The following is a 55,586-nucleotide window of genomic DNA, read 5'->3' on the forward strand; positions in this document are numbered from 1 at the left end:
CGCCCAAACCCGCGAAGGCCACACCGGACTCTCCCCCGTCATCGCCAACCCACCAGCAACCACCTTCAGATAAAGACCACTTTCGCCAAACCCGTCCGAACCGCCAAAGAAAGCCCATGACAACGGAAACCGAAGCAACCCCTGCCGCGTCCCCTACCCAGCCTGCCGCCGTCGTACCCCCTGCTGACGCCAGTCCGCAGCCGGGCCGGCCGCCCGCACCCCAGGCCACCCTGCCGGCGCTGAAATCAGCCGGGCACGTCATCGTCGATTCGTTGGTGGCGCACGGGGTGGACCGCACCTACGTGGTGCCGGGTGAAAGTTTCCTGGACGTGCTGGACGGCCTGCACAGTTCCAGCATCGAAACCATCGTCTGCCGGCACGAGGGCGGCGCCGCCTACATGGCCGAGGCGGACGGAAAGATGAACCAGCGCCCGGGCATCGCCATGGTGACCCGGGGGCCCGGGGCGGCAAACGCGCATGTGGGGCTGCATACCGCCTGGCAGGACTCCACCCCCATGCTGCTGTTCGTGGGCCTGATCCCGTTCGCGCACCGGGACCGGGAGGCATTCCAGGAGTTCGATATCAAGGCCTGGTTCGATACCGGCGCAAAACGCGTTATGGTCCTGGACCACGCGGAGCGGGCGTCGGAGATCGTGGCCGAGGCAATGTTCGCCGCGATGAGCGGACGGCCCGGTCCGGTGGTGGTGGGCCTGCCCGAGGACATCATCCGGCAGCAGATTGACCCGGCGCTGCACCCTGCCATCCCGGTAGCGGCCGGCGGCATGAGCCGCACCGACGCCGCAGCCCTGGAAGCCGCCCTGGCGGCATCCAGCAAGCCGCTCTTCGTCACCGGCGGCAACGACTGGACGCAGGAGGCGGCAGACCAGCTCACCGGCTGGCTGGAACGGCACCACATCCCGGCCGCGGCTGAGTGGCGGACCCAGGGCACCGTGTCCTTCGATTCGCCCTCCTACGTTGGCCCCATCGGCTACGGCCGTCCCCGCCCCACCTACGACCTGCTGGAGGAAACCGACCTCCTGGTGTTTGTGGGAACCGTCCCCGGGGACGTCATCACGGACGGATTCGTCTGCCGGCAGGACTGGACCAAGGAGAACTTCCTGGTGACCATCGACCCCTCCCTCCGCGGCCGGTCCGGGCCGGTGTCCCGGCAGATCCTGGCCAAGCCGGAAGCCTTCGTCCGCGACCTCGCCGGCATCAGCCTGCCGGCCAAGGAGGAGTGGAAGGCCTGGACCGCGAGGATGCGGACCGAGCAGCAACGGTTCGCCGCCCTGCCCCCGGCAGCCCCCGCGCCGGGCCGGGCGCGGATGGACACCCTGATGGCGAACCTGGTGCCCCGGCTTCCGGAGGATGCGATGGTGACCTTCGGCGCGGGCGAGCACACCAACTGGGCCCACCGCTATTTCCCCACCCGCCGCTACGCCTCCATGATCAGCGCCCGCAACGGCTCCATGGGCTACTCGGTCCCCTCGGCCATCGCGGCATCGCTGGCCGAGCCCGGCCGCCGCGTGGTGACCATCGCCGGAGACGGCGAGTTCCTCATGAACGGGCAGGAGCTGGCCACCGCCGCCCAGTACGGGGCCACGCCGCTGGTGGTGGTGATGGACAACCAGGAATACGGAACCATCCGCACCCACCAGGAACGGCACTACCCGGAACGGGTCTCCGGGACCCAGCTGAAGAACCCCGATTTCGGCCTGATGGCCAGGGCCTTCGGCGGGTTCGGCATCACCGTCACCGAGGACAGGGACGTTCCCGCCGCGCTGGACGCCGCCCTTGCCGCCATTGACCGGGACGGCGTCTTCGCGCTGGTCCACCTCGTGGTGGAACAGCGCGTCAAGGCTTACTGAGCCTGCCGCCCACGGGGAGCGGACGACGGCGGGAGGTTCCGCCGTCGTCCGCTCCTTCTGTTGGATGCGTGGCCGCAGTGCGTGGCCAGGAACGCGCGGCCGGGCAGGTGGCTTGCGCACAAGTTTGGTCAATATTGTTGAACAATCTTTGATTCTCGTGCATCCTAAAGAGACCACTTCAACGAGACGAGAATCACTATGGCCTCCATTGACCTCAACAGCGACGTCGGCGAATCCTTCGGGAACTGGACCATGGGCGACGACGCCGCCATCTTCCGCTCCGTCTCCAGCGCGAACATCGCATGCGGCTTCCACGCCGGCGACCCCTCCACGATTGCCCGGACCTGCCGCGACGCCGTCGCCGCCGGCATCAGCATCGGCGCCCACGTGGGATACCGCGACCTCGCGGGCTTCGGCCGCCGCTTCCTGGATTGCTCCCCCACGGAACTCGCTGATGACGTGCTCTACCAGCTGGGAGCTCTGGAAGGCATTTCCCGCGCAGCCGGCGGCCGGATCAGCTACGTAAAACCGCACGGGGCGCTGTACAACACCATCGTGACCCACCAGGTGCAGGCGCAGGCGGTGGTGGATGCGGTCAAGGCCTTCGGCGGGGACCTGCCGATGCTGCTGCTGCCGGGTTCGGTGGCGCTGGCCGCCGCCGAGGCAGCCGGCCTGCGCGGAGTAGCCGAGGCCTTTGCGGACCGCGCCTACAACCCGGACGGAACCCTGGTGTCCCGAGGCGAACCCGGCGCCGTCCTCCATGACGAGGATGCTGTTGCCGCCAACATGGTGCGGCTGGCCACCGAGGGCACCATCGTTGCCAGGGACGGGTCCACCATCAAAACATCCGCCGAAAGCATCTGCCTGCACGGCGACACCGCCGGCGCCGTGTCCATGGCGGCCGCGGTCCGCCGCGAACTCGAGGCCGCCGGCGTGGACATCAGGAGCTTCGTGTGAGTTCCCCGGAGATACGCTGGGCCGGGCCCCGCGCCCTGCTCCTGGAGCTGGACTCCCTTGACGCAGTGCTGTCCCTGCACTCCCGCCTTAGGGACAACCCGGCCGCGGGACAGGTCGATGTGCTCGCAGCCGCCCGGACCGTGCTGGTTGTCTTCGACTCCCGCGCCAGCGCCCGCGCTGCCCGCGGACCCCTCGCACGGCTCGGCAGCATGCCGGCAGGCGCCGCTGCCGTCCGGGACAAGCCGGTGCACATTGAGGTGGTGTACGACGGCGAAGACCTTGCGGAGGTGGGCGAACTCACCGGCATGGGGCCCGAGGGAGTCGTCGCCGCCCACACCGGCCAGCTGTGGACCGCAGCCTTCGGCGGGTTCGCGCCCGGATTCGCCTACCTCGTGGGGGAAACGGACGCCCTGAACGTTCCCCGGCGCGGCACCCCGCGGACCGCCGTACCCGCCGGATCGGTGGCCCTGGCCGGCAACTTCTCGGCCGTGTATCCGCGGCGGTCACCGGGCGGCTGGCAGCTCATCGGGCATACCGCCACGCGCATGTGGGACCTCCAGCGCGAGCAGCCCGCCCTGGTCCGCCCCGGCACCACCGTCCAGTACATCGCGGTGCGCGAGCTCATTCAGCTCAGCCGGACGGAAACGGACCAGGCTGACGGGACCCAGGCTGACGCTGCGGGTACTGAGACACCTGCCGCCGGCCCCGCCCTGGAGGTCCTTTCCCCCGGGCCGCAGGCACTCATCCAAGACCTCGGACGGCCGGGCCTCGGCGACTTGGGAGTCTCCCCGGCCGGCGCTGCAGATACTGCGAGCGCCCGCCAGGCGAACCGGCTGGTGGGAAACCTGCCCACCGATGCCGTCATCGAAAACGTCATGGGCGGCCTTTCCGTGCAGGCTCGGGGCGAGCTGACGGTTGCGCTCAGCGGTGCGGGCACGGCGGCGGACATCCGGAACGAGGGCGGCAGCAGCAGGCCAGCGCCGATGTACTCCCCCTTCCCCCTGCACGACGGCGAGAGCCTCCACCTCGGCGTCCCGGAGGCCGGCCTGCGCACCTACCTCGCCGTCCGCGGCGGGATCGATGTTCCTCCCGTGCTGGGGAGCCGCTCGACGGACCTGATGTCGGGCATCGGCCCGGCCCCGCTGGCCGCCGGAACAGTGCTGCCCATCGGCGCCGTGGACAGCGCCCGGGCAGTGGGCCACGCCGAACCGCCTGCCCTGCCGGAAGACCTCTCACCAGGCGCCGGCGGCAAGCCCGTGGTGCTGCGCATCACCAGCGGCCCCCGCCACGACTGGTTCACGCCCCGCTCCCTTGAGGCCCTGACCGGGCAGGCGTGGACCGTGACCGCCGAATCGAACCGCATCGGCGTCCGGCTCGGCACCGGGCCGTCCACGCCCGGAGCCGACGCCGGCACCGCGCTGGAGCGGGCACGCGAAGGGGAACTCCCCAGCGAAGGCGTGGTGGCCGGCTCGCTGCAGGTCCCGCCGTCGGGCCTTCCCGTCCTGTTCCTGGCCGACCATCCCGTCACCGGAGGCTATCCCGTGATCGGCGCCGTTATTCCCGAAGACCTACCTGCCGCAGCGCAGCTTCCTCCGGGCGCCACCGTGCGTTTCGTGGAGGTTGACCCCGAAACACTGCAGCCCCCGGCCCCTCTTCCGAGCACGCGAAAGAAGCAATGATGAAAAAAGTCCTGATCGCCAACCGCGGTGAAATTGCCGTCCGGATTGCCCGCGCCTGCACCGACGCCGGCCTGGTATCCGTGGCCGTGTACTCGGATCCCGATGCGGACGCGCTGCACGTGCGCCTCAGCGACGAGGCCTACGCGCTGGGCGGCTCAGCCAGCTCCGAAACCTACCTGGACATCCCCAAGCTCCTGGCCGTTGCTGCCCGGTCCGGCGCCGACGCCGTCCACCCCGGATACGGCTTCCTTTCCGAGAACGCCGACTTTGCGCAGGCAGTGCTCGACGCCGGACTCACGTGGGTGGGCCCCTCGCCTGACGCGATCCGCAGCCTGGGCAACAAGGTCACCGCCCGCGACATTGCCGTCCGTGCGGGTGCGCCCCTGGTCCCCGGTTCCGACGGACCGGTAGCTGACGCCGACGCGGTCCGCGCCTTTGCCGCGGAATTCGGGGTCCCCGTGGCCATCAAGGCGGCTTTCGGCGGCGGCGGCCGTGGCCTCAAGATCGCGCACCGGATGGAAGACATCGACGACGCCTTCGACTCCGCGGTCCGTGAGGCAACCGTGGCGTTCGGCCGCGGCGAATGCTTCGTGGAGCGCTTCCTGGACCGGCCGCGGCACGTGGAGGCCCAGGTCCTGGCCGACACCCATGGGAACGTGGTGGTGGTGGGCACGCGGGACTGTTCCCTGCAGCGCCGCAACCAGAAGCTGGTGGAAGAGGCACCGGCTCCGTTCCTGACCGCGGAACAGCGCACCCGGATCCATGAGTCCGCGCGTGCCATCTGCCGGGAGGCCGGCTACACCGGCGCCGGCACGGTGGAATACCTGGTGGCCCCCGACGGCGTGATTTCGTTCCTGGAAGTGAACACCCGCCTGCAGGTGGAGCACCCCGTCACCGAGGTAACGTCCGGGCTGGACCTGGTGCGGGAGCAGTTCCGGATCGCGGACGGGCTTCCCGTGTCCGTCACCGAGGACCCGGCACCCACCGGCCATGCGTTCGAGTTCCGGCTCAATGCCGAGGACGCCGGCCGGGGCTTCCTGCCGGCCCCCGGACCGGTGGATGTGTTCGAGGCGCCCACGGGGGCCGGAATCCGCGTTGATTCCGGCGTCCGGTCCGGCTCCGTCATACCTGCCGAATACGATTCCCTCATGGCCAAGCTGATTGTCCATGGCGAGGACCGCCAGCAAGCCCTGCGCCGCGCCCGTGCCGCCCTGGACGAGCTGCGGATCGAGGGCGTCCCCACCGTCCTTCCGTTCCACCGCGCCGTGGTGCGGGATCCCGACTTCACCGCACCGGACCGGCTGGGCGTGTTCACCACCTGGATTGAAACGGAGTTCGCCGGCCGCCTGGCCGCTTCCCTGCAGACCGGCGCCCAGGGTCCCCTGGCCCGGCGCGAAACCCTGACTGTCGAAATCGACGGAAAGGCTGTCCAGCTCGGTCTGCCCGCCAAGGTCTTCCACGCCCTGCTCCATGGCGGAGGGTCCGCCGTCGAATCTTCCACGGGCACAGACAGCGCCGACGCTGACGGCGAGGTCACCGCCCCCATGGGCGGGAACCTGGTCAAGTGGGTGGCCGGTGACGGGGCCGGAGTCGGCGCCGGCGAGCCCGTTGCCGTCCTGGAGGCCATGAAGATGGAAACCGTGGTGGTGGCCTCCGCCGCCGGAACCTTCCGGCGCGGCGGCCAGGAACCGGGCGCCGCCGTGGCCCGCGGCGAGGTGCTGGGTACTGTCAGCTAGCATCGTTAGTCGAACGGGAATGGGGGAAACCAATGAACACTCCGGCAGACGGTACAGCGGAACACGCACACACCACGGCCTGGATCGCGTCGGTGCTGCGCACCCGCATTGCCGCGGGTGAACTCACGCCGGGGTCCAAGCTGTCCGAGGAGCCGCTGTGCGCAGCACTGGGCGTTTCACGCAACACCCTGCGCCAGGCGTTCACCACGCTCGTGAGCGAATCCATTGTGACGCGCATACCAAACCGCGGCGTCTTTGTGGCGTCACCGGGCGTGGAGGAAGTGCGCGAAATCTACCGCGTGCGGCGGATGATTGAGCCTGCCGCCGTCCTGTGGGGCGAGCTGACGCCCCAGGTGCTGGAGGGACTGGAAACCATTGTGCAGCGGGCGCAGCAGGCCCGGGACAGCGGGTCTGTGCCCGACATGGCCGATGCCAACCAGGCACTGCACGGGGCCGTGGTTGCCCTGACCGGCAGCGCGTCGCTGCAGGAGCTCATGGACCGGGTGCTGGCCGAAATGCGGCTGGTGTTCCACTCCATGGCTTCGGCACCGGACTTCCACAGCCACTACGTGGACCGCAACGTGGCACTGGTGAAGCACCTGCGCGCGGGTGAGCGCCAGGAGGCTGCAGAGGGGCTGCGCGCCTACCTGGACGAGGCCGAGGCGGAGCTGCTGGTACACCTGGGCACGGAGCAGGACCGCCGTTCGGACATGCGGCAGCGCGCCGGATAGGCACGCAGCCGAAACACACAAATGTGGGGCAGGAGATTCCTCCTGCCCCACATTTTGTTCTTCTAGGTGTCCGTCCCGCCTACGGCACCAGTTTGTTATGAGCGGCGCCTACGGCACCTTGTTATCAGCGGCGCCTACGGCACCAGTTGTTGTGAGCGGCGCCTACGGCACCAGGTAGTCGCTGTCCCGGGCGTCCGTGATCAGCATATGGCCGGGCGCATGGCCGATGGCCAGCGGGGGCCGCGACTGCATCACGGCCGCCTGCGGCGTCACTCCGCAGGCCCAGAACACCGGGATGTGGCCGGCCGGGATCTCCACGGCGTCGCCGAAATCGGGCCGGCCCAGATCGGCAATGCCCAGTTCCCCCGGGTTGCCCACGTGGACCGGGGCGCCGTGCACGGCAGGGTACCGCGAGGTGATGCGGACCGCGTCCGCAACCTGCGAGGCCGGTACCGGGCGCATGGACACCACCATCGGACCGGACATTGACCCTGCCGGGTCACATGCTCGGTTGGTCCGGTACATGGGCACATTCACGCCCTGGTCGATATGCGCGATCCGGATGCCCCCGTCCTGCAGGGCTGCCTCGAAGGTGAAGGAGCAGCCGATCAGGAACGTCACAAGGTCGTCCTGCCAGTAGCCAGTGATCTCCGTGGGCTCGTCCACCTTTTCGCCGTTCCTATAGACGGTGTACTTGGGGACGTCCGTGCGGATGTCCCCGCCGGCCAGTAGCGGCCCGGTGGTGTGGCCCGGTTCGAGGATGCCCAGGATGGGGCACGGCTTGGGGTTGCGCTGGGCGAACAGCATCAGGTCGAAGGCGTGCTCCCGCGGAATCGACAGGACGTTGGCCTGCGCGTAGCCCCGGGACCAGCCCGAGGTAGGCTCCACGAGTCCGGCGCGGAAGGCGGCGCGGGCTTCTGCGGGGAGGATGGACGCGCGGCTGGTCATGACCACAGCTTCGCCAGGCCCAGCACGGAGTTCCAGCCAAGGAACAGCGTGAGCAGCCAGGTGAGAACACCGACAATCAGAAGCCATTTGGGGTACGCGTAGCCGTGCATAAGGTCGCGGCGCCGCCAGGCAACCCAGAGGAGGATCCCGAAGCCCACGGGGAGGATCAGCCCGTTAAAGGCACCGGCGAAGATCAGCAGCTGCTGCGGAGCCTGGCCAAGGAACAGGTAGGCCGTGGCGCAGCCCGCGATGAAAACGACAGTGATGAGGTTGCGCTTACGCTCGGGCGTCCGGGACGAGGTGATGAAGGAAACGGAGGTGAAGGCGGCACCGATGACCGACGTGACCGCGGCGGCCCAGAGCACGATGCCGAACATGCGGGTGCCGATCTCGCCTGCAGCTGCACCGAAGGCTTCCGCAGCCATGTTGTTGCTGCTGAGCACCGTACCGCCGGCCACCACCCCGAGGATGGCCAGGAACAACAGAACGCGCATGATGCCCGTGACGATAATGCCCAGAACCGAGCTGCGGGTGATCTCCTTGACATGCTCAATGCCCGTGGCCCCGGAATCCAGCATCCGGTGCGCGCCGGCGTAGGTGATATAGCCGCCCACGGTTCCACCAACCAGCGTGGTGATGATCAGGAAGTCCACCGTCTCCGGCAGGAAGGTGTTCTTAAGGGCCTCGCCAACGGGCGGGGCGGCAACGATGGCCACGTAGATCATCAGCAGGATCATCACGGCGCCCAGGAGCACCACGATCCGGTCCAGCGCCATCCCTGCCTTCTTGCTCAGGAAGATCAGGATGGCGACGAGCGCGGAAACGGCGCCGCCGATCTTGGGATCAACGCCGAGCATGGCATTGGCTCCGAGTCCGGTTCCGGCAATGTTGCCGATGTTGAAGACGACGCCGCCAAGGAATACCAGGCCGGCCAGGAACCACCCGACGCCGGGAATCACCTTGTTGCCGAGCTCCTGCGCGCGCAGCCCCGAAACGCCGATGACGCGCCAGACGTTCATCTGGACTGCGATGTCGATGAGGATCGATGCCAGGATGGCGAAGGCGAAGGCCGCGCCGATCTGGGCGGTGAAGACCGTGGTCTGGGTGATGAAGCCGGGCCCGATGGCACTGGTGGCCATCAGGAACATGGCTCCCAGGAGGGCCGTGCGCCGAGCCGAGGAGCTCAGGTTCAGTTTTGTGCTGGTTTCTGCCATGGGTCCGTCCAATATTAAGGGTGACTGGAGTCACAGTGGTCGTCCCGACTGACATTACAGGTTGTTGAACAATCGGCGCAAGGTATTGTTCAACAACTTTTTCCCGGCCGTCGGTCTTCCTTAGTGAACGAAAGAAGGCCGGGACCCCTCGGATCCCAGCCTTGCGGTCGCCGGCCGTTCGCCGGTGGGCTGGACAGCTACAGCCGGTCGGTCCGTTCCTCGCCGCCCCTGTGGCCCGGGCCGCGGAGATTCTCCTGCACCTTGCCGAACAGGTCCTTGATGGTGGACTCGGCGTTGGAGATGACATCCACCTGCAGGTATACCGGGTGGCTGACCGGGAGATCGTATTCATCCTTGAGGTGGGTGCCACCCGAGACGCCGGCAAGGGACAGGTACACCATGGCCTCCGTGCGGGCTATTCCAGCGATCTTCCCGAACACCACGGTGAACTCGTTCGGCTGGAAGCTGACCGTGTGGCCAACATGCCCGCGGTCCAGTTCGCCGGCGGGAACGGCCTTCTCTGACTGGCTTCCGGTGTAGTCCATGAACTTCTCCTCAAGATCGCCTGGCAGTTACGCTCGCAGTCTACGCGGGCCCGAAGTGGCGGTACATAGCTTGCCGGCGGGCCTGCGGGCGGGCCTGGAACTGCCCGCCCGGAGCGCGCACCAGCCCCTCCCGCCGGTAGAATCTGAACGGCCATCATTTAAAACGGCGCCGCCGTCCGCGGCCCGTTCCGTCATGGGAGGGGGACCATCCGTGCTGGCGCATCGTCCCCGGACGCCCTTCCACCTCCTCCGGGCCACCGCCGTGGCCACCGTCATCCTGGCGCTTGCGGCCGGAGCGCACCTCGCTGCCGGCGGGGAGCTCCCCGCGCCCGCCGTCATGCTGGCCGTGCTGTCCCTGACCGCGCTCGGCAGCACCACCGCAACACGCCTGCGCCTGGGATTCCCTGCCCTGGCAGCGCTCCTGGGCGGCGGGCAACTGGCGCTCCATGAGGTCTTCACGGCTTTCAGTTCCTCCGGCGCCGCCGTGGGCTCCGGCACCGTCACACCCCACGGCAGCCACTTCGCCGGAGCCGGCCTCCTCGCCCCGGCGGCGGACCATCTCACGGGAGCCGCGGCAACAGCCGGTCCCCTGATGCTCGGCGCACACGTCCTGGCGACGCTGGGGTCCGCGCTGCTGCTCGCCAAAGGCGAGGCTGCACTGTGGGCGCTGGCCGCCTGGCTTCGGCCGCTTGCTGCGCTCCCCCAGCCGGTGGCGTGCGACGACGGTACCGCGCCTTTAGCTGCTTTTCCTCCTGCCGCCGCCCCGTTGCGTCCCTGGCGCAATCTCCGGCAGGACAGCCGGCGCGGCCCGCCTTCCGCCGTCGTACTTTCCTCCTAACCCGCTCCGCGTCCTGCGGCGCCGGGCCCACAAATCTCTTAGCACCCCGGTTCCGGGCGTGCGCCGGAAAGGCAACCCATGCACACCTCCATCCTTCGACGTTCCCTGACAGCGGCAGCAGCAACCGGAGGCGCCGCGGCGCTCCTGCTGGCAGCCGCGGGCGGTGCGGCCGCCCACGTCGGCGTCACGCCGGACAAGACCTCGGCCAACTCCTATGCCCTGCTCACGTTCGCGGTCCCCCACGGCTGCGACGAATCCGGCACCACCAGGGTGGCCATCACGCTGCCTGCGGAGCTGAACGACGCCCAGCCCACGGTCAACCCGAACTGGACCGTGGAGAAGGTGACCGAGCAGCTCCCTGAACCCAGGAAGCTCGCAGACGGCACCTCCATCACCAAGCGGACCAGCCAGATCGTCTACACCGCCAAGGCGCCCCTGGAACACCAGCTCCGGGACACCCTGGTCCTCTCGGCGAAACTTCCTGATGCAGCCGGGACAACGCTGTACTTCCCCACGCTGCAGACCTGCGAAACAGGCCAGACTGACTGGTCCGAAATTCCGGCGGACGGCCAGGACCCCCATTCCCTGAAGGCACCTGCACCGTCGGTAACCGTGACGGAAGCCGCAAGCACTGACGGCCACGGGGCTGCCCCGGCCGCGTCCCACTCCACCGAACACGCCTCGGCGGTCAGCGGCAGCGGGGCAGATGACGGCGGGGCAGGAGCGCGCAGCTGGGCAGGCCTGGCAGCGGGCATCGGCGGGCTGGTACTGGGCGGTACCGCGCTGGTCCGCGGCACGGCACGGCGCAGCCCGGCGGAACCCGCAGCGAAGTAGCGCCGCACCAACACAAAGTCGCACCAAGGGCGGCCCCAGCCGGCAGTGCCACGGCTTTTGATGCCCGGATCATCACGATCCGGGCATCAAAATGCCGGGGCGGCCCGTTGCGGCGTTGACGCGGGCACCTGCTGCGGCGAAGGTGGTGCCATGAGGTCTCAGCGAATATTCCAGGGGTTGGTCATGTCCACGGCGGCCGCGGCGGCGGCACTGATGCTCAGTGCCTGCGGGCCGGCGCAGCCGCAGTCGCAGCCGACTGCAGCAAGCACCGGCACAGGCACCGGCTCGGCCAGCAGCCCAGCCAGCCCCGAAGCGTCGTCCGCGGCGCCCACGGCGTCTGCGCCGCCGTCGTCCACCGGCACGTCCCCGTCCTCCGCGGCCCCCGCCACGGGCGACCCCGCACTTTGCAAGGCGGCAGGGCTCTCGGCGGCCACCGACGCGTCAGGAGGCGGGGCCGCCGGCAGCGTATACATGAAGCTCAACCTCACCAACACCGGCTCCGAACCGTGCGTCCTCCGCGGCTATCCCGGGGTGTCCCTGACCGCTGATGCTGCCGGTGCCCCCATCGGCGCGCCGGCGGTCCGCGACGAATCCACCGCGGCGGTGGACGTCCTCCTGGCCCCCGGACAAACCGGCTCGGCTGCACTGCGCTACACCCAGGCCGGCAACTACTCCGACTGCGGCATGGTGGATGCGGCCGGCTACCGGATCTACCCGCCCGAAGACACGGAATCCCTGTTCCTGCCCCAGCCCACCAGGGCCTGCAGCAACGGTGCGATCACGCTGCTGGCGATCAGCCCGTTCCAGCCGGCCTGATTTCCTCCGCGGCGGGATTCGACAAAGAAACTGCAGGCGGTCCGGCAAGATGCCGGGCCGCCTGCAGTTTCTTTTTTTGGACTTGTACTGGCACGTTCGGGGCGTGGTTACCTGGTGGCCGTGGTGGTCCGGCCAGCGCGGGCAGTGCCGCGGGACAGGGCCACACCCAGCCCGACCATGGCGACACCAAGGACGAAGTGCAGCCAGTCATCCGCCGTGTTCACCGGCACGAAGTTTGCGGCGGTGTCCTTGCCGATCAGGAGGCCATAGATCCACAGGACCAGGTAGACGGCGCCGCCTCCAATGAGGTAGTTCCGGGACTGGGCGGCGCTGCGCGCCATGGCGATGCCGGCCACGCCAAACAGCAGGTGGACGATGTTGTGCAGGATGGATACTTGGAAGATGCCCAGCAGCAGCGCCTCGGACTCATGCCCGGCGAAGCCAAGGGTCTCGTAGTTGGTGGTGACGCCGGGGATGAAGCCCAGGACGCCCACAAGGAGGAAGACAGCTCCCACTGCAAGGGCTGCTTTTTGGATGGTGGTCCGGCCCACTGCGCGGCCGTCGGAACTCATGCTTGTCATGACTTCTCCTGCTGTTTGTCGTTATGTTCACTTCGTGGCTGCCGGGCTGCCACCTGACCATAGACTTAAACCCCGACATCGTAAGTATACTTAGCAAATACGCCATTTATGGGTGGGGTTCATAACGGACCCATCACAAACCGGTCCGTCAGGGCCTGGATAAAAAGGCAGGCTGAGCAGGCATGACGTCGATTTGGCTGGACCGCAGCGAACCGTTCACCTCTGATCCGTTCGAGCCGGGAGGCACCTACGACACCGTGGTGGCCGGCGCGGGGCTCACCGGCCTGGTCACCGCACTGCTGCTGGCACGCTCCGGGCAGAACGTGCTTGTCCTCGAAGCCAGGTACCCCGGCGCCGTGACCACCGGAAACACCACCGCCAAGGTGACCCTGCTGCAAGGGACGTTCCTGGCACAGCTCGCCCGCCAGTATTCAGAGAAGCAGGTGCAGGCGTACGTGGATGCCAACCGCGAGGGCCAGGCCTGGCTCCTGCGGTACCTCGACGAACATGGCGTGCCGTACCAGCGCAGGGACGCCTACACCTACGCAGCCTCCGCGCAGGGGACGGAAAAGCTCCGCGAAGAGGTCAGCGCCGGCACCACCGCCGGGCTGGACCTGGAATACGTGCGCGACGCCGGCCTGCCGTTTCCCGTCCACGGCGCCGTCCGCCTGGCGGACCAGGCGCAGATCCACCCGGTGAAGGTGCTGGAGACGCTGGTGTCCGACATCCGGGGCCGGGGAGGATCGGTGGTGGGCGGCGTGCGGCTGCAGGACGTCACCGGCAGCGGACCCGCCACGGTGCACACCGACCACGGCACCGTCACCGCCAACGAGGTGGTGCTCGCCACCGGCATTCCCGTGCTGGACCGCGGGCTGTACTTCGCCAAACTGAAGCCCAGCCGATCCTACGCGGCAGCCCTGCAGCTGCAGGAGGACCAGGCTCCGCCTCCGGGCATGTACCTCTCCGTGGAGCAGCCCACCCATTCACTGAGGGACTACGACGCGGACGGCCGCCGCCTGCTCCTGGTGGGCGGGCACGGACACCACGTGGGCCGGGCCAGGTCCGAGAAACACCATCTTGGCAGCCTCCTTGACTGGGCCGGCCGGCACTACCCCGGCGCCGTTGCCACCCACACATGGTCCGCGCAGGACTACATGCCCACCAACCTCATGCCCTTCTTTGGCAGGTTCCCGCGCGGCAAAGGCCACATCCACTTTGGCACCGGCTACAGCAAGTGGGGCATGACCAACGCGGTGGCGGCCGCCGTCGGCATCTCCGCTAACATCCTGGGCGGGAACGTGCCCTGGGCGGACACCATCCACCGCAGGGTCACCTCGCCCTCGGGAGCCCTCTCCGCCGTCGCCCTCAACGCCGGTGTGGCAGGCAAGCTTGCCTCCGGCTGGGGGCAATTGGCCGCGGAGGGCCTGCGGAAGGACAAGAAGGCGCCGGCCCCCGCGCCTGTGGTTCCGGCCGAAGGCGAGGGCAAGGTGTACAGCCAAGGACCCAAACCGGTGGCCGTCTCCACCGTGGACGGCACCACCTGCAGGCTGTCCGCCGTCTGCACGCACCTGGGCGGAATCCTGCACTGGAATGACAGCGAGCTGACGTGGGACTGCCCGCTGCACGGCTCCCGGTTCAGCAGCGACGGGAAACTCCTGGAGGGGCCGGCCACCAAGGACCTCCCGGCCGCGGGCAAGGCGTGAGCCCGGGCAGGCGGCAGGCATCAGTGTCGGTGCCTTGGGGCATGATGGAGGCATGATCGAGGAAGAGGCCCCCACCAGCGGAAAGGGCACCGGCGCCAGCACCATGGCCCAGTTCAGCAGGCCCACGCGCGACTGGTTCCTCGGTGCCTTCTCAGAGCCGACGCCCGCGCAGGAGGGCGCCTGGCGTGCCATATCCTCGGGTTCGCACGCCCTGGTAGTGGCCCCAACTGGGTCCGGAAAAACCCTCGCCGCCTTCCTCTGGGCGCTGGACCGGCTGCTGGCCTCCGCCGCGGAAGCACCGGAGGCCACGGACGCTGCCGGCGCGGCCACCTCGAAGGGCAAGCGTTCCCGCGCGCCGAAGCGCAAAACGCGGGTCCTGTACATTTCACCCCTGAAGGCCCTGGGTGTGGACGTGGAACGGAACCTCCGCTCACCGCTGATCGGCATCACCCAGACCGCCAAGCGACTTGGGCTGCCGGCCCCGCTGACCACCGTGGGCGTGCGCTCCGGCGACACCACCACTGCTGACCGCCGTGCCCTGCTGAGCAACCCGCCGGACATCCTCATCACCACCCCGGAATCCCTGTTCCTGATGCTCACGTCCAAGGCGCGGGAAACGCTGACCGAAGTGGACACCATCATCATCGATGAGGTCCACGCCGTGGCCGGGACCAAACGCGGCGCCCATCTGGCCGTCTCCCTCGAGCGGCTGGATGCGCTGCTGCCCAAAGCGGCCCAGCGCATCGGACTGTCCGCAACCGTGGAACCCAAGGAGCTCGTGGCGCAGTTCCTCGCGGGCACAGCGCCGGTGGAGATTGTTGCCCCTCCTGCCAAGAAGAACTGGGACCTCACCGTCTCCGTCCCGGTGGAGGACATGTCCGACCTCCAGGGCGCGGCGGGGGCTTTCGACTCCGGCCCCGCCTCCGGGCTCCAGCCGCAGGCATCGATCTGGCCGCACGTGGAAGAGAAGATCGTGGACCTGGTGCTGGCCAACCAGTCCACCATCGTGTTCGCCAACTCCCGCCGCCTCTCGGAGCGTCTCACGGCCAGGCTCAACGAGATTTACGCGGAGCGGCAGCTGGTGGCGGCCGGCGGCGGCTGGGATGACCCGGCCCAGCAGGCAGCGGCGCCCGGCGTTCCCGCCTCCACCGCCACGCCGGCGCACATGATGGCGCAGGCCGGAAGCTCTGCGGGGGCAGATCCGGTGCTGGCCCGCGCGCACCACGGTTCCGTTTCGAAGGACCAGCGGGCACTCATCGAGGACGACCTGAAATCAGGCCGGCTGCGGTGCGTGGTGGCAACGTCCTCCCTGGAGCTCGGCATCGACATGGGCGCCGTGGACCTGGTAGTGCAGGTGGAATCGCCGCCGTCCGTGGCCAGCGGCCTGCAGCGGGTGGGCCGGGCAGGGCACCAGGTGGGTGAAGTCTCGCAGGGCGTCCTCTTCCCGAAGCACCGGGCGGACCTCGTGCACACCGCCATCACGGTGGAGCGGATGCTCGGCGGGAAGATCGAGCGCCTCAGCATCCCCGCCAACCCGCTGGATATCCTGGCCCAGCAGACCGTTGCCGCCACCGCGTTGGGCAGCATCGACGTCGAGGAATGGTTTGCCACCGTGCGGCGCTCGGCGCCCTTCGCGTCACTCCCCCGCTCAGCGTTCGAAGCCACCCTGGACCTGCTGGCCGGACGCTACCCGTCCGACGAATTCGCCGAACTCCGCCCACGGATCATCTGGGACCGCAACGCGGGCACCATCGAGGGCCGGCCGGGCGCGCAGCGCCTGGCGGTAACCTCCGGCGGGACCATCCCCGACCGCGGGCTTTTCGGTGTGTACATCATCGGCACGGAGGTTGAAGGATCGGCCTCCCCCTCCACGGATGGCAAACCGGCGCCCGCTCCCAAGGGTGGCCGGCGGGTGGGCGAGCTGGATGAGGAAATGGTGTACGAGTCCCGGGTGGGGGACGTCTTTGCGCTCGGTGCCACCAGCTGGAAGATCGAGGACATCACGCATGACCGCGTGCTGGTCTCGCCCGCCTTCGGCCAGCCGGGCAAACTGCCTTTCTGGAAGGGCGATTCGCTGGGCCGGCCCGTGGACCTGGGCCGTGCCCTGGGTGCGTTCGTCCGCGAACTCTCGGCGTCCGACGCCGGCCCTGCCACCGAGCGGTGCAAAGCCAGCGGCCTGGACGAGTTCGCCGCGAACAACCTGATCCAGTACCTCACCGAGCAGAAGCTGGCCACCGACGTCGTTCCCAGTGACACCACGCTGGTGGTGGAGCGGTTCCACGATGAACTGGGCGACTGGCGAGTCATCCTGCACAGCCCGTTCGGCATGCCGGTGCATGCTCCCTGGGCCCTGGCCGTCGGGCAGCGCCTCCACCAGAGGTACGGCCTGGACGGCTCGGCGATGGCTGCCGACGACGGGATTGTGCTCCGCGTGCCCATGATGGAGGACGAACCGCCGGGGGCGGAGCTGTTCCTCTTCGATCCCGAGGAGCTGGAGCAGATCGTCACTGCCGAGGTGGGCGGCAGTGCTCTCTTCGCATCGAGGTTCCGGGAGTGTTCCGCGCGGGCACTGCTGCTGCCCCGGCAGACGCCGGGCAAGCGGCAGCCGCTGTGGCAGCAGCGGCAGCGGTCCGCCCAGCTGCTCGACGTCGCCCGGAAGTACCCAACCTTTCCCATCGTGCTGGAAACCGTCCGCGAATGCCTGCAGGACGTCTACGATCTCCCGGCGTTGAAGGACATCGCGGCGTCCGTTGAGCGGCGCGAACTGAGGATCGTCCAGACCACCACGTCCCAGCCGTCCCCGTTCGCCAAGTCCCTCCTGTTCGGGTACGTGGCGCAGTTCCTGTACGAGGGCGACTCTCCTCTCGCGGAGCGCCGTGCCGCCGCGCTGGCCCTTGATTCCACGCTCCTGAACGAGCTGCTGGGGCGCGTTGAGCTGCGCGAACTGCTGGACGCCAAGGTCATCGGGGCCACCGAGCGCGAGCTGCAGCGGCTGGCGCCGGACCGGCGGGTGCGGGGCATGGAAGGAGTGGCGGACCTGCTGCGGCTGCTTGGGCCCCTGGCCCCCCAGGAAGTGGCTGCCAGGCTGGAACCCGCCGCACTCGATCAGCCCGCCGGCATCCCCGCCGTTGGCGCTGAGGACTCCGTTGGCTCAGAGGACACCGGTCACGTTGAAACCCCGGTGGACGCCGGGCACGCCCAGCCGGCGGAGGCCACCACCCACCTCGTGGCCCTGCAGCGCGCCAACCGTGCCATCAAGGTGAACATCGGCGGCGTGGAACGCTTTGCGGCTGTGGAGGATGCCGCGCGGCTGCGGGACGCCATAGGCGTTCCGCTGCCCATGGGGGTCCCGCTCGCGTTTATCGAACCCGTAGCGGATCCCCTCAGCGACCTTGTTTCGCGGTATGCCCGCACGCACGGACCCTTCACCGCGGCCGAGGCAGCAGCACGGCTTGGCCTGGGCGTGGCAGTGGTCAGCACTGCCCTGAAACGCCTGGCAGCAGACGGTCGCGTGGTGGAGGGCGAGTTCCGGCCGCATGCAGGGCCAGCGGAAACCGCCCCAAACCCTGGTGGCGCAGCCGGAGAAGGCACCGAACCGGAGGAAAGCCAGCCTGCAAGTGAACCACCCGCGCCCAACCTTTCCCCGCACACGGTGGTCAGCGAATGGTGCGACGCCGAGGTCCTGCGCAAGCTCCGCCGTCGTTCGCTGGCAGCCCTCCGCGCGGAAGTGGAACCGGTGGACGCTGCCGCCTACGGGCGCTTCCTGCCCGCCTGGCAGCATGTCAGGACACCCGGCGGGGGGCGCGGCCAGCCGTCGCTGCGGGGGCTGGACGGCATCATCACCGCCGTCGACCAGCTTTCCGGGGTGCCCATTCCGGCCTCGGCCTGGGAACCGCTGGTCCTTGCCGGCAGGGTCTCCAACTACCAGCCCGCCATGCTGGATGAACTGATGGCCGCCGGGGAAGTCCTGTGGTCAGGGGCCGGAGCCCTGCCCGGAAACGACGGCTGGATCAGCCTCCACCTTGCCGACTCCGCCGAACTGACGCTGAACCCTGCCATCGAATACGAACCCGGGGATGCGCAGAAGCGCCTCCTGGAGCACCTTCGCAACAACGGCGGCGGCTACTTCTTCCGGCAACTGACTGACGTTGCCGGCGGCATGGATTCCGTCCTCAGCGACCAGGAAGTGGTGACGGCACTCTGGGACCTCGCATGGGCGGGCCGGATCACCGGGGATACTTTCGCCCCCGTCCGCGCGCTGATCGCCGGTGGCCACACCGCGCACCGGCAGGTGGCCCGCGCACCCCGCGCCAGGGCACCCCGGCTCAGCAGGCTGGGCCGTTCCCACGGGAGCGGGCTCATGGGATCGCCGGGCCTGGCGGGCGGCAGGTACAGCGCGTCGGCCGGAGGTGCGTCAACTCCCCCGATGGCCGCCGGCCGCTGGTCTGCCCTGCCGCAGCCGGAACTGGACCCCACCATCCACGCCCGGGCCACGGCTGAACTCCTGCTGGACCGCTACGGCGTGGTCACCAGGGGGTCCGTGATGGCGGAACAGATCCTGGGCGGCTTCGGCCTCATGTACAAGGTCCTCGCGAGGCTGGAGGAAGCCGGACGCTGCCGGCGGGGCTACTTCATTGAGCATTTGGGGGCGGCCCAGTTCGCCGTTCCGGCCACTGTTGACCGGCTGCGTTCCTACTCGGAGGACACCCAGCTCGCCAGGCCCGAACCGGTCGCCCTGGCGCTGGCGGCGACGGACCCTGCCAACCCGTACGGAGCGGCCCTCCCCTGGCCGGCACTCCAGGACGACGCCGGCACTGGGCACCGTCCCGGGCGGAAGGCAGGTGCCCTGGTGGTGCTGGTGGACGGGGCGTTGGTCCTTTATGTGGAACGGGGCGGCAAGACCCTTCTGGCTTTCAGCGGCGACGAAGCCGTCCTCTCGGCCGCCGGCGCGGCGCTGGTGGGCGTGGTGACCCGGGGAGCCGTGGACAAACTGATCATGGAGAAGGTGAACGGGCACGGCATCCTGGATACCCCTGTCGCTGCCGCGCTGAGCTCGGCCGGCGCCTACTCCACCCCGAAAGGACTGAGGATCCGTGCCTGAGGGCGATTCCGTCTGGCGGGCAGCCAACCAGCTGCACCAGGCCCTGGCAGGACAAAAACTCCTTGCCTCCGATTTCCGCGTGCCCCGCTTTGCAACCCTCAACCTCGCCGGCTGGACCGTGGCTGAGGTGGTGCCCCGCGGCAAGCACCTGCTGATGCGCGTGGTGGGGCCGGACGACAAAAAACTCACCATCCATTCGCACCTGAAAATGGAGGGAACCTGGCAGGTTTACCCGCCCGGCGGAAGGTGGCGGAAACCCGGCTACACCGCCCGGTGCGTGCTGCGCACCGCAGCAGCGGATGCCGTCGGATTTTCCTTAGGGGTTGTTGAGGTCGTTGCCACCGCCAGCGAGGACTCCATCGTGGGTTTCCTGGGTCCGGACCTGCTGGGGCCGGACTGGGACCTGGACGAGGCGGAGCGGCGGGTCCGTTCCGCTCCGGACGTCCCTATCGGCGTGGCGCTGCTGGACCAGCGCAACCTGGCCGGGATCGGCAACATCTACCGCTGCGAAACATGCTTCCTGTCCGGCGTGCACCCCGCCTCCCCGGTCTCGGCGGTCCAGGATGTGCGGACCATGATGACGGACGCCAAGCAGCTCCTCGAGGTCAATCTGGGCCCGGGCCGCCGCGTCACCATCCTCAACGCCCGCGGCATGCCGGTCGGCCGGATGGCGGGGCGGCCCGGCTACTGGGTCTACCGCCGGGAACACCAGCCCTGCCTGAAGTGCGGGACCCCCATCCGGCGCGGCGTGCTGGGCAAACTGAACGGCGACGAGGAACGGGACATCTACTTCTGTCCCCAGTGCCAGCCGCTGCCGGCCCAGGGTTAGGCCACCGTTTGGTGCCTCAGCTGTTGCCGGCCAGGGATGCCGGCGCAGGAGTTCCGGGGCTGCTGCCTCCCGGTGCAGCGATGCTTGCGCGGCGTGACGCCGGCACCATGAACAGCGGGAGCAGCAGCTGGACCAGGGGTCCGATGGCCAGGGCGTAGACCACAGTGCCCACGCCTACCGAGCCGCCCAGGAACCAGCCGACAGCCAGGACCATAACCTCGATCAGCGTGCGGGACCACCTGACGGACCAGCCGGTGCGCCTGGCCAGGCCCGTCATCAGCCCGTCGCGGGCGCCGGGACCAAACCGGGCACCGATGTAACAGGCTGAAGCGATGCCGTTCAGCAGCACCGCGCCGCCGAGCATGCAGATCTGCCCGCCCAGATGGGTCACGGCCGGAATCATGGCGAGGCCAATATCCGCGAACACGCCAACCAGGATGGCGTTGCACAATGTTCCGAAACCGGGCCACTGGCGCAGCGGAATCCACAGCAGAAGCACCAGGAAACTCACGATAATGACCACCACGCCGATACTGAGCCCTGTCCTGCCGGCCACGCCCTGGTGGAAGACGTCCCAAGGGTCCAGGCCCAGTCCTGCGCGGATGAACATGGCCAGCGAGACGCCGTACATGGCAAGGCCGGTAAAGAGCTGGAGGAGTCTGCGGGTTAACATAAAGACGACTCTGGCAGAAAACTGGCCTTGAATTACATAGCCAGTTTGAGATACTGGCCTGATGTCATCCCTCACCGCCTCCGGCCTCTCCCGTCTCCTGGGCGAATGGAACGCCGGCGCAACGCCCGGCTACCGCGAGCTGGCCGACGTCGTACGCCTGCTGGTGCTCGACGGCCGGGTGGCCCTGGACACTGCGCTGCCCAGCGAGCGCGCCCTGTCCGAAGCCCTGGGCGTCAGCCGGACCATGGTGACTGCCGCCTATGGGCTGCTCCGCGAGCAGGGCTTCCTGACCGGCGGCCAGGGCAGCAGGAGCCGGACGCGGATCCCGCGCCTCACCCCGGCAGGCACCACGCTCTTCACGGGACCGGCGCGGAACGATCCGGCACTGACCGCCCCCGGGCTCGCCGCTCCGGAAGGACTGATCGACCTCGCGTACGCCTCGCTTCCTGCCAGCGGCGAGGTGGTGCACCGTGCGTTCGCCGCCGCCCTCACCGAGCTGCCTGCCCTGCTCCCCGGCTTCGGCTACGACGCCTTGGGCCTGCTCCCGCTCCGCGAGGCAGTGGCGGCGCGGTACACGGCAGCCGGAGCGCCCACAACCGCCGGCCAGATCATGGTGACGTCGGGGGCGCAGCACGCCCTGAACATCATCCTCCGCGCCCTGGCCGGCAGGCAGGACCGCGTACTGGTGGAACACCCCAGCTACCCCAACGCCCTCGACGCCATCAGGGCTGCCGGCTGCAGGCCGGTCCCGGTGGCATTCTCCGCCGGTCCCGGGACAGGCACCCGCGGCGCCGGCGCGGACGGCGCCCGCGCCGGGGCTGCACAGGCGTGGGACATGGCAACCCTGCAGGCCGTCCTGCAACAGCAGCGGCCCCGGCTGGCCTACGCGGTGCCCGACTTCCACAATCCGACAGGCCAGCTGATGCCCGACATCCAACGCCGCCACCTGGTCCGGGCAGCTGCTGCCGCCGGAACGGTCCTGGTGGTGGACGAGACGCTGCGCGACCTTAACCTCGACGGCGCTGTGACCGCACCGGTCGCGGCGTTCAGTCCGGCAGTGGTGACCATCGGCTCGCTCAGCAAGTCCCATTGGGGCGGGCTGCGCACCGGCTGGATCAGGGCCTCGGAGGACCTGGTCCAACGGTTTGCCGCGGCCCGGACCTCACTTGATCTCGGCGGCCCCCTCATGGAACAGCTGGCCGCAGCGCACCTGGTCCGGGCCCTGGACGAGCCGCTGCCGGCACGGATTGCCGCCCTCCGGGACAGCCGCGCCGCCCTCCTGGAGCTCCTTGCCGGACACCTGCCGGAGTGGGAGACGGCCTACCCCTCCGGCGGACTGTCCGCATGGTGCCGGCTGCCCGCTCCCATCAGCACTGCGCTGACCGTCATCGCCCCCGACTTCGGGATCCGGCTGGCGGCCGGCCCGCGCTTCGGGATAGGCGGCGCCTTCGAGCGCTACCTCCGGGTGCCCTTTACCCTGCCGCCGGACAAGCTTGAAGCCGCGGTCCTGGCCCTGCGTTCAGCGCAGGACCGGCTCAAGGCCGCCCCGCAGCTCCGCCGGACCCTGAAGAGCGCCCCGGCCGTGGCCATTGCATGACCGGCGGAAGCCCCTGCCATGCCGGCCACTGCGTCCCCGGCTCCTACGCGTAGGCCTTTTCCAGGAAGCCGCCCCAGGCCTTGGCCGTGGCATCCGGGTCCCCGGTGCCGCTGAAATCGTGCACGGTCATCCCCACCGGAGCGCCCCAGGCGTTGCGGCCAAAGAAGCGATACATGGCGTCGGATGTGCGCAGGCCCAGGAAGTGCTCGTTGGAGAAGTCCACTTCCCCCGAAAGCCGGCCCACGCCGTCGAGCTCTAAATCCACCCGGGAACCCTGCCCGGCGGAGTCCACGCCCAGCGCCCTGCGGAGCCGCGCAAAGCCATCCGGAGCCTGGGACGCTGCCGGCGCCTGGATGTCCGTGAACACCACGGGCTGCCCGCCGAAGTACTTCAGGTACTGGCCCAGGGTGTGGAGGTAGAACTCGGTGTGGCGGCTGGCGCCGTCGTACTGCTCGTCCCAGTTGTCCGCGAAGATGCCGCTGTGGACATAGTGCAGGCGGGCGCGGCCGCCGTCGAGCGGTTCCAGCACATGCTCGAGCTGGTTGAACCAGCCGTCCGGGCCCTCTATACGGGAGACCAGGTGGGTGGGATATTCCTGGACGGTCTTGACGTCCGGCCACCCGTCCGTGGGGAACATCCACGCGGGCGTTCCGGTGGTCACAGCCTCCCAAACCCGCTCCGGCGTGCCCGGAAGTTCGGTGTCGTAGACGATTTCGAAGTTGCGGTTGTCAGTCATTGTCCTGCTCCTTGCCTGAAGGGGTTTCTGTAGGGTCTTTCGCCGGCTTGAGAACGGGGTGCAGCGCCACCACCAGCCGGTGCCGGCGCCCGCGGGGGGCGTCGCCGTCGTGGTATTTGTCCACCAGCCGGGTGACCGCCACGCCGAGCTCTTCGGCGAATGCTGCGCGGTCGGCCGCGGTCCGGAACGTGACTTCACCGTCCACAGCGAACGTGGCCAGTTTCTGGCGGGCAGCGGCCGCACCGGCGATCAGCTTTCCCATCTCCTGGACCATGCGGCCCGCAAGCGCCAGCAGCCAGAATGCCGAAAAATGGCTGGAAAACCGGCCCGGGTCCGGGGACACCGAGGCCAGTGCCTGGGGTGAGATCAGGTAGGACGACGCTGTGGCCTGGAGGATGCGTTCGGTCATGTTGCCCTTGCGCCGCTCCTCCACCAGCTCCACCAGGCCGTGCTTTTCCAGGGCCTTGAGGTGGTAGTTGACCTTCTGCCGCGGCAGGCCCACCCGCACCGCGAGCTGGGTTGCCGAGGCCGGCTGCACCAGTTCGCGAAGGATCCGGGTACGGATCGGATCCAGCGACGCCTCGGCCGCGGCGGGATCCTCGATGACGGCTATCTCCAACATGCTTCAAGTATCGCTACCGACAATTTTTATTGTCAAGAACTTTTTTGTCGTCGGTGCCGAGTACGCCGGAACGGTGCACGTTCGCCGGAAGCTTCCGGCGACCCCGCATGGTTCCGGCGAATTCGGCGACCGGGGGCAGCCGCCAGGGGCGGCAGGACCCGCCGGTAGAATGGTCCGGTGATGCAATCCCCCCTTCCCGTGCGCGACGGCGTCAACGCCACCCGGCTGCGCCTCCCCGGAGAGGGCCCCTGGGACACGGCCATGGACTACATGATGCACCGCTGGGGACACATCGACCCCCAGGGCATCGAGGACAGGTTCGACGCCGGCGAGATCGTTGGCGAGGGCGGGGTGCCACTGGACCGCGCCACTCCCCTGCAGGACCACACGTTCATCTGGTACTACCGCAGCCTCCCGCCCGAGACGCGGATTCCGGTGGAGATCACCATCCTCCACCAGGACGAGCACCTGCTGGTGGTGGACAAGCCGCACTTCCTGCCCACCACCCCCGGCGGCACCTACATCCAGGAGTCGGCGCTGGTCCGGCTGCGCAACCAGCTGGAGCTGCCGGACCTGATCCCCATGCACCGGCTGGACCGCATGACGGCCGGGGTCCTGCTGTTCTCCACCAATCCCCGGACCCGCGGCAAGTACCAGGTCCTCTTCGAGAAGCGGCAGGTCCAGAAGGACTACGAGTGCGTGTCCGCCGCCGACCCCGCGGAGGGCTATCCCGCCGTCGACTTCCCGGTGGTGGTCCGCAACCGGATGACCAAGTCGCGCAGCTACCTGCTCGCCGAAGTCATCGACGGCGAACCGAACGCGGAAACGCGGATCGAGCGCCTGGAAACGTTCGACGGCGGCGCTGCGCCGGGTGCGGCGGGCACCCCTGCCGCGGCACCGGACAGTCCCCGGCGGCTGGCCCGGTACCGGCTCGAGCCGCATACCGGAAAGACGCACCAGCTGCGGGTGCACATGGCGTCGTTGGGGCTGGGCATCGTCAACGACGCCTTCTACCCGGACCTGCTGGACAAGGCTCCGGACGACTACACCCGGCCCCTCCAGCTCCTGGCCCGCGGCATCCGGTTCGTGGATCCCATGAGCGGCAAACCCGTGGAGTACCGCAGCGGGCTGGACCTCAGCGAGGCACGCCCGGGCCAGGCCTGATCCGCCGTCGCCCTCGGGATGGCCGGTGCGGACAGGACTATCCTGGGGATACCTGGGGCAAGGCAAGGAACCATCATGGACGCGTTGGCCTGGATCCCGGCCGACCGCACCGCCGCCAGGGCCGCCTACGCCGCCGCGGGCCTTGGCGCAGTGGGGGTATCCACCCTCGGCGCCATGTATGCAGTGGAAGTACCCCGCAACGGCCCCTACGTCTTCGGCACCATCAATGACGCAACAGATGCCCTGTTCAACCTGGCGGCCATCCCGTGATCCTGCAGGTGCACCGGCGGCTACCCGCGGAACCTCGCCCGGCTGGGACAGGCCATCGGAGGCACGCTGCTGGTGGCGCTGCCGGTGGCCGGACTGACCTGGGCGGAGCAGCTTCCCCGCTGGGTCCGCTACGGCATCGGCGGAGCAGGAGTCGCGGCCGGAGCAGCCGCCTGGGTCGCCTGGCCCTACTGGTACTTCCGGGCGGGGCAGCACCTCAGCCGATCACCGAACTCCGAACCGTAAGGGCAGGGCCGGCCGGCCGAATCTGCGGTACGTTGTGGCCATGGACTTCGGCAACGCTGAGAGCTGGGGGTCGGCGATCTATTTCTGGATCATCCCCGTGGTCCTCGGCGACGCCATTTTTCCCCTGATCCCCTCCGAGATGGTGGTGATCACCGGCGGCGCCCTGTCCGCGGACGGCCGGACCAATGTTTTCCTGGTGGGTTTCCTCTCCGCCCTGGCGTCCTGGGTCGGCGACATGGTGGTTTTCCAGCTCTTCCGGCGCCGGCTGAGCCACGTGCTGGACCGCTGGGCGTGGGGCCGCCGGATCCACCGCGGGATCCATGACGCCATCGCCCGGGCCGGCCGCTCCTCCACGTACGGGACCATCATCGGCGCCAGGTTCATCCCGGGCGGCCGCCTTGCCACCTCTGCCGCGGCAGGCATCGCCAATGTCGCCGTCCGGGGCTTCAGCCTGTGCGCAGGGATAGGGGCGGTGCTCTGGGCCTGCTGGCTGGTGGGCCTTGGCTACTTCACCGGCTCGGCCACAGGGCTTCCGTTCTGGGCCAGCTCCCTCATCGGCGTGGTGCTCGGCCTGGTGGTGGGGGCCGCCGTCGGCGTTATTGCCACGCGCCGGCGCGGAAATCCGTCCCCCGTGGAGGAACCCGGCCCACTGGCTCCCGAAGCCTGAAGCGCCGTCTTACACTGGCCGCTAAACCGGCGTCCAGCGGCCGCGGCTGCGGCGCAGAACCGTCAGGGTTCCGGTCAGGGCCACGCGTTCGACGGCGTCACGCATCATGGCTGCCGAATCCCGCGCCTGCCGGTTCTCGCCGCTGTATTCTGTGGCGTCAACGAGGAAGCGCAGGTTCAGCTGCGGCACTCCCCCGGCAAGCTGCAGCTGGTGCGCCTCCACATGGTGCCGGGTCCCCAGGGCTTCCACCGCGGTGTCCATGACGGCCTCGGGCGGGTTGCCCGGCCGCAGCCCGGTGATTTTCAGTCGGGTCTGGAAGGAAGGCATGCCCTCCAGCCTATCCCGGCGGCTTCCCTGTCCCCCAAGCCCCTTCAACGCTCTCTCACTTTCTGCAGGGAAACCGCCAACGCTCTCTCACCGGTGCGTGAGCGTTGGGGAAAAACCGGCATTAGGTGAGAGAGCGTCGGGGTTAGCCGGTGTTGCGGAGGCCGGCCGCTACACCGTTGACGGTGATGAGCATGGCGCGCTGCAGCCGTTCGTCGATCTCCGCGCCGGTGATGCCGTCTGCTTTTTCAGCGGCTTCGGCAGCTTCGGCCCGGACACGGCGCAGCAGCTCCACCTGGAGGTAGCTGATGGGATCCAGGTACTGGTCCCGTATTTCCAACGAGCGCTTCAGCGTGGGCTGGGCGTCCAGGAGCAGGTTCTCACCCGTCAGGTTCTGCACCTCGGCCACGGTGAGCTCGTATTCCTCGCGGATGGCCCGGAAGATGTGGTGGAGCTCTTCGGGGACCAGGGTGGAGACGTAGTATCCGGCGATGTCCAGGTCAGTCTTGGCCAGGGTCATTTCCACGTTGGAGAGCACCGACCGGAAGAAGTTCCAGTTCTCCCACATCTCCACCAGCTGCGCGGTGTTGCCTGCCTCGCGGGCGGCCTTGAGGCCGGAGCCAACGCCGAACCAGCCGGGCACGATCTGGCGTGACTGCGTCCAGCCGAACACCCAGGGTATGGCCCGCAGCCCGCCGAGTCCCGCGCCGGAGTCCGGGCGCTTGGACGGGCGGGAGCCGATGTTCAGGGAGCCCAGCTGCTCCACCGGGGTGGAGGCCATGAAGTAGGCGGGCAGGTCCGGATGGTCGATCAGCTTGCGGTACCGGTCGAAAGCGGCGTCGGAGATGGTCTCCATGACGTGCCCGTACCGTTCCCGCTGGTCCGCGGAGGTGCGCGGATCACGGTGGAGGGCCGAGCCCTGCAGCACGGCGGCGAGCGACAGTTCCAGGTTTTCGCGGGCGAGTTCAGGCAGCGAATACTTGTCCGAGATGACCTCGCCCTGCTCGGTGAACTTGATTTCGCCTTCCAGGACGCCGTTGGGCTGGGCCAGGATGGCGTCGTAGGTGGGTCCGCCGCCGCGGCCCACGGATCCGCCGCGGCCGTGGAACAGGCGCACGCGCACGCCGTGCTTGGCGGCGATGTCGCGCAGCTTGCGCTGGGTCTTGTGGATCTCCCACTGGCTGGTCATCACGCCGGATTCCTTGTTGGAGTCCGAGTAGCCCAGCATGACCTCCTGCACGTCGCCGCGGAGGCGCACGAGTTCCCGGTAGGAGGGATCGGACAGCAGCTGGTCCACGATTTCGGCCGAGGCCCGCAGCTCCTCCACGGTCTCCAGCAGCGGCGCGAAGCCGATCTTGGCGTAGGGCTTCTCCCCGAAGAGGTTTACCAGGCCGGCCTCACGGGCCAGGACGGCGGCGGCAAGAACGTCGTCGGCGCCGCGGGTCATGGAGATGATGTAGGTCTCGATGACGTCCGGGCCGTAAGCGCGCAGGGCGCGGCGGATCTCACGGAAGACGTCGTACGTGCCGTCGGCGGCGCCGTCGAGCTTGATGGGGTGTCCGGACAGCGGCCGGCGCGAGGCGAGCTCGGAGCCGAGCACCTCGAGCCGCTGCCCGCGGCTGAGTTCCGCGTACCGCACGCCCGGCCCGCCCAGCCGGTCCATCAGCTGGCCGACGGCGTCATGGTGGTGGTCTGCGTGTTCGCGGATGTCCAGGGTGGCCAGGTGGAGTCCAAAGGAGGCAATGGCGCGGCGGACCCGGGCGAGCGCGCCGTCCGCAGCCAACGACGCCGAGTGGTTCCGGAGCGAGAGTTCCACAAGTTCAAGGTCCGCAAGGAGTTCGCCGGTTCCGCTGTAGTCGCGGCCGTGCTCGTGGTTGGAGTTTGCAGCCACCCGCTTGCCCGTGTTGATCAGCTTGGCTTTGACGCAGGTGAGCTTCAGCCGGTAGGGCTCCTGGGCATTGAGCTCCAGGACGCGCTTGTCCAGGCCGGGCAGTTTCTTCAGGTCCGCCTCGATGGAGTCCAGCAGCTCCTGGTCCGCGCTGGCGAGCGCGGTGGAATTGGACAGGATGGAGATCAGTTCATCGATCATGCCGATGCTGATCCGGACCGCATGCTGGTTCTGGATCTGCAGGATCTCGCGGGTGACTGCCGCGGTGACGTTGGGGTTGCCGTCGCGGTCGCCGCCGATCCAGGAGCCGAAGCGGATGGGCGCTTCCTGCGAGGCAAGGGTCACGCCGTGCTCGCCGAGCAGTTCCGAGAGTTCGGTGAGCATCTCCGGCATGGCATCCGTCAGGATGCTGCTGAGGTAATAGATGGCGTTGCGGGCCTCGTCCACCGGCGTGGGCCGGACCTGGCGGAGTTCGTCGGTCTGCCACATCTGGTCGATGATCTCGGCCAGCTGCCGGTCCTGGCGGCGCCGGGCGGTGGTGCCCTCGGCGCTGGGCTGGGCGAGGACGTCGGAGAGCTTGCGGATCTTGTCCAGCACCGAACGGCGCGAGGCTTCGGTGGGGTGCGCGGTGAAAATGGGGCGGACGTCCAGCCCGTTGACCACTTCCTGCAGCACACCGGAGCCCGCCTGCTCTGCGATGTCCGCTACGGTCTTGGCCAGCCAGCCGTCTTTTTCAGCGCGGGTCCGCAGGCCGCGCACCCGGTGGACCTGTTCCGCCGCGTTGGCGAGGTGGAAGTAGAAAGCGAAGGCACGGACCAGGTCGGTGGCCTGCTCGATGGGCAGTGAGCCCAGGAGTTCGCGGACCTGGGCGACGACGTCGTGTGCGCTCCACGGGCCGGTGGCATCGGCGCCGCCCCGGGCGGCTTCCTTGGACTCCTTGGTGAGGAGGCGGACCTGCTCCACCAGGTCAAGGAGTTCGGGACCGTGCTGGCGGACGAGCGATTCACCCAGCAGGGTGGACACGCGGCGGACGTCTGCCCTCAGTTCGGAGGCAAGATCGGTTTCGGGATTCGTTGCAGTGTGAGCCATGGAAACTATCTTTCGAGGGTTCGGACTTGGCTCGTACACTGCGCTGGATACTGTGAGCCACGTAACTAGCTAAAGATGCTACCCGCAGTGCGGCGCCGTGGGTGAATCCGTCTCAGATAATGTCGCGCACGGGGTAACCTACATGGCGTTTGACGTGGTCCAGCTCTTTCCGGAGCTGTTCAACTTCAGCCCGGTACGCGGTCAATTCCGCGGTTCGGCGCCGGGCAGCCCTGGCACCGGCCGCCATGGCCACCAGTGCCAGCGGCACGGAAAGCGCCAGGGCCCAGCCCGCGGCAGCAAAGAACTCCAATGCCACCGGCAGGGCGGAGCGGAAGTCCACAAACTCGTTGACGCCGTCGGCCACGCCGCCCAGCATCCCTTCCAGCGGTTCCAGGAACTGCCCCACCATGGGTGCATCGGAAAGCGGGGGCGGGCTCAGCCGGGACTCCCGGTCACCGCCCCAGCGGCCGTCCCCCAGGTGGTTCAGGACGTAGATCCCGGCGCCCGCGCTGGCGGCCATGAACACCAGTGCTGCGGCCAAACCTGCAAGGTGGGGCCGCCGCGGCCGCCACAGGAGGGCCGCCAGGCCGGCTGCGGCGGCGGCGATCCAGGTCACGGCCCTCAGCCACTCGGTACTGACTCCCGCAAGTATGTCCACGGCACCTATTCAACCGCGCGGACCACCTTGATGTTGAAATTGGGTGTGCCCAGGGCGGAGTAGAGGCGCAGCCAGAGCGGCAGCAGCATCTCGGCGCCGCGGGCCGTGGTGATGTCGCCCAGGTCGATCACATCGCGGTGGCCCAGCTCCTCCAGCAAACCCTTGACCACCGCCTTTGCGTCCGCATCATCCCCTGACAGGAAGACGGAATGGTCCCCGTCCGCAAGCCGGCGCGGGTCCACCATCAGTCCGGCGTTCATCGTGTTGAGGGTCTTCACAACCCGCGCGCCGGGGAAGGCCCGCTGGATCCGCTCGGCGAGGCTGTCCGTGTTCACTGGGTTCAGCACCGGCGGCATGCCCCGGGAGAAATCCAGGGGGTTGGAAACGTCCATCAGCACTTTGCCGGCGAGCCGTGCTGCCCCGACCGACCCCAGCGCCTTCAGCCCTCCCGCGCCGTTCGTAGCATTAACCACCAGCTCAGCGGCCTCCGCAGCCTCCGCGAACGTCGTCAGCGGGATGTGGCGGTTCGCGGCATGCCACTCGCTGAACGCAGGCGCACCCATCCTGTCCGGCCCGGTCCTGGCGGACGTGGCGCCTGGATCCCGCGTTCCGATGTCCGCGTCATGCCCCAGCGCAGTGAATGCCCCCGCGAGGGTCCGTCCCACCATGCCTGTGCCAAGCACCGCGATCTTCATGGCCTCCCCCTCTGGAAAGCAGACAGTTTGGAAGTGGTGTGAAAAGCAGGTGCGGGGGCCGTGAAGCAACCGGTCCTGCTGGTTCCGAGGGTACTCCCCGGCCCGGACAAGGCAAGCGCCGGAATGAACAACGGCGCGGAGCGGTTGTAGCCGGGGCAAACCGAAACGCTTGAAAGGAACCATGGGCACCTTCCCGGCCGCCAAGGTGGAACGCTGGCAGCGCTTCCGCGACAACCGCAACAAGGCCCTCGCCGCCCGCCACGGCTGGCTCACCCTCACCTCGTTCCAGTGGCTGGAGGACTCTCCTGCCGCCGTCGAACTGGCACCCGGCCTCTGGTCAACGGATGGTACGACGGCGTCACTCACCGCGGCGCCCGCGGATGGGCTGTCCCTGGTTGAGTCAGGGGACGCTGTGGCCGGGACCATCACGGCGGCCCTTGCCGATGAGGAGTCCCTGATGTGGGTGCAGTTCGGCGGCCCCGGCGGGGACCAGGTGGTGGTGGAACTGGCCAGGCGGGCCGGGCGCTACGCCATCCGGACCCGGGACGCGGCCTCGCCGGTTCTCACGGAATTCACCGGCGTCCCCACCTACGGATACAAACCGGAGTGGGAGGTGGCGGGCCGGTTCGAGCCGTACCCCGAGCCCGTGGATGTTCCCATCGCCACTGCCAACCCCCTGGTGGACGGCGTCCACCGGACCGTGGGTGAGGTGGTGTTCCATGTTCCCGGCAGCGGGCACGAGTTCCGGCTGCAGGCGGAAGAGGAGAAGCTCGGGGCGCTGACCGTCACGTTCCATGACGAAACCAACGGGGAATCCACGGATGACTGGCGGAAGCTCGCCGTGCCCCGCCCGCGCCCGGACCATTCCGTGGTCCTGGACTTCAACCGCGCCATCAACTATCCCAGCGCGTTCACCCCCTACGGCACATGCCCCATGCCCGTGAAGAACAACTCGCTGGACGTGCGCGTGGAGGCGGGCGAGAAGCTGCCCTCCTCCGATTGAGGTGGTTGGCTGGGTCAGGCGATGGCTGACATTCCGGTAACAGCGCGGCCCGCGATCAAGGTGTTGATCTCGAAGGACCCTTCGTACGTGTAGATCGCTTCGGCATCGGAGAAAATCTTCGCCATCCGGTAGTCGGTGACAATGCCGTTGCCACCCAGGATGGACCGGCCCAGGGCCACCGTCTCCCGCATCCGTGCGCTCACGTACGACTTCGCGAGTGCCACCTGCGGCATGTCCGCGGCGCCTACGTCCTGCAGCCGGGCTAGCCCGGCCATCATCCCCATACCGGCCACGGCGTTGCCCAGCATGGTCACCAGCTGCTGCTGGATGAGCTGGAACTGGGCCAGCGGCCGGCCGAACTGATGCCGCTCCACGGCGTACTGCCGGGCGACGTCAAAGGCGGCAAGCTGCTGGCCCACGGCCTGCCACGCCACCATGATTCGTGAACCCCGCAGCAGCTCCCTGGTGTCGGCGAAACTGCTGATATTCGCGAACCGGTTTGCCTCTGGCACGTGGACATCCGCCAGGACAATGTCCGCATTCTGCACCGTCCGCAGTGCGATCTTGTTGTCGATCCGGGTCCGGCTGACGCCCGGCAGGGTGGCATCCACAATAAAACCGCGCACGGACCCGTCAGCCTCGTCGCGGGCCCACACCAGCATGTAGTCGCAGAACGTCCCGTTGCCTATCCAGCGCTTTGCCCCGTTCAGCACCCAGGCGTCGCCGCCGTCGTCCGGCTCTCCGGTGGCCGACGAGATCCGCCGCGCCCGCGTCTCAATCCCGCCGGCAACGTCCGAACCGTGGTTCGGTTCGGTGAGGGCAAACGCACCGGTGATGCGCAGGCTGGAGGCGTCGGCCAGCAGCCGCCGCTTCTGGTCCTCACTGCCGAAGTCGTGGAGCGACTGGACGAACAGGTCGTGGTGGACCATAAAGAACGTGGCGATCGACGTGTCCACGCGCGTCATCTCGGCGATGACCAGGCCGGCGAACAGATGGCTGTAGCCGCGCTCAGCGGGAGTGCTCAGTTCCAGGGCAGCCAGTTTGGGCAGGATGTGCGCCGGGAACTCGGCCTTGTTCCACCAGTCCCCCGCATAGGGGGCGATCTCCGCCGCGAGGAACTCCCGAAGCTCGGCAAGCTTGTCCCGTTCCTTCTGGTCCAGCAGGGATTCAAAATCAAAGAAGTCCGCTGAGGGCAGGTCCGGCATGCTGTCCCGGGGTGTTTCGGTCCCCGCCCTGTCAGCCCCCATCATTTCGGTCCCATCCGGATGGCCCCGTCAAGGCGGATGGTCTCTCCGTTCAGCATGGCGTTCTCCACGATGTGCGCCACGAGGGCCGCGTACTCGCCGGGTTTGCCGAGCCGGGAGGGATGCGGCACCTGCGCTCCCAGGGAATCCTGGGCTTCCTGCGGCAGCCCGGCCATCATGGGCGTCTCAAAGATGCCGGGCGCGATGGTGACCACGCGCACCAGCGAGCGCGCCAGCTCCCGGGCAATCGGCAGGGTCATGGCTGCCACGGCGCCCTTGGACGCCGCGTAGGCGGGCTGGCCGATCTGCCCCTCAAAGGCGGCAACGGAGGCGGTGTTGACAATCACGCCGCGCTCCGGGCCGCCCAGTTCCGTAACGGCCGGCTGCGTGGCCACCATCGCCGCCGCTGCCAGCCGCAGGACGTTGAAGGTGCCCACCAGGTTCACCTGGATGACGCGGTTGAACGCCTCGAGCGGAAGCACACCATCCCTGCCCAGGACCTTCCCGGGGGTGGCGATCCCGGCGCAGTTCACCACAATGCGCAGCGGCCCCAGGCTGGCGGCGGTGTCGACGGCGGCCTGCACCTGGGCTTCGTTCGTCACGTCTGCGGGGGAAAAGACGGCGGTCCGCCCTTGAGTCCGGGACGCATTGAGCTCTTCTGCCAGGGCGGCGCCGCCGGAGGACGGGAGGTCGACCAGCACCACGGAAGCGCCGTCGCGGAACAGCCGCCGGGCAGTAGCCGCCCCCAAGCCGGAGGCTCCCCCGGTCACCAGTGCAATAGCGCCTTTGACGTCCATACATCCTCCTTGATGCGGGCCCGCAGCGGCTGGCGGCCGCCCGGTGTTAGTTAGTGAATGTTAACTGAAATACCGGTAACCCGCACCAGCGGCCGGCCGGTACCGGCCGGGGAACGCGCGTTAGGGTGGAAAGCATGACCCGCCTGGACCCCGCCCCCGCCCGCCAGGACCCGTTCCGCTGGGACGCTAGAGCCAACCGGGCTGCACAGTCCGTAACCGCGCTCTTCGGGCGGAGGCTGTTCTTCCTGCCGGGCACCCACCTGGGGGCCGTGAAATGGCCTTCCCCCGCATGGCACAAGGACCCCAAGGGAACGGTGGCAGGCCCCTGGCATTACTGGTGGCAGGCACATTATGTTGACTGCCTGGTTGATGCGGGACGGCGGGAACTGGCCAACGGCGCCACGCCGGCCGCCAGGTTCAACGGCCCCGGACACCCCAGTGCCGGTCGCCTGGCTTCCCGGCTGGTTACGGGAATCCGCCTGCGCAACGCCTTCACCTTCGTCAACAGCTATTACGACGACATGGCCTGGCTGGCGCTCGCCACCCACCGGCTCGACACCCTCGCCGGGGAGGCGCGCAGGCGCGGCCGCCGGCGCAACGCCCGCGTCCGCAGGTCCCTTACCCTCCAGTTCGAGGCCGCCTGCACAGGTGACCTGAACGGCGGCGCCTTCTGGAGCAAGAAACGGGATTTCAAGAACACCCCGGCCTCGGCGCCCATAGCGCTCCACTTCGCCCGGACCGGCCACCCGCAGAAAGCCCGGGCGCTGCTGGACTGGCTGGACGCCACCCTTTTCGACCCGGACCAGGGCCTGTACTTGGACGGCGCACGACTTGGCCCGGCCGGGGAAGTGCTGGTGGAACGCACGGTCTACACCTACAACCAGGGCCCCGTGCTGGGCGCCCTCCTGGAAATGGGCGGGGAGGCAGACCTTGCCCGGGCAGCAATGGTGGTGGACGCGGTGGACCGGCTGCTTACAGTCCCATCCCCCACCGGACAGCCACAGGCTCCTTCACCGGCGCATACGGCCGGCGGCGCGCCATCCACCGGTGCCGTGGCCAGCAGCCCCATGACCAGCAGCGGGGGCCGGGTGCTGCGCTGCGAGGGATCGGGCGACGGCGGCCTGTTCACCGGCATCCTGTGCCGCTACCTCGCCCTCGCCGCTGCCGACGGCCGGCTTCCCGCGCAGACCCGCACCACCGCCGGCCGGCTGGTGGCAGAAACGGCTGGGGCCTTCTGGTCCGGAAGGCGCACCGTGCAGGCAGGTGAGGCTGCGGACACGGGCCACGGCGCCATCGTTTTCTCCCAGCACGCCGCGCAACCGGCGGGCGAAACGTACCCGCCGGGGGCCGTCGTCGAACTTTCCACCCAGCTGCAGGCGTGGATGGTCCTGGAGGCCGCGGCAACCCTGCCCGGCAGCGCCGGCGACGCCGGTAATTAGGACACGCAATAGTTCTGTAATTGTTGTGACCCTCGTCACTTAAAGCGCTTTCTGGTTTGTTGCTTAGGTTTGCCTACCCTACAGTTCCAAGCGTGGGCATCCTTCCCCGACGCCCAACAGGACCCCGTCCGCCCGACGTTTCCCCAGAAAGCAGTCCCCCCATGAAGATCCGCAACAGCGCCCTGGCAGGCCTCGCACTCGCCGCCACCGCAGCACTTGGACTGACCGCCTGCGGCGGCAGCACCACCCCCGCAGCCACTGGCTCGTCCGACGCCTCCGCTGGTGCGGGCAACGGCGAAATCACCGTGTACAACGCACAGCACGAGAGCCTGACCAAGGAATGGATCGATGGCTTCACCGCCGAGACCGGCATCAAGGTGACCATGCGCCAGGGCTCGGACACCGAGCTCTCCAACCAGATCATCCAGGAAGGCGCAGCATCCCCGGCTGACGTGTTCCTGACGGAGAACTCCCCGGCCATGACCCAGGTGGAGAACGCCGACCTGTTTGCGGACGTGGACGAAGCCACCATCGCGCAGGTGCCTGAAGAGTTCCGCCCGTCCACCGGCAAGTGGACCGGCATCGCTGCCCGCTCCACCGTCCTGGTCTATGACAAGAACAAGCTGACCGAAGACCAGCTGCCCACGTCCATGCTGGACCTGGCCAACCCGGAGTGGAAGGGCAAGTGGGCTGCCTCCCCGTCCGGCGCCGACTTCCAGGCCATCGTCTCGGCACTCCTGGAGCTCAAGGGCGAGGCCGCCACGGAGGAATGGCTCAAGGGCATGAAGGAAAACTTCACGGCCTACAAGGGCAACAGCACAGCCATGAAGGCCGTCAACGCCGGCGAAGTTGATGCCGCGCTGATCTACCACTACTACTACTACGGCGATCAGGCCAAGACCGGCGAGAACTCCAACAACGTCACCCCGTACTACTTCAAGAACCAGGATCCGGGCGCGTTCGTGTCCGTATCCGGCGGCGGTGTGCTGAAGACCTCCAAGAACCAGGAAGCTGCCCAGGAGTTCCTGAAGTACGTCACCGGCAAAAAGGGCCAGGAAATCCTGAAGGACGGCACCTCCTTCGAGTACGCCATCGCCTCCGACGTTCCCGCGAACGAGAAGCTCGTTCCCATCGCAGAGCTGCAGGCTCCCACCGTGGATCCTGCCAAGCTGAACTCGGAGAAGGTCACCGAACTGATGACCTCGGCAGGACTCCTCTGATTTCGTGACTCCTGATCTATCGGCTCCCCCACGGGGGAGCACGACGACGGCGGGCCGGGGCAACAGCCCCCGCCCGCCTTTCGGCGTTTCTGCGGTGTCCGCCCTGGCGGTGCTGATTGCCCTGTTTTCGGTCGTCCCGCTGGGCTACGTGGTCTACATGACCATGGCAACGGGCTGGGACACCGCCGTCGAACTCATCTTCCGGCCGCGCGTGGCCGAACTGCTGCTGAACACCGTCCTGCTGATGGTCTTCACCGTCCCGCTGTGCCTGGTCCTGGGGGTTGCAGGCGCCTGGCTCGTGGAACGCACAACGCTGCGGGGCGCGCGGGCGTGGGCCGTGCTGCTGGCTGCGCCGCTGGCCATCCCGGCGTTCGTCAACAGTTACGCCTGGGTTTCCGCCATTCCTTCCCTGGGCGGCCTGGGCTCTGGCGTCCTGATTGCCACCCTGTCCTACTTCCCGCTGGTCTACATTCCCGCCGCCGCAGCCCTCAGCCGGCTGGACCCGGCCATTGAGCAGTCCGCGGCCGCGCTGGGCCTCGGAGCCTGGCGCACCTTCTTCCGGGTGGTCCTCCCCCAGCTCCGCATCGCCATGACCGGCGGCGCGCTCCTGGTTGCCCTGCACCTGCTGGCCGAGTACGGGGCATTCGCCATGATCCGCTTCGATACGTTCACCACGGCGATCATGGTCCAGTACCAGTCGACCTTCAACGGGGCGGCAGGGAATATGCTCGCCAGCGTGCTGGTGTTTTTCTGCCTCCTCCTGCTGCTGGCCGAGGTCCGGAGCCGCGGTACTGCACGGTATGCACGCATCGGTCCCGGAGCGCAGGCCAAGGCGCTGCGCCTGCCGCTGCACGTGTACCAGCTTCCGGCTCAGGCGTTCCTGCTGGCGCTCACGGCACTGGCTTTCGGCCTGCCCCTGTTCTTTGTGCTGCGCTGGGTGGCTTCCGGCGGAACGGCAGCCTGGGCTGCGGACGAGTTTCTTCCAGCGCTGCTCACAACGCTCGGCTACGGCCTGGCGGGCGCCCTTGCCACCACCGTGGTGGCGTTCCCCATGGCCTATCTTGCTGTCCGCCATCCCGGCTGGTTCAGCAAGTCGCTGGAGCTCTCCAACTACATCACCAGCTCACTGCCCGGAATCGTGGTGGGCCTGGCTTTCGTCACAGTGAGCATCCGGGTGGTCCCCGGGATCTACCAGACCGCAGGGGTGCTGGTGGCGGCGTACGTGCTGCTGTTCCTGCCCCGCGCCCTGGTCAACCTCCGGGCCGGCCTGGCACAGGCGCCCAAGGAACTGGACGAGGCGGCGCGGGCACTGGGCAAGCCGCCGCTGGTGTCCTTCATCAGGGTCACCCTGCGGCTGACGGCGCCCGCAGCGGCGGGCGGCGCGGCGCTGGTGTTCCTGGCCATCGCCAATGAGCTCACCGCCACCCTGCTGCTGTCCCCCAACGGAACGCGCACCCTGGCCACCGAATTCTGGAGTAAGAGCAGCGAAATCGACTACGCCGGCGCCGCGCCGTATGCGCTGTTGATGATCCTGCTCTCCGCACCTATGACGTACCTCCTCTTCCAGCAGTCCAAGAAAGTAGCCGGACAGTGACAGAACAAGCCCCTTCCAGGTTGCCGGAGCCGCGGGTGGCACCGTCCGTGGCACCCACCACGAACAGCCACCTGGAGATCACCGACGTCACCAAGAACTTCGGCAACCAGGCCGTCCTGAAGGGCGTCAACCTTTCCGTGGCCAGGGGCGGAACCACAGCCATTGTGGGACCCTCCGGATCGGGCAAGACCACCCTGCTGCGGCTGATTGCCGGGTTTGAGCACCCGGACACGGGCAGCATCGCGCTGAACGGCGCCAAGGTGGCGGGCGACGGCGTGTGGGTGCCGGCCCACAAACGGCACATTGGGTACGTGGCGCAGGACGGCGCCCTGTTCCCTCACCTGAGCGTGGGGAAGAACATCGCGTTCGGGCTGGACCAGGACCGCCTGCCGGGCGGCCGGCGGGCAGTGGCCGAACGGATCAGTGAGTTGCTGGAGATGGTGTCCCTTGACCCGGCCATGGCCAAGCGCCGCCCGCACCAGCTGTCCGGCGGCCAGCAGCAGCGGGTTGCCCTGGCGCGGGCCCTGGCGCGCGAGCCGGAACTGATGCTCCTGGATGAGCCTTTCTCAGCACTCGATGCCGGACTCAGGGTGGCCACCCGCCGTGCCGTAGCCAAGGTCCTGAACGAGGCGGGGGTCACCACCATCCTGGTCACCCACGACCAGGCCGAGGCATTGTCCTTCGCGGACCAGGTGGCCGTGATGCGCGGCGGCAAGCTCGCCCAGATCGGGAACCCGTTCGTGGTGTACACCCGCCCCGCAGACCGTGCCACGGCGGAGTTCCTCGGAGACGCCGTCATCCTCGATGCCTGGCTTGAGGGCTCGCTGGCCACCTGTTCCCTGGGTGCCATCCCCGTCCGCAGGCCGCCGGCGCAGGGCCGCGTGCAGCTGATGCTGAGGCCGGAGCAGATCCGGATCGCCGAGGACGCAGCCATCCGCGGGGTGGTGGTGGACACGGACTACTTTGGTCCGGAAACCACTGTCCGGCTGAAGCTCTCGGTCCCGCCGCAGCTGGCATCCAGTCCGGACCACCGCTACCCCGGCGGCGGCGAGATCATCACCATCCGGCACTGGAACGCGTCCATCGCCCGCCCGGGCATGGAGCTGTGCCTGCGTGTGGTGGGTGAAGGCGTGGCATTCCCGCTCGATTCCTGAACAGGCTCGATCCCTGAACACGCTCAAATCCTGAGCAGCGGGCCTGCGCACAGGCGCAGGCCCGCGTTCGCCAGGGGACGGCCGGCTCAGCGGATGGCGGCAAGCGGCGTGACGGTGCCGCCCCTGATGCCCACGGCACCACCCGAAGCCGCAAGCCGGACATCCTTGGCCCCCGCCGGCGGGAAAACCAGCGACGTCAGCGTCTCGCGGCCGCCATCCACGAACACTTCCACGGAGGACCGGTCAATGTAGGCGGTCAGCTGAACCGTGTCCGCGTCGGTGTTGGCACTGGCCGAGCTCACCGTCCGGTAGCCCTCCGCCGGGCCGCCGGCAGCCTGCGCCACCGAATCCCCGTCCCGGACCACAAAGGCCTGCCCTGTCCCAAAGTCGTAGCCCACCGTGGCGTAGGCCTTGCCGCCGCTTTGCAGGAGGACGCGCGCTTCACCACTGCCGGATGCAGGCTTTTCCAGTTCCAGGTCCACCTTGAACGCACCGCTGTCGGGAGCCGGCAACGGCTCCCCCGTGCCTTCCTGGACAGTGGCGGCGGGGATCCGTTCCGGGCTTCCCTCCAAGGACTCCAGCGCCGGGGTGGGCGCCGAGGCCAAAACCGGACGCCCGCCGTCAGACACCAGCCGGATGTCACGCACCACGGAGGCCGCCCCGAACCACTCCCCGGTGGGCAATTCCCGGGCGTACGCCCAGTTGTTCATCCAGCCGATGGCGTGCCGCGAAGCCTTCCGCTGGCCGTCCGTCAGGCGCGGATCATCCCAGGTGACGGCGGCGTAGAAGTCAGTCCCGCCATCGAGCCACTGATGGCCGCCAGCGTCAGGTGCGAAGGTTTTCCCGTCCCAGCTTCCCGTCCAGTACGCCAGCCCCGTGGTGCGGCCTTCCCCGGAACCGTTGGCACTGGCGGCCAGCACCCACGTCCGTTTGGACGGGTCGCCGTCGACGTCCAGCTGGAAGAAGTCCGGGCACTCAAGGATGCCAAGTCCGTCGCGCTCAAAAGCCGAAACATAGGTCCAGGCTTTGAGGTCCGGGGACGTGTAGAAGCCGATTTTGTGGCCTTCGGCCAGCAGCATCAGCCACTGGTTGTTGGCGTCATCGCGGACAATGCGGGGATCCCGCCAGTGTTCTTCGCCCGGGTTGTCCATCACCGGATTATCCGCATAGTTCCGGAAGCTGTAGCCGTTGTCCGTGGAGTAGAACAGTGACTGACGCTGGACGCCTTCATGCTGCTGGGTGAGGACCGCGATCACGGCTCCCTTGCCGAATCCTGCGGTGCCCTCCGTATCCACCACTGCTGTGCCGGTCTCGATATCGCCGAGCCCGTTACGGAACTTCTCAATGGCCACGCCCTCGTTTTTCCAGTTGACCAGGTCGGTGCTGGTGGCGTGGAACCACTCGGTGCCGTTGCCCTCCGGGTAATCGGCGTTGTACAGGTAGTAATAGTGCCACTGGCCGTCCAGGAAAAAAGGCTTCTGGGGATCGTTCATCCAGCGCTGGTCCGGGGTGAGGTGGTAGGCGGGGCGGTACTCCCCCGCGGGCGGCTCGAAGCGGTCCGCAGCCGGCTCGGGCCACGTCCGGTCCACGCCGAGGTCAGCCAGCAGGGCATCGCGTGCCTCGGCGCTGATGCAGTCAGGAAGGCGCGCCGCAGCAGCATCCTCAACCGTGTCCGGGGCCGCGCTGCTTCGCAGGAAAACCTTGCCGTCCACGCGCGTTCCGGCCAGCCAGCCCGCACCGCATTCAATGCTCCGCACATCCTCCGCACCCTCAGCGTCGAGTGATCGCCCACGGTCCACAAGCGTGGAGTCGCCGCCCTCCAGCCACAGCGTCGCGTAGCTGCCCGTGGCATCCCTGGCCGTTGCCTGCGCCGACGCAACACCGTCCAAAACACGGCCGGCAACGGCGGCCGGCCCCGTCCGGACGTTGCCGGCAAGCACCAGGGAAACCACCAGGACCAGGGCAGCGGCCACGGCGGCCACCACCCAGATCAGGGGCCGGCGTTTAAGGTCAGGGAGTACAGGTCCGAGGATTTTTCGGGGCATGGTTTTCGATCCGTCGCTGAACGCACAAGTGCCGCTCCCCAGCAGGGGAACGGCACCAGCGCAAGTGAACCGTCAATTTTACAGGCATGTCCGGCGGGAACCCAACCGGGCACGGATTCCCGGATCCATTGCCCGCGCGGTCAGTTCACGCCGCCGGGCCGCTTCTTCTGCGGGTACAGCGATTCTCCGCGCGCCAGCATCTCCACGAATTCGGCGATCCTCTTCTCGCGGGTGGCAGGCCGGACAGCGGAGTTGACCCGGTAAATCATTGCAAACCGGTTTGTCCCCGTGAGGACATCGAACATCGCCTGGGCGGCGGGAACCGCGGCGATGGCCGCCGCCAGGTCAGCTGGAACTTCAGCCACCGCCTGGCCGCCGTACGCATTGTCCCAGCGGCCGTCGGCCTTCGCCGCGTTCACAGCTGCCCAGCCGGCATCGGTCATCCGGCCTGCCGCGTCCAGCCGGGCCACATGGCCGACGTTCCTGGCAGACCAAGGGCTCCTGGACCGGCGCGGTGTCATCCGCTGGAGCGACGTCTGCTCATCACGGCGGCGCGCCTGGCCATCGATCCAGCCAAAGCACAGGGCCTCATCCAGCGCCGCTGCGTAATCCAGTTCCGTGACGTTTCCGCCCTTCTTGTGCAGGACCAGCCACACCCCGGGGCTGGTGCTGTGGTTTGCCTCCAGCCAGCTGCGCCACGCCGCCGCGTCCGGCAGCAGCAGCTCCTCAAGTTCAATGGCCATGCCCCTATTCTGCCCCCGCATCACGGCACCACGGCAGCCCCTCTCCACAGGCGCCGGTGCCGTGGCATCATGGGCCTAGAGGTCCCTGGATACCGAGGAAAAAGGAAACCAAGATGCTCCGTGTGCGCCCCCTTCACTTCACGTCCAGGCTGGATTCCTGGGGCAGGCTCCTCACCGCCCTGGGCATGGTCCGGACCGAGAACGACGCCGGCTGGCAGGTTTTCGACGCCGGGCTGGGACGCCTGGCCCTCCATGCCGTCCCCGAGGGGGCCGCGGAAGACGGCAGCACCGCGTTGGCAGTGGAGGTGGGAGACCTCGCAGAGTTCGCCCGGCGCACCAACCTGGCTGCTGCGGAAGACGGGACCTCACCCGCAGAGCTGGTCGCCGCGGACCATGGCGACGCCTGCCGTATCACGGCTCCCGACGGTTTCAGCTTCCTTGCGGACAAAGCCGCCCACGGCGCCCAGTGCGCCGACGCCGATCCTGCCCTGGCCGTCGTCGGGGTCTGGTTCACGGAGGACCCCGCGTCTGCCTCCCGCACCCTGCAGCAGGTAGGCGCGCGGCCGCGCCCGGTTCCGGACCAGGACGACACCGCCGACTTCACCGCCAAGAACGGCGGAGTCCTGATGGTCCGTCCGGCCTCGGGAGCACCGCGTTCCGGCTTGGGTTTTGAGTACGACGGCGGGCTGGAGCCTTTGCGGGAACGCCTCGCCTCGGCGGACATCCATGCCAGCATCACGGAGGAAGCCTTCGGGCGCACCCTCCACGTTGCCAACCCCGATGCCGGGACCGGGGCAGCTGGGCACGTGCCGGCGACACTCTGGATCTCCCAGCGTCACGCGTGACAGGACCTCCACGGGAAGGCCGGATGAACCGACGCATTCCGCCGGCAGCTGAGTTCCACCCGTCACGCGGCGTCCCATGGGGTAGAACTTAACCATGAACGTGCGCACCCCTGACCCGAATCCCGGCTGGCTCTCCGAAGAAGACCTCTTTGAGGCACGCGGGCGGCTGCCCATGGTCTATGTGGAGGCTGTGCCGGTCAGGTTGGACCCGCTGGGCTTCGTCAATGAGGTGGGAACCCTGCTCCAGGCCGACGAGGACGGGACCATGGTCCGGTCCCTGGTCTCGGGCCGCGTCATCTACCGCGAGACCATCCGCGCTGCCCTGCTGCGGCATATGGAAAAGGACCTGGGACCGCTGGCGTTCCCTCAGCTCCCCATCAGCCCGGTGCCCTTCACCGTGGCGGAATACTTTCCCGCGCCGTCCCAGACCGGTTTCACGGACGAGCGGCAACACGCCGTGGCCCTGGCCTACGTCATCCCGGTCACGGGCGAATGCGAGCCCCGCCAGGACGCCCTGGAACTGACCTGGATGACCCCCGAGGAAGTCCTCAGCCCCGGCGTCCAAATGGAGTTCGTCGGTGGCCGCGGCAGCCTCATCCGCCAGGCGCTGGCCTTTGCCGGCGTTGGCTTCTGACACTCACGCCGGAACCTGGGGGTCCCCGATTTTAGGTGCCCGCCTTTGTAGACTGTAGGGCGGACCGCAAGAGAACTTAAGGACTCCCATGACCGAAACACCAGCCGCCAGGCACCATCTTGAACAGCAGGCTGGATCTCTGACCACCGGCACCCACATCGTCCTGCCCGACGGCGGGCGCACGGCGGAAGTCCACCAGGTCGAGCTGGAGCGGGACGACTTCGGAGCCCCCGCACTGGTGCTCGCCAGCCTTACCGGCGGCGGAACCCTGCGCATCGCGGTGGGCACCACCGTGACGGTGGTGGACGGAAACCCTGACGCCGTCACCCAGCTTCCGCGGGCAGCCCGCCCTGCGCAGGACTCAGGGCAGAAGGCAGGGCAAGACGCAGTGCAGGAGCAGCCCAGGCAGCTCCGCGAAGAGGCGGCGACGGCTGCCGCCGCTCCCGCCGTCGTCGTGCCTCCCCTTCCTCCGGTCCCGCCGGCCCTCAGCGGACCCAGCGAAGAGGACCTGGCCCTGATTCCAGCGCCGCAGGGTACCCCGGAGTCCGTTGTGGAAGCTGCCGCGGAGGCCCATCCCGACGCGATGGGCGTCCTGTTGCTGTCCGACCGGCTGGCCAAGGGCGTCAACTTCAAGTCCGGCAGCTGCCTGAAGGACCTGAGCGACCTCGCCCATGAGCTGTTCATCACCCTCAAGGACGCCGATGGCTCGCTGGCGGTGGCCGACCTCCTCAACGTCCTCCCCTTCGACGGGAACCCCGGCCGTTGGTCATCCGTGGAAGCATCCCTGGCGCTCTCCAGTTACATCTGCCGCCAGAACGGCCAGTCGGAACGGGCCGAGGTGTACGAGAAGCTGATCCGGACCCCGGAAAACCAGGAGACGGACCCGTTCAAGGCCAGGATGGCCGCCAAGGTACGGCAGCGCTCGCTCAATGAGCCCAACCTGTACGACAAGGAAATTTTCCGCTCCATCGACAACTCGAACCATGACGCCGAACGCGAATGGCGGCTGCTGCGGCTCGAGTCCCTGCTGTTCCTGCGGGCCCACGGCGGCTCCGAAACCATCGGGATGGTCGAGCTGGAGCGGCGCATCAGCAATGAGCTTGAGGCCGTCCGCGCCTGACGTCGGACCCCTCCCGCCGGTACGGTGCCTGGTTGGGTAATTTGCCCCTACCCGGCGCCGTGCCGGAGTTGTACATTCGGGGCTATGACGAACAATCTCAGCGTAGTGATCAACGCCGACGCGCCGCAGGTCTGGACCATGCTGCGTGAACCGTCCAAAGTAGCCCAGTGGCATGGCTGGCAGGCAGAGGACCTGGACTCCGAGATCAAGGAGATCTACTTCTCCGGCGATGTTGAGGAGTCACCGGACCACACAAGCCTGACCGTCCATGGCGGGGACGTCTTCGAGCTGAAACCCGTGCCCAACGGAACGCAGGTCAGCGTGACGCGCGGCGCGCTGGACCACGACTCCGAATGGGCTGCCTGGGACGAGGACATCACCCAGGGCTGGCTCACGTTCCTGCAGCAGCTCCGCTTCGCCCTGGAACGCCATCCGCACGGCAAACGCCACACCCTGTTCCTGCACCTCACGGAAGGAGAAGGGTCCGCGATCGAGAAGCTCGGGCTGACCGACGTCCCGGCGCCGGGCGAAAACTACCAGTTGAAACTGGGGACCGGCGAGGAGATCAGCGGCAAGGTCTGGTACCGGACCAGCCACCAGGTGGGCCTCACTGTCCACAGCTATGCCGAGCATGGGGAGGGGCTCCTGGTGGTGGCCGACCATCCGGCGATCAAGGACGTGCGCGAGGAAGGCGAGGGCTCGCTGGTCATCGCCTCCACGTACGACCTGGGCGCCGCCAGGCTCGAATCGGTGCGCTCCTCCTGGGATGCCTGGCGGGCTGGGAACTACCCGGCATCCGAGGCGGTCAGCTGACAGGGCCGGTTGCCGGGGCGGGACGGAAAGCTGGCACACTGGTACGGTGCCAGCCAACCCTGCCCCAGCTCCTTTCCCTGCCGCCGCCACGGCTGAAACGGCCCTTACTGGAACGGTGCCGTGGACTGCGGCCGGCGCCGCGGCGGACCGGCAGTCGGAATTCTCCTTCCGGGTGGGCACCCGGCTCAGCGAGAACTGCCCGCCGACCGCTGCCCAGGTGGCTTCCAACGGCGGCCAGTTCCTGGGACGGACCGGGACCATCTCCACGCCGCACGGTGAGATCCAGACCCCCGCGTTCATCGCCGTCGGAACCAAAGCCACCGTCAAGGCAGTGCTGCCCGAAGCCGTGGCGGACCTGGGCGCGCAGGCTGTGCTGGCCAACGCCTACCACCTGTACCTGCAGCCCGGCGCGGACATCCTGGACGAGGCAGGCGGCCTTGGCGCGTTCATGAACTGGTCCGGGCCCACGTTCACGGACTCGGGCGGATTCCAGGTGATGAGCCTGGGCTCGGGGTTCAAGAAGGTCATCGACATGAAAGCCGTGGATGCCTCCGGGCCGGACGACGCCGTCGCCCCCGGAAAGGAACGCCTGGCCCACATTGACGACGACGGCGTGTGGTTCAAGAGCCACCTCAATGGCGACAGGCACCGGTTCTCCCCCGAGATCTCCATGCAGGTGCAGCACCAGATCGGCGCGGACATCATGTTCGCCTTCGATGAGCTCACCACCCTGCAGAACTCCCGCAGGTACCAGGAGGAATCCCTCGAGCGCACCCGCCTGTGGGCGTTGCGCTGCATCGAGGAACACTTCCGGCTGACCTCGTCCCGGGCGGGCAAGCCGTACCAGGCCCTGTTCGGCGTGATCCAGGGCGCGCAGTACGAGGACCTGCGCCGCAAGGCGTGCCGGGACCTAGGCGCCATGCCGTTCGACGGATTCGGCATCGGCGGGGCACTTGAGAAGGAGAACCTGGGCACCATCGTCAGGTGGTGCAACGAGGAACTGCCCGAGGACAAGCCGCGCCACCTGCTGGGCATCTCGGAACCGGACGACATCTTCACGGCCATCGAGAACGGCGCCGACACCTTCGACTGCGTCTCCCCCACCCGGGTGGCCCGCAACTCCGCCTTCTACACGCCGCAGGGACGTTTCAACCTCTCCGGCGCCAAGTACAAGCGCGATTTCGGCCCGCTCCAGGACGGCTGCGACTGCTACGCCTGCACCAACTACTCGCGGGCCTACATCCACCACCTCTTCAAGGCAAAGGAGATGCTCTCCGCCACGCTGATCTCCATCCACAACGAACGCTTCGTGGTGAAGATGGTGGATGACGCCCGCCTGGCCATCGAGGACGGGACCTTTTTCGATTTCAAGGCGGAGACCTTGGGGCAGTACTACTCCTGACCTGCCCGACCCTCACAGCCGCCGGGCAGCCGTCGCCGGAATCGCCGGAACGGGATGAGCTCGCCGGTGCATTCCGGCGGGCCTGCAGCTTTCCGGCGATCTCGCCGCATCTGGAAGACACGACGACGGGCGGCGGCTACGCTGCGTTCGTCACCGCTGCCGTCGGGGCACCGTAGCTCGGTTCGCGCTTCTTCACCCAGCGGATCACCAGCGACGTGACGGGGACCAGGATGAACTCCACCAGGGTCTTGTACACAAAGCCCACCACCACGTAGTTCACAAAGGTCGCGGCGTCGGTGATTCCGATGACCGAGGCGGCGATGCTGCAGAAGATCAGCGTGTCCACGAACTCGCCGGCCACTGAGGAGCCCATAATGCGGGCCCACAGGGACTTCTCGCCGGAGCGTGCCTTCATCCGCACCATGATCCAGGAGTTGATGGTCTGCCCGGCCAGGAACGCCAGCAGCGACGCCAGCACGATCTGCGGAACGGGACCGAGGGCGCCTTCCAGGGCTGCCTGCTTGGACGTTCCGAACTCGTCGTCGAATCCGGGCAGGGCGATGATTGCCCAGTAGCAGAGCGATGCGAAGACGGACAGCCCGAAAGTGGTGAGGATGGCTTTGCGTGCCACCTTGAAGCCGTAGACCTCGCTGATGACGTCGCCCAGGATGTACGCCAGCGGGAAAAGGAAGAAGCCGCCGTCGGTGATGATCGGCCCGATGGCCACTCCCTTGGACGCCCCGATGTTGGACAGGATCAGCACCACCGCCATGATCGCCAGCATGATGCCGAAGTACGGGGAGCCGATCGAGGCGAACCGTGGACGGTCCGGAACTGGGGTGTTTTGGGGAAGGGCGTGGTGGCCTGAAACAGGGGTCATGGTGGAGGTCCGTTCGTAGTGGTTCGCTCGGTGCCCGGGGAGCGGGAACACCGGCTGTATTAGCACTGTCCCCCAATTCTCCCACTGCGCGGGAGGCTGCCGTGCGGCAGCGTGATGGCCCCAATCTGAACGCGTTCAAATCTGTGGTACTTTTCTTGAACACGTTCAAATCCAAGGGAAGCCCATGACCGCAAAGAGCGAGCAGACGCGCCGGCTGGTGGCCGGCGTCGCCCTGCGGATGTTCCGGGAGATCGGCTTCGCCAAAACCACCATGCGCGCCATCGCAGCGGAGGCGGGCGTATCGGTGGGCAACGCCTATTACTACTTCGCGTCAAAGGACGATCTGGTCCAGGAGCTGTATCTGCAGGTCCAGGCTGAGCACGCGGCCAGGGCCGCCGAAGCGCTCAAGGACGCTGCCGACCTCACCAGCCGGCTTAGGGCCACCGTTCACACGGGCCTGGACGCCATGGCCCCCTACCACCGGTTCGGCGGCGACTTCATAGCCACCGCCATCCGCCCGACGTCCCCGGTCAATCCCTTCGCCGCAGGGTCAACGGCGGCCCGCGAAGCGTCGCTGGACATCTTCCGCACGGCGGTTGGGGCCGCGAAACCGCCGGCACCGAAAAAGCTCAGGTCCGATCTCCCGGAACTGCTGTGGCTTTTCTACATGGCCGTCACCCTCTTCTGGGTCTACGACACCTCCGACGGGCAGCAGCGGACCAGGCGCCTGGTGGACGGCGCCGTCCCGCTGATCACACGGGGACTCTCATTGGCCAGGGTTCCCGGTGTCGGCAGGATCCTGGACGATTTCCTGAGCCTGAGCCGCAGCATCCGCGGCTGAAGACCGAAACAACACAGTGGGGGGACCATGAGCGGCACCAGAACGGTGGTACTGGCCGGAGCTTCCGGATTCATCGGCAAATATTTCCGGGCCCGGTTCGAGAAGGACGGCTGGAGGGTTCGCACCATTGGCCGCAAAGGCGCCAAGGGGTCGCCGTCGGCCACGTGGGATGACGACGACGCCCGCCTGGCCCAGGTGCTGGACGGTGCGGAGCTATTAGTGAACCTCGCCGGACGCTCCGTATCCTGCCGCTACAGCGCCAGGAACAAGGCCGCCATACGGGAGTCCCGCGTTTCCACTACAGCGGCACTTGGCCGTGCCATCGCACTGTGCCGGCAGCCGCCGTCGACCTGGCTCAATGCGAGCACCGGCACCATCTACCGGCATGCCATGGATGGCCCGCAAACCGAACGTGACGGCGAACTGGGCACGGGATTTTCGGTGGATGTTGCCCGCGCGTGGGAGTCCGAACTTGCAGCCGCTATCACCCCGGGGACGCGCAAGGTCCCGTTGCGGATCTCCATCGTCCTGGGCCCGGGAGGAGGAGCACTGCGGCCCTTCGCCATCCTGGCCCGGCTTGGCCTGGGCGGTCGGATGGGGCCCGGCACGCAGAAATTCAGCTGGATCCACGTGGAAGACCTCTACCGGTGCGTGCGCTTCGTACATGCCCGGAAGGACCTCACCGGCCCCGTGAATGTGGCGTCTCCGGATGTGGTGGACAACCGCGAGCTGATGCGCATGGTCCGCCGGGCCTATCGAGCCAGGTTCGGCATCCCCACTCCGGCCTGGCTGCTGCGGCTGGGTGCCATCCTGATCCGGACAGAGACGGAACTGGTCCTGAAGAGCCGCTGGGTCCAGCCGGAGAAACTGCTGGACGCGGGCTTCGTCTACAGCCAGCCCGAACTGGGCCGAGCGCTTCTGCAGATTGCCAGGGGCGCATGAGCCGGCCGCGCCGGGTGACTTTTGGCCCCGCCGCTTTTCTCCTGGGCGCCGCCCTGACCGTCGTGGTCTTTGGCCTGCCCTTCGGTCCCCCGGGCTATGTGTTCTCAATCGGAGCGGCCCTGGTGCTTGGCATGCCTTTGGCCCTCCTGTCGGGGATGCTCCTGAGGCCCGTCCGCAACCAGTGGTTCCATATCCTTGCCATAGGTGGTGCCGGCGTCGTCACCGGCATCGTGACACTTCTCTTCCTCGTTGGCACCCGTTGGTATTCGATGTGGGGCTTGGTGCTCTGGAGCGGATTCTGCGCGGCACTGGGCCGCTCGGCCGTGGTACCAATCGTCAAGGTCCACGATGAAGCCGAACAAAGCCTGTACGCTGGTCCGCCATCAGCCGCCCCCTTGGAACCCTGACCAGCAGCACGGCCACATGCTGTACAGCACCACAAAGCGGGCATTCGACGCCGGGTGGCAGGATGGTGCCATGACTTCCGCTTCCCTTGATGTCCAGTCCCCCGCTGACACTCCCGCCGTCGTCCTGACCATCGCCGGTTCCGAAGCCACTGGCGGCGCCGGCGCCCAGGCCGACCTGAAGACGTTCCAGGAGCTCGGCGTCTTTGGCATCGCCAACCTGACCTGCATCGTCTCGTTCAACCCGAACGACGACTGGAACCACCGCTTTGTCCCGGTGGACCAGCAGGTCATCGCGGACCAGCTGGAGGCGACCACGGCGGCCTACGGTCCGGCGCCGGACGGGCAGTCCGTGCCCGGCCGGCCGGTGCTGGACACCGTCAAGATCGGGATGCTGGGAAGCCCCGCCACCATCGCCACGGTGGCCGATGCCCTGGGCGGAAACAGGTTCGGGAACGTTGTCCTTGACCCGGTCCTGATCTGCAAGGGCCAGGAGCCGGGGCATGCCCTTGATACGGACCAGGCCCTCAAGGCGCAGATCCTGCCGCTGGCCACCTTTGTCACGCCCAACCACTTCGAGGCCGAGTCGCTGTCCGGCCTGGAAATCACCGACGTCGAGTCCCTCAAGGCCGCCGCCATCCGCATCCACGATCTCAGCGGCGCAGCCGTGCTCGCAAAGGGTGGCGTGCGGCTGGAAGGCCCGGACGCCGTCGACGTCTTCTACGACGGTGAAACCCTGGAAGTCCTGAGCGCTCCCAAGGTGGGCGAGGTGGCCGTTTCCGGTGCCGGCTGCTCGCTGGCTGCCGCCGTGACTGCCGAACTCGCCAAGGGCGCGTCGCCTCTCGACGCTGCCCGCGCCGCCAAGGACTTTGTCACCGCGGGGATCCGGAACCGCGTGGCCTCCGGCGCCCCGTTTGATGCACTGTGGCAGGGCGGCGCCCGCTAGCCCGCCGTCCAACCTCGGACGCTCTCTCACTTAATGCGCGTTTTCCCGGAACCCTCTTGCACTGTGCGCGAGAGGGTTCCGTATTTTCCTGCATTAGCTGATGGAGCGTCGTCTGGGAGGGACGACGGCGGGCCGATCCCACGACGTTCATTCACCTGGGGTCGGCCACAGTTCCCATGAACAGTGGCAGGCCAGTTTCGCCGTGAACGATCTGGTAGTGGAACGGCCGGTCGAACTCGATGCTCCGCTCGGGTTCCGGTGGAGCGCTGGTGGCCTCTCCGTTGATCTGGGTCACGGCGGCGGCAATGGTGCCCTTTTCGGCCACCGTGATGTTGGCAGCCTGGGCGGCCTGGGTAATCATCATCTGCGGCTGGATGTTGTTGAAGTCCTCCGTGGTGCCGAGCATGTTCTCCAGCCCCAGCGCCTCGAAGACCTTGCGGAGATCAAAACTGGACTTGTGGTCCCAGCGGGGCAGCTGGATCTGGACTGACGCGGGCCGGGCGGTATCAAACGTGTCCGCGACTTCCGCAAGTTTCTCCGCGTCGAACGCCACAGGGGGGCCGTGCCGTCGGGAGCGGATTTCCCTGCGGGCAGGACCAGCCGCATGACGAAACCTTCGGCATAGGGAAGATCCACACCCTGCCAGCCGGTGCCTTCCGCATATTTCATCGTGAGTTCGTTGTGCATGGCTGGCACGTCGATTTCCTCCCCTGTGGCTGTGGTGAAGGGCAGGTTAGAGGTGGCGTTCGGATCGAACGGTGTGCTCCAGGCAGAGGCGAAGTACAACGAGTTGAGCAGGCTGAAAGTGTTGTTGGGACTGTACTCCGCCGGGGCTTCCTTGATCCTGCCGCCGGTGTGCCTGTTCACCCAGGCATCGATGGCAGGCTTGGTTGCACCCTCATCGCTGAAATCCACGGGATACACGCCGGTTCCATAGTGCCGGGCCAGCGTGTCCAGGAAGGACTGCCCGGTAGGCACGTCCCTATCTACGAACAGCCCGTTGGCCGGGTGCATGACCGGCTTCCGCGGCGGGTTGTCCTCATCCACTGCACCAGGGTCACCGTCAAACTTTTCGAGCGAGCGGAGGACCGAATTCATGGCCTCATCGCGCTTCTCCGCAGGGAATTGCAGGACGCTGTCCATCTCCGCCGCGGTCTTACCGGTGGCACCTGAACGGAGCATGGCGAGGGCACTTAGGAGACTCCCGGGCGAGGACACCACATTCCCGTTTGCGCCGTCGCCGCCGTCGGCCAGCAACGCTTCGCCGAGGAAGAGCGCGGAAGCCCGGAAGGAGCGCAGTTCAGTGGCGTACTCCTCCCGGTCCACCGAGACCCGCTCGACGCCGTCGGCCGTGAGGAGCTCCGGGGCCGGGGACGGGCCTGGCGCCGCGCACCCCGCCAGTCCCATCACAGCACCCAACGCAATCATCCGCTGAAAACGAAACATCTTTGTTGCCTCCCGGCATGCCGCGGGCGGGAATCCGCCTCCCCCCAGTGAAACAGCGACGACGGCGGAGGACCATGCCGGCAGGATCACGCTTTGCACTCGATTTGGTCTCCCGCCCGCGGGACGCCGCACCGCCGGACGGTCTCTCATTTAACGCAAGAAAACCCGGGACGCCCTATCACAAGGTCGCCCGCAGGGCCCGGCTTCCGGGCTTTCCACATACAGCTTTTATGTTCTGGCGGTGCGGGATGCTGCCTCCCTACGTTTGAGCTAATCAGAAACAGCAAGCGAGATGAGGATCAAGGTGGCAAGAAAGCAGGGAAGGCAGGCGGCACGAACGAATCATGTGCGGAACCAACCAGGTGACCCGTTCAAAGCCTCCGCACCGCAAGTGGCCACCCCTTCATCGGGCAACGTCCGGGAGTTGGAAACCTTGGCCCCGGCCTTCATCTGCTGGTACGTCCAGCGCCCCTTCAGCACAGACGTGGAAGAGGTCCTGGCGAGCCTCAAGCTCTTCTTCCGCTTCTACCCTGAGTTTGATGAAAAGCGTTCCATCACTGCCCTCGACCCGGCCGAGGTCGCAGCAAGATTGGCGTCCCTCATCATCCATACCGTCTATGAAGGCATCGTGGCCACCTATTCGCTGACGACGTTCCTGCGCTTTCTCCACGATTCCGGCCGGTGGTCCGGCAAGCCGGAATCGTACCGGGCAGTAAACGGCATCCTGACGGACATCATCTGCCTGGACATGCGCTCGGCACCCGGCGGCGCGGAGACGGCTAACGTCGCCACGACTGCCCCCGCTGGCTAGCTCCCCGAGTGCGCCTGAAGGAAGCTGTACACCTCGGTCTCGTCCACACCGGGGAAGGCCCCGGGCGGCATTGCGGCCAGCAGGTGCGAATGGGCACGCGCGGAAGGCCATGCATTACCGGCCCAGTGCGACGCAAGCTCGGCTGGCGGTCGCTTGCAGCAGTTTGGATCCGGGCAGGTGGACTTGGCCCTTGCCGTCGTCTCCCGCCCCCGGAACCATTTCACGTGCTGGTACGGGACCCCGATGCTCAGCGAAAACTCCCCGGTGGCGGAGCGTTCGGTGCGGGCGGTGCACCAGTAAGTCCCCGAGGGCGTGTCGGTGTACTGACTGTAGGCACTGAATTTGTCCGGGACGTCGAACACTGCCCGGGACGTCCACGCCTTGCATGACGGCTGGCCCTCGATGGCGCCGGTGTGGTCCTGGGGGAAAGCCACGCCGTCGTTCTCGTAGGCCTTGTAGATGATCCCGCTCTGGTGGGTCTTCTGGAAGTGCGTGGTAATGCCCAGGTGCTGGGTGGCCAGGTTGGTAAACCGGTGGGCGGCCGTTTCGTAGGACACGGCAAAAGCATCGCGGATGTCTTCCACCGCGATCTCCTTGGCGGCCTTGGCCTTGTGCAGGAATTCCATGGTGGCCTGCTCGGGGAGCAGGAGCGCGGCGGCAAAATAGTTCGTTGCCACGCGCTGGGCCAGGAAGTCGCCGTAATTCTTCGGGGTTTCATGGCCCAGGACGTAGTGGCCCAGCGCCTGCAACAGCACCGACCGGGGGTCATGGTCCGTCCGCTGGTTCTGGGTGAGGTAAATTCTGCGGTTCTTCAGGTCGGTCACGGACCGCGTTGAATGCGGCAGGTCACCCACGTGGTGGAGCGTGAATCCAAGATTCTCGGCAATGTCCGCGATGACGTGCTGACTGAGCGGACCGGCGGTGTAGCCCACGGCCTTAAGGACCTTCTGCGCCTCGGCCTCGTACTCCGGGAAATAGTTGCCGCGTTCACGCATCATCGCCCGCAGTTCGCCATTTGCCCGGCGGGCTTCCTCTGGGGTGGCCACCTGCTCGTTCATCTTGCGTTCCAGCTCATGCAGCAGGCCCACCTGGGCCTCCAGCACATCCAGCGGAAGCCGCGAACTGATGCGGATTTTGGGCAGGTTCAGCGTCTCGTACAGCGGGCTGCGCTGGTAGCGTTCCAGCTCGATCTCCAGGGCAGCTCGGCGGCTGGGCGGCTCGGCACCAAGAAGCTGGTCGATGCTGACGTTGAGCGCGGAGGCCAGGTGCTGGAGCAGCCCCAGCTTGGGTTCCCGCTTTCCGTTCTCGATCAGGCTCAGTTGGCTGGGCGCCGTGCCGACGGCGGCGCTGAGGTCATCGAGGGTCAGTCCAGCCTGCTTGCGCAGATGCCTGACCCGCCGGCCGAGGCTGATGACGTCCAGGCCGGCGGACGCGGCGGAGGGTGCTTGCGGCGTGACTTCTCTGTTCCAGCTTCCAGGCGTCATTTCTGAAGGATACGTGAAGAAGTGCATTTCTTTCCATACTTTTTATCTAGAAAGCCGGTTGAAAGTGCTGAAAAGTAGTGATCACGGAAAGAAACACCGCACCGGGAAGCCGGCGGGAACTGCAAAGGCGCAGTTCCCGCCTACCGATTCCGGAGCTCAATCAAGGAGATCAACGATGACTGCAGCATTTGAGCCCACCCAGCAGACGCCCGCAGAGCAGGCCGCCGCACTGGAGCTCGAGTGGGCCGCCAACCCCCGCTGGGAAGGTGTGACCCGGGACTACAAGGCTTCCGACGTCGTCCGCCTCCGCGGCCGCGTCTCCGAAGAGCACACCCTGGCCCGCCGCGGCTCGGAGAAGCTGTGGAAGCAGCTCACCGAAGAGCACAAGACAGGCGGCTACACCAACGCCCTCGGCGCCCTTACCGGCAACCAGGCCGTCCAGCAGGTGAAAGCCGGCCTCCGCGCCATCTACCTCTCCGGCTGGCAGGTCGCCGCAGACGCGAACAACTCGGGCCACACGTACCCGGACCAGTCGCTCTACCCGGCCAACTCGGTCCCGACGGTGGTCCGCCGCATCAACAACGCCCTCCTCCGGGCGGACCAGATCGAGTTCTCCGAAGGCGTCCAGACGGTCGAGGACTGGATGGTCCCGATCATCGCCGACGCCGAGGCAGGCTTTGGCGGACCGCTCAACGCGTACGAACTGATGAAGTCCATGATCCAGGCCGGCGCCTCAGGCGTTCACTGGGAGGACCAGCTCGCCTCGGAGAAGA

General features: G+C 67.7%; 50 protein-coding genes and 2 pseudogenes (1 of these 52 running past the window's edge). 32 read left to right on the plus strand and 20 right to left on the minus strand.

What is annotated here, in order from left to right:
• The first annotated feature begins 116 nt into the window (after positions 1 to 116).
• From IEX33_RS15735 to IEX33_RS15755, 5 genes are all read left to right on the plus strand, one after another.
• A complete protein-coding gene (locus tag IEX33_RS15735; protein WP_188731774.1) occupies positions 117 to 1,868 on the plus strand; it encodes a thiamine pyrophosphate-dependent enzyme in 1,752 nt (583 codons plus the stop codon).
• A gap of 198 nt (positions 1,869 to 2,066) precedes the next feature.
• Positions 2,067 to 2,825 carry a LamB/YcsF family protein gene (locus tag IEX33_RS15740; protein ID WP_188731777.1) on the plus strand — a complete coding sequence of 253 codons (759 nt, stop codon included), beginning with the start codon at positions 2,067 to 2,069 and terminating at the stop codon, positions 2,823 to 2,825.
• Positions 2,822 to 4,504 carry a 5-oxoprolinase subunit B/C family protein gene (locus IEX33_RS15745; RefSeq protein WP_188731779.1) on the plus strand — a complete coding sequence of 561 codons (1,683 nt, stop codon included), beginning with the start codon at positions 2,822 to 2,824 and terminating at the stop codon, positions 4,502 to 4,504. The genes IEX33_RS15740 and IEX33_RS15745 overlap by 4 nt, the downstream gene beginning before the upstream one ends.
• Positions 4,504 to 6,240 (plus strand): acetyl/propionyl/methylcrotonyl-CoA carboxylase subunit alpha, encoded by a 1,737-nt coding sequence (locus tag IEX33_RS15750; RefSeq protein ID WP_188731781.1) that lies wholly within the window; start codon positions 4,504 to 4,506, stop codon positions 6,238 to 6,240. Before IEX33_RS15745 ends, IEX33_RS15750 begins: the two co-directional genes overlap by 1 nt.
• Positions 6,241 to 6,272: 32 nt before the next feature.
• A complete protein-coding gene (locus tag IEX33_RS15755) occupies positions 6,273 to 6,971 on the plus strand; it encodes a GntR family transcriptional regulator (protein WP_188731783.1) in 699 nt (232 codons plus the stop codon).
• Between the two features lie 162 nt (positions 6,972 to 7,133).
• On the opposite strand, the gene IEX33_RS15760 is transcribed toward IEX33_RS15755, so the two are convergent.
• From IEX33_RS15760 to IEX33_RS15770, 3 genes are all read right to left on the minus strand, one after another.
• A complete protein-coding gene (locus IEX33_RS15760) occupies positions 7,134 to 7,919 on the minus strand; it encodes a putative hydro-lyase (protein ID WP_188731785.1) in 786 nt (261 codons plus the stop codon).
• On the minus strand, positions 7,916 to 9,133 hold the full coding sequence (locus tag IEX33_RS15765) for an NRAMP family divalent metal transporter (protein ID WP_188731787.1): 1,218 nt from the start codon (positions 9,131 to 9,133) through the stop codon (positions 7,916 to 7,918). Before IEX33_RS15765 ends, IEX33_RS15760 begins: the two co-directional genes overlap by 4 nt.
• A gap of 197 nt (positions 9,134 to 9,330) precedes the next feature.
• On the minus strand, positions 9,331 to 9,678 hold the full coding sequence (locus IEX33_RS15770; protein WP_188731789.1) for a hypothetical protein: 348 nt from the start codon (positions 9,676 to 9,678) through the stop codon (positions 9,331 to 9,333).
• Between the two features lie 211 nt (positions 9,679 to 9,889).
• On the opposite strand from IEX33_RS15770, the gene IEX33_RS15775 reads away from it, so the two are divergent.
• Both IEX33_RS15775 and IEX33_RS15780 read left to right on the plus strand, forming a co-directional pair.
• On the plus strand, positions 9,890 to 10,516 hold the full coding sequence (locus IEX33_RS15775; protein ID WP_188731791.1) for a hypothetical protein: 627 nt from the start codon (positions 9,890 to 9,892) through the stop codon (positions 10,514 to 10,516).
• A gap of 78 nt (positions 10,517 to 10,594) precedes the next feature.
• Positions 10,595 to 11,350: a YcnI family copper-binding membrane protein gene (locus IEX33_RS15780; protein ID WP_188731793.1), complete on the plus strand. Its 756-nt coding sequence runs from the start codon at positions 10,595 to 10,597 to the stop codon at positions 11,348 to 11,350.
• A gap of 158 nt (positions 11,351 to 11,508) precedes the next feature.
• Here IEX33_RS15780 and IEX33_RS19495 read toward each other — a convergent pair whose 3' ends face one another.
• Complete coding sequence (locus tag IEX33_RS19495) at positions 11,509 to 11,823, minus strand: hypothetical protein (protein ID WP_308421992.1); 315 nt, start codon at positions 11,821 to 11,823, stop codon at positions 11,509 to 11,511.
• On the opposite strand from IEX33_RS19495, the pseudogene IEX33_RS19500 reads away from it, so the two are divergent.
• Positions 11,816 to 12,166: pseudogene (locus tag IEX33_RS19500) on the plus strand (DUF4232 domain-containing protein); the annotation flags it as partial. The gene IEX33_RS19495 and the pseudogene IEX33_RS19500 sit on opposite strands and share 8 nt — an antisense overlap.
• 107 nt (positions 12,167 to 12,273) lie before the next feature.
• Here the strand turns inward: IEX33_RS19500 and IEX33_RS15790 are convergent.
• Positions 12,274 to 12,747 carry a DUF4383 domain-containing protein gene (locus IEX33_RS15790; RefSeq protein ID WP_377089540.1) on the minus strand — a complete coding sequence of 158 codons (474 nt, stop codon included), beginning with the start codon at positions 12,745 to 12,747 and terminating at the stop codon, positions 12,274 to 12,276.
• A 182-nt stretch (positions 12,748 to 12,929) separates the two neighbouring features.
• Here IEX33_RS15790 and IEX33_RS15795 point away from each other — a divergent pair, with 182 nt between their 5' ends.
• Genes IEX33_RS15795 through IEX33_RS15805 form a run of 3 tightly spaced genes read left to right on the plus strand, consistent with a single transcriptional unit; the run spans position 12,930 to position 20,380 of the window.
• A complete protein-coding gene (locus IEX33_RS15795; RefSeq protein ID WP_188731798.1) occupies positions 12,930 to 14,450 on the plus strand; it encodes an FAD-dependent oxidoreductase in 1,521 nt (506 codons plus the stop codon).
• 52 nt (positions 14,451 to 14,502) lie between these two features.
• Positions 14,503 to 19,551 carry a DNA glycosylase AlkZ-like family protein gene (locus IEX33_RS15800; protein ID WP_188731799.1) on the plus strand — a complete coding sequence of 1,683 codons (5,049 nt, stop codon included), beginning with the start codon at positions 14,503 to 14,505 and terminating at the stop codon, positions 19,549 to 19,551.
• Entirely contained in the window at positions 19,544 to 20,380 is an 837-nt protein-coding gene (locus IEX33_RS15805) for an Fpg/Nei family DNA glycosylase (RefSeq protein ID WP_104188353.1), read from the plus strand. The genes IEX33_RS15800 and IEX33_RS15805 overlap by 8 nt, the downstream gene beginning before the upstream one ends.
• 16 nt (positions 20,381 to 20,396) lie before the next feature.
• Here the strand turns inward: IEX33_RS15805 and yczE are convergent, their stop codons facing one another.
• Positions 20,397 to 21,053 (minus strand): membrane protein YczE, encoded by a 657-nt coding sequence (gene yczE, locus IEX33_RS15810; RefSeq protein WP_229675422.1) that lies wholly within the window; start codon positions 21,051 to 21,053, stop codon positions 20,397 to 20,399.
• A gap of 58 nt (positions 21,054 to 21,111) precedes the next feature.
• On the opposite strand from yczE, the gene yczR reads away from it, so the two are divergent.
• Positions 21,112 to 22,650, plus strand: coding sequence for a MocR-like transcription factor YczR (gene yczR / locus IEX33_RS15815; RefSeq protein WP_188732020.1), 1,539 nt, complete (start codon positions 21,112 to 21,114; stop codon positions 22,648 to 22,650).
• A gap of 43 nt (positions 22,651 to 22,693) precedes the next feature.
• Here the strand turns inward: yczR and IEX33_RS15820 are convergent, their stop codons facing one another.
• Entirely contained in the window at positions 22,694 to 23,386 is a 693-nt protein-coding gene (locus tag IEX33_RS15820) for an SRPBCC family protein (RefSeq protein WP_188731801.1), read from the minus strand.
• The gene (locus tag IEX33_RS15825; RefSeq protein WP_188731803.1) at positions 23,379 to 24,008 is read right to left on the minus strand and encodes a winged helix-turn-helix domain-containing protein; all 630 of its coding nucleotides are present in this window, start codon (positions 24,006 to 24,008) and stop codon (positions 23,379 to 23,381) included. The genes IEX33_RS15820 and IEX33_RS15825 overlap by 8 nt, the downstream gene beginning before the upstream one ends.
• Positions 24,009 to 24,188: 180 nt before the next feature.
• Here IEX33_RS15825 and IEX33_RS15830 point away from each other — a divergent pair, with 180 nt between their 5' ends.
• The 4 genes from IEX33_RS15830 (at position 24,189) to IEX33_RS15840 (ending at position 26,352) form a co-directional block, all read left to right on the plus strand.
• On the plus strand, positions 24,189 to 25,172 hold the full coding sequence (locus tag IEX33_RS15830) for an RluA family pseudouridine synthase (RefSeq protein ID WP_188732021.1): 984 nt from the start codon (positions 24,189 to 24,191) through the stop codon (positions 25,170 to 25,172).
• Positions 25,173 to 25,247: 75 nt separating this feature from the next.
• On the plus strand, positions 25,248 to 25,442 hold the full coding sequence (locus IEX33_RS19395; RefSeq protein ID WP_229675423.1) for a hypothetical protein: 195 nt from the start codon (positions 25,248 to 25,250) through the stop codon (positions 25,440 to 25,442).
• Positions 25,443 to 25,514: 72 nt separating this feature from the next.
• On the plus strand, positions 25,515 to 25,685 hold the full coding sequence (locus IEX33_RS19400) for a hypothetical protein (RefSeq protein ID WP_229675424.1): 171 nt from the start codon (positions 25,515 to 25,517) through the stop codon (positions 25,683 to 25,685).
• A 40-nt stretch (positions 25,686 to 25,725) separates the two neighbouring features.
• Complete coding sequence (locus IEX33_RS15840) at positions 25,726 to 26,352, plus strand: DedA family protein (RefSeq protein WP_188731805.1); 627 nt, start codon at positions 25,726 to 25,728, stop codon at positions 26,350 to 26,352.
• A 21-nt stretch (positions 26,353 to 26,373) separates the two neighbouring features.
• On the opposite strand, the gene IEX33_RS15845 is transcribed toward IEX33_RS15840, so the two are convergent.
• From IEX33_RS15845 to IEX33_RS15860, 4 genes are all read right to left on the minus strand, one after another.
• Complete coding sequence (locus tag IEX33_RS15845) at positions 26,374 to 26,679, minus strand: hypothetical protein (protein WP_188731807.1); 306 nt, start codon at positions 26,677 to 26,679, stop codon at positions 26,374 to 26,376.
• 142 nt (positions 26,680 to 26,821) lie between these two features.
• Positions 26,822 to 29,653 carry a phosphoenolpyruvate carboxylase gene (ppc, locus tag IEX33_RS15850; RefSeq protein WP_188731809.1) on the minus strand — a complete coding sequence of 944 codons (2,832 nt, stop codon included), beginning with the start codon at positions 29,651 to 29,653 and terminating at the stop codon, positions 26,822 to 26,824.
• Positions 29,654 to 29,765: 112 nt separating this feature from the next.
• Positions 29,766 to 30,311, minus strand: a complete 546-nt coding sequence (locus IEX33_RS15855; RefSeq protein ID WP_188731811.1) for a hypothetical protein — start codon at positions 30,309 to 30,311, stop codon at positions 29,766 to 29,768.
• Positions 30,312 to 30,316: 5 nt separating this feature from the next.
• Positions 30,317 to 31,006 (minus strand): NADPH-dependent F420 reductase, encoded by a 690-nt coding sequence (locus tag IEX33_RS15860; protein WP_188731812.1) that lies wholly within the window; start codon positions 31,004 to 31,006, stop codon positions 30,317 to 30,319.
• Between the two features lie 181 nt (positions 31,007 to 31,187).
• Between IEX33_RS15860 and IEX33_RS15865 the strand changes: the two genes are divergently transcribed.
• The gene (locus IEX33_RS15865; RefSeq protein ID WP_188731814.1) at positions 31,188 to 32,009 is read left to right on the plus strand and encodes a DUF1684 domain-containing protein; all 822 of its coding nucleotides are present in this window, start codon (positions 31,188 to 31,190) and stop codon (positions 32,007 to 32,009) included.
• 14 nt (positions 32,010 to 32,023) lie between these two features.
• Here the strand turns inward: IEX33_RS15865 and IEX33_RS15870 are convergent, their stop codons facing one another.
• Both IEX33_RS15870 and IEX33_RS15875 read right to left on the minus strand, forming a co-directional pair.
• Complete coding sequence (locus IEX33_RS15870) at positions 32,024 to 33,259, minus strand: acyl-CoA dehydrogenase family protein (RefSeq protein WP_229675425.1); 1,236 nt, start codon at positions 33,257 to 33,259, stop codon at positions 32,024 to 32,026.
• Positions 33,256 to 34,050 (minus strand): 3-hydroxyacyl-CoA dehydrogenase, encoded by a 795-nt coding sequence (locus IEX33_RS15875; protein WP_188731816.1) that lies wholly within the window; start codon positions 34,048 to 34,050, stop codon positions 33,256 to 33,258. The genes IEX33_RS15870 and IEX33_RS15875 overlap by 4 nt, the downstream gene beginning before the upstream one ends.
• Before the next feature lie 134 nt (positions 34,051 to 34,184).
• On the opposite strand from IEX33_RS15875, the gene IEX33_RS15880 reads away from it, so the two are divergent.
• The 4 genes from IEX33_RS15880 to IEX33_RS15895 all read left to right on the plus strand — a co-directional run bounded on the left by IEX33_RS15880 (position 34,185) and on the right by IEX33_RS15895 (position 39,457).
• Entirely contained in the window at positions 34,185 to 35,489 is a 1,305-nt protein-coding gene (locus tag IEX33_RS15880) for a glycoside hydrolase family 76 protein (protein ID WP_188731818.1), read from the plus strand.
• Positions 35,490 to 35,650: 161 nt separating this feature from the next.
• Positions 35,651 to 36,709, plus strand: a complete 1,059-nt coding sequence (locus tag IEX33_RS15885) for an iron ABC transporter substrate-binding protein (RefSeq protein ID WP_188731820.1) — start codon at positions 35,651 to 35,653, stop codon at positions 36,707 to 36,709.
• Between the two features lie 4 nt (positions 36,710 to 36,713).
• Positions 36,714 to 38,303 carry an ABC transporter permease gene (locus IEX33_RS15890; protein WP_188731822.1) on the plus strand — a complete coding sequence of 530 codons (1,590 nt, stop codon included), beginning with the start codon at positions 36,714 to 36,716 and terminating at the stop codon, positions 38,301 to 38,303.
• Positions 38,300 to 39,457: an ABC transporter ATP-binding protein gene (locus IEX33_RS15895; RefSeq protein WP_181038171.1), complete on the plus strand. Its 1,158-nt coding sequence runs from the start codon at positions 38,300 to 38,302 to the stop codon at positions 39,455 to 39,457. The genes IEX33_RS15890 and IEX33_RS15895 overlap by 4 nt, the downstream gene beginning before the upstream one ends.
• 86 nt (positions 39,458 to 39,543) lie before the next feature.
• Here the strand turns inward: IEX33_RS15895 and IEX33_RS15900 are convergent, their stop codons facing one another.
• Both IEX33_RS15900 and IEX33_RS15905 read right to left on the minus strand, forming a co-directional pair.
• Complete coding sequence (locus tag IEX33_RS15900; protein ID WP_188731824.1) at positions 39,544 to 41,502, minus strand: glycoside hydrolase family 32 protein; 1,959 nt, start codon at positions 41,500 to 41,502, stop codon at positions 39,544 to 39,546.
• A 140-nt stretch (positions 41,503 to 41,642) separates the two neighbouring features.
• Positions 41,643 to 42,245, minus strand: coding sequence for a YdeI/OmpD-associated family protein (locus IEX33_RS15905; RefSeq protein WP_188731826.1), 603 nt, complete (start codon positions 42,243 to 42,245; stop codon positions 41,643 to 41,645).
• Positions 42,246 to 42,358: 113 nt separating this feature from the next.
• Between IEX33_RS15905 and IEX33_RS15910 the strand changes: the two genes are divergently transcribed.
• The 5 genes from IEX33_RS15910 to tgt all read left to right on the plus strand — a co-directional run bounded on the left by IEX33_RS15910 (position 42,359) and on the right by tgt (position 47,059).
• The gene (locus IEX33_RS15910) at positions 42,359 to 43,090 is read left to right on the plus strand and encodes a VOC family protein (RefSeq protein ID WP_188731828.1); all 732 of its coding nucleotides are present in this window, start codon (positions 42,359 to 42,361) and stop codon (positions 43,088 to 43,090) included.
• Positions 43,091 to 43,184: 94 nt separating this feature from the next.
• Positions 43,185 to 43,724, plus strand: a complete 540-nt coding sequence (locus tag IEX33_RS15915; RefSeq protein ID WP_066273708.1) for an NUDIX hydrolase family protein — start codon at positions 43,185 to 43,187, stop codon at positions 43,722 to 43,724.
• An 88-nt stretch (positions 43,725 to 43,812) separates the two neighbouring features.
• On the plus strand, positions 43,813 to 44,844 hold the full coding sequence (locus tag IEX33_RS15920; RefSeq protein WP_188731830.1) for a DUF6707 family protein: 1,032 nt from the start codon (positions 43,813 to 43,815) through the stop codon (positions 44,842 to 44,844).
• Positions 44,845 to 44,928: 84 nt separating this feature from the next.
• A complete protein-coding gene (locus IEX33_RS15925; protein WP_188731832.1) occupies positions 44,929 to 45,657 on the plus strand; it encodes an SRPBCC family protein in 729 nt (242 codons plus the stop codon).
• Between the two features lie 115 nt (positions 45,658 to 45,772).
• Entirely contained in the window at positions 45,773 to 47,059 is a 1,287-nt protein-coding gene (tgt, locus tag IEX33_RS15930) for a tRNA guanosine(34) transglycosylase Tgt (RefSeq protein ID WP_188732023.1), read from the plus strand.
• A 136-nt stretch (positions 47,060 to 47,195) separates the two neighbouring features.
• On the opposite strand, the gene IEX33_RS15935 is transcribed toward tgt, so the two are convergent.
• Positions 47,196 to 47,939, minus strand: coding sequence for a queuosine precursor transporter (locus IEX33_RS15935; RefSeq protein ID WP_188731834.1), 744 nt, complete (start codon positions 47,937 to 47,939; stop codon positions 47,196 to 47,198).
• A 184-nt stretch (positions 47,940 to 48,123) separates the two neighbouring features.
• On the opposite strand from IEX33_RS15935, the gene IEX33_RS15940 reads away from it, so the two are divergent.
• The 4 genes from IEX33_RS15940 to IEX33_RS15955 all read left to right on the plus strand — a co-directional run bounded on the left by IEX33_RS15940 (position 48,124) and on the right by IEX33_RS15955 (position 51,072).
• Positions 48,124 to 48,780, plus strand: coding sequence for a TetR/AcrR family transcriptional regulator (locus tag IEX33_RS15940; protein ID WP_188731836.1), 657 nt, complete (start codon positions 48,124 to 48,126; stop codon positions 48,778 to 48,780).
• Between the two features lie 27 nt (positions 48,781 to 48,807).
• Complete coding sequence (locus IEX33_RS15945; RefSeq protein WP_188731838.1) at positions 48,808 to 49,722, plus strand: TIGR01777 family oxidoreductase; 915 nt, start codon at positions 48,808 to 48,810, stop codon at positions 49,720 to 49,722.
• A complete protein-coding gene (locus tag IEX33_RS15950) occupies positions 49,719 to 50,129 on the plus strand; it encodes a hypothetical protein (protein ID WP_188731840.1) in 411 nt (136 codons plus the stop codon). Before IEX33_RS15945 ends, IEX33_RS15950 begins: the two co-directional genes overlap by 4 nt.
• A gap of 70 nt (positions 50,130 to 50,199) precedes the next feature.
• The gene (locus IEX33_RS15955) at positions 50,200 to 51,072 is read left to right on the plus strand and encodes a hydroxymethylpyrimidine/phosphomethylpyrimidine kinase (protein WP_188731841.1); all 873 of its coding nucleotides are present in this window, start codon (positions 50,200 to 50,202) and stop codon (positions 51,070 to 51,072) included.
• 151 nt (positions 51,073 to 51,223) lie between these two features.
• On the opposite strand, the gene IEX33_RS19440 is transcribed toward IEX33_RS15955, so the two are convergent.
• Together IEX33_RS19440 and IEX33_RS19505 are read right to left on the minus strand one after the other, a co-directional pair.
• A complete protein-coding gene (locus IEX33_RS19440) occupies positions 51,224 to 51,625 on the minus strand; it encodes a serpin family protein (protein ID WP_268238420.1) in 402 nt (133 codons plus the stop codon).
• An 89-nt stretch (positions 51,626 to 51,714) separates the two neighbouring features.
• Positions 51,715 to 52,668 (minus strand): annotated as a pseudogene (locus IEX33_RS19505) (serpin family protein); the annotation flags it as partial.
• A gap of 241 nt (positions 52,669 to 52,909) precedes the next feature.
• On the opposite strand from IEX33_RS19505, the gene IEX33_RS15965 reads away from it, so the two are divergent.
• Complete coding sequence (locus IEX33_RS15965) at positions 52,910 to 53,329, plus strand: hypothetical protein (RefSeq protein WP_188731843.1); 420 nt, start codon at positions 52,910 to 52,912, stop codon at positions 53,327 to 53,329.
• Here the strand turns inward: IEX33_RS15965 and IEX33_RS15970 are convergent.
• Positions 53,326 to 54,840, minus strand: coding sequence for an XRE family transcriptional regulator (locus IEX33_RS15970; protein WP_188731845.1), 1,515 nt, complete (start codon positions 54,838 to 54,840; stop codon positions 53,326 to 53,328). The genes IEX33_RS15965 and IEX33_RS15970 overlap by 4 nt on opposite strands.
• A gap of 148 nt (positions 54,841 to 54,988) precedes the next feature.
• Here IEX33_RS15970 and aceA point away from each other — a divergent pair, with 148 nt between their 5' ends.
• A protein-coding gene (gene aceA, locus IEX33_RS15975) for an isocitrate lyase (RefSeq protein ID WP_188731847.1) crosses the window boundary here: on the plus strand, positions 54,989 to 55,586 show its beginning. The gene runs 719 nt beyond the window's last position; the window shows 598 of its 1,317 coding nt (coding positions 1-598); the start codon lies at positions 54,989 to 54,991; its stop codon lies beyond the right edge, outside the window.

Origin of the sequence: Pseudarthrobacter scleromae, from assembly GCF_014644515.1 — a bacterium.
Taxonomy (GTDB): Bacteria; Actinomycetota; Actinomycetes; order Actinomycetales; family Micrococcaceae; genus Arthrobacter; species Arthrobacter scleromae.

What these genes read in the sequence shown, in the direction of transcription:
- IEX33_RS15735 (WP_188731774.1), top strand. Translation starts at nt 117, where the DNA reads ATGACAACGGAAACCGAAGCAACCCCTGCCGCGTCCCCTACCCAGCCT.
- IEX33_RS15740 (WP_188731777.1), top strand. Translation starts at nt 2,067, where the DNA reads ATGGCCTCCATTGACCTCAACAGCGACGTCGGCGAATCCTTCGGGAAC.
- IEX33_RS15750 (WP_188731781.1), top strand. Translation starts at nt 4,504, where the DNA reads ATGAAAAAAGTCCTGATCGCCAACCGCGGTGAAATTGCCGTCCGGATT.
- IEX33_RS15755 (WP_188731783.1), top strand. Translation starts at nt 6,273, where the DNA reads ATGAACACTCCGGCAGACGGTACAGCGGAACACGCACACACCACGGCC.
- IEX33_RS15760 (WP_188731785.1), bottom strand. Translation starts at nt 7,919, where the DNA reads ATGACCAGCCGCGCGTCCATCCTCCCCGCAGAAGCCCGCGCCGCCTTC.
- IEX33_RS15765 (WP_188731787.1), bottom strand. Translation starts at nt 9,133, where the DNA reads ATGGCAGAAACCAGCACAAAACTGAACCTGAGCTCCTCGGCTCGGCGC.
- IEX33_RS15770 (WP_188731789.1), bottom strand. Translation starts at nt 9,678, where the DNA reads ATGGACTACACCGGAAGCCAGTCAGAGAAGGCCGTTCCCGCCGGCGAA.
- IEX33_RS15780 (WP_188731793.1), top strand. Translation starts at nt 10,595, where the DNA reads ATGCACACCTCCATCCTTCGACGTTCCCTGACAGCGGCAGCAGCAACC.
- IEX33_RS19495 (WP_308421992.1), bottom strand. Translation starts at nt 11,823, where the DNA reads ATGTATACGCTGCCGGCGGCCCCGCCTCCTGACGCGTCGGTGGCCGCC.
- IEX33_RS15790 (WP_377089540.1), bottom strand. Translation starts at nt 12,747, where the DNA reads ATGACAAGCATGAGTTCCGACGGCCGCGCAGTGGGCCGGACCACCATC.
- IEX33_RS15795 (WP_188731798.1), top strand. Translation starts at nt 12,930, where the DNA reads ATGACGTCGATTTGGCTGGACCGCAGCGAACCGTTCACCTCTGATCCG.
- IEX33_RS15800 (WP_188731799.1), top strand. Translation starts at nt 14,503, where the DNA reads ATGATCGAGGAAGAGGCCCCCACCAGCGGAAAGGGCACCGGCGCCAGC.
- yczE (WP_229675422.1), bottom strand. Translation starts at nt 21,053, where the DNA reads ATGTTAACCCGCAGACTCCTCCAGCTCTTTACCGGCCTTGCCATGTAC.
- IEX33_RS15820 (WP_188731801.1), bottom strand. Translation starts at nt 23,386, where the DNA reads ATGACTGACAACCGCAACTTCGAAATCGTCTACGACACCGAACTTCCG.
- IEX33_RS15825 (WP_188731803.1), bottom strand. Translation starts at nt 24,008, where the DNA reads ATGTTGGAGATAGCCGTCATCGAGGATCCCGCCGCGGCCGAGGCGTCG.
- IEX33_RS15830 (WP_188732021.1), top strand. Translation starts at nt 24,189, where the DNA reads ATGCAATCCCCCCTTCCCGTGCGCGACGGCGTCAACGCCACCCGGCTG.
- IEX33_RS19395 (WP_229675423.1), top strand. Translation starts at nt 25,248, where the DNA reads ATGGACGCGTTGGCCTGGATCCCGGCCGACCGCACCGCCGCCAGGGCC.
- IEX33_RS15840 (WP_188731805.1), top strand. Translation starts at nt 25,726, where the DNA reads ATGGACTTCGGCAACGCTGAGAGCTGGGGGTCGGCGATCTATTTCTGG.
- IEX33_RS15845 (WP_188731807.1), bottom strand. Translation starts at nt 26,679, where the DNA reads ATGCCTTCCTTCCAGACCCGACTGAAAATCACCGGGCTGCGGCCGGGC.
- ppc (WP_188731809.1), bottom strand. Translation starts at nt 29,653, where the DNA reads ATGGCTCACACTGCAACGAATCCCGAAACCGATCTTGCCTCCGAACTG.
- IEX33_RS15860 (WP_188731812.1), bottom strand. Translation starts at nt 31,006, where the DNA reads ATGAAGATCGCGGTGCTTGGCACAGGCATGGTGGGACGGACCCTCGCG.
- IEX33_RS15865 (WP_188731814.1), top strand. Translation starts at nt 31,188, where the DNA reads ATGGGCACCTTCCCGGCCGCCAAGGTGGAACGCTGGCAGCGCTTCCGC.
- IEX33_RS15870 (WP_229675425.1), bottom strand. Translation starts at nt 33,259, where the DNA reads ATGATGGGGGCTGACAGGGCGGGGACCGAAACACCCCGGGACAGCATG.
- IEX33_RS15875 (WP_188731816.1), bottom strand. Translation starts at nt 34,050, where the DNA reads ATGGACGTCAAAGGCGCTATTGCACTGGTGACCGGGGGAGCCTCCGGC.
- IEX33_RS15880 (WP_188731818.1), top strand. Translation starts at nt 34,185, where the DNA reads ATGACCCGCCTGGACCCCGCCCCCGCCCGCCAGGACCCGTTCCGCTGG.
- IEX33_RS15885 (WP_188731820.1), top strand. Translation starts at nt 35,651, where the DNA reads ATGAAGATCCGCAACAGCGCCCTGGCAGGCCTCGCACTCGCCGCCACC.
- IEX33_RS15900 (WP_188731824.1), bottom strand. Translation starts at nt 41,502, where the DNA reads ATGCCCCGAAAAATCCTCGGACCTGTACTCCCTGACCTTAAACGCCGG.
- IEX33_RS15905 (WP_188731826.1), bottom strand. Translation starts at nt 42,245, where the DNA reads ATGGCCATTGAACTTGAGGAGCTGCTGCTGCCGGACGCGGCGGCGTGG.
- IEX33_RS15910 (WP_188731828.1), top strand. Translation starts at nt 42,359, where the DNA reads ATGCTCCGTGTGCGCCCCCTTCACTTCACGTCCAGGCTGGATTCCTGG.
- IEX33_RS15915 (WP_066273708.1), top strand. Translation starts at nt 43,185, where the DNA reads ATGAACGTGCGCACCCCTGACCCGAATCCCGGCTGGCTCTCCGAAGAA.
- IEX33_RS15920 (WP_188731830.1), top strand. Translation starts at nt 43,813, where the DNA reads ATGACCGAAACACCAGCCGCCAGGCACCATCTTGAACAGCAGGCTGGA.
- IEX33_RS15925 (WP_188731832.1), top strand. Translation starts at nt 44,929, where the DNA reads ATGACGAACAATCTCAGCGTAGTGATCAACGCCGACGCGCCGCAGGTC.
- IEX33_RS15935 (WP_188731834.1), bottom strand. Translation starts at nt 47,939, where the DNA reads ATGACCCCTGTTTCAGGCCACCACGCCCTTCCCCAAAACACCCCAGTT.
- IEX33_RS15940 (WP_188731836.1), top strand. Translation starts at nt 48,124, where the DNA reads ATGACCGCAAAGAGCGAGCAGACGCGCCGGCTGGTGGCCGGCGTCGCC.
- IEX33_RS15945 (WP_188731838.1), top strand. Translation starts at nt 48,808, where the DNA reads ATGAGCGGCACCAGAACGGTGGTACTGGCCGGAGCTTCCGGATTCATC.
- IEX33_RS15950 (WP_188731840.1), top strand. Translation starts at nt 49,719, where the DNA reads ATGAGCCGGCCGCGCCGGGTGACTTTTGGCCCCGCCGCTTTTCTCCTG.
- IEX33_RS15955 (WP_188731841.1), top strand. Translation starts at nt 50,200, where the DNA reads ATGACTTCCGCTTCCCTTGATGTCCAGTCCCCCGCTGACACTCCCGCC.
- IEX33_RS15970 (WP_188731845.1), bottom strand. Translation starts at nt 54,840, where the DNA reads ATGCACTTCTTCACGTATCCTTCAGAAATGACGCCTGGAAGCTGGAAC.